Annotated in this window: 40 protein-coding genes, 1 tRNA gene and 1 pseudogene (1 of these 42 running past the window's edge); 11 read left to right on the top strand and 31 right to left on the bottom strand. The window is 72.4% G+C overall.

Going from position 1 to position 48,360, the window contains the following annotated elements; all coding sequences use genetic code 11:
• Positions 1-254: 254 nt before the first annotated feature.
• The 3 genes from AC07F0_RS06445 to AC07F0_RS06435 form a co-directional block, all read right to left on the bottom strand.
• The gene (locus tag AC07F0_RS06445) at positions 255-806 is read right to left on the bottom strand and encodes a DinB family protein (RefSeq protein ID WP_478974937.1); all 552 of its coding nucleotides are present in this window, start codon (positions 804-806) and stop codon (positions 255-257) included.
• A gap of 117 nt (positions 807-923) precedes the next feature.
• Positions 924-2,387, bottom strand: a complete 1,464-nt coding sequence (locus tag AC07F0_RS06440) for an aldehyde dehydrogenase family protein (protein ID WP_478974934.1) — start codon at positions 2,385-2,387, stop codon at positions 924-926.
• A 90-nt stretch (positions 2,388-2,477) separates the two neighbouring features.
• The gene (locus tag AC07F0_RS06435; protein WP_436730794.1) at positions 2,478-3,302 is read right to left on the bottom strand and encodes a helix-turn-helix domain-containing protein; all 825 of its coding nucleotides are present in this window, start codon (positions 3,300-3,302) and stop codon (positions 2,478-2,480) included.
• Between the two features lie 343 nt (positions 3,303-3,645).
• Here AC07F0_RS06435 and AC07F0_RS06430 point away from each other — a divergent pair, with 343 nt between their 5' ends.
• Positions 3,646-4,161, top strand: coding sequence for an ATP-binding protein (locus AC07F0_RS06430; RefSeq protein ID WP_436730791.1), 516 nt, complete (start codon positions 3,646-3,648; stop codon positions 4,159-4,161).
• A 92-nt stretch (positions 4,162-4,253) separates the two neighbouring features.
• On the opposite strand, the gene AC07F0_RS06425 is transcribed toward AC07F0_RS06430, so the two are convergent.
• The 5 genes from AC07F0_RS06425 to rpmG all read right to left on the bottom strand — a co-directional run bounded on the left by AC07F0_RS06425 (position 4,254) and on the right by rpmG (position 7,016).
• Positions 4,254-4,472: a DUF397 domain-containing protein gene (locus tag AC07F0_RS06425; protein WP_050810297.1), complete on the bottom strand. Its 219-nt coding sequence runs from the start codon at positions 4,470-4,472 to the stop codon at positions 4,254-4,256.
• Positions 4,473-5,128: 656 nt separating this feature from the next.
• Positions 5,129-5,362, bottom strand: a complete 234-nt coding sequence (gene rpsR / locus AC07F0_RS06420) for a 30S ribosomal protein S18 (RefSeq protein WP_059419099.1) — start codon at positions 5,360-5,362, stop codon at positions 5,129-5,131.
• A gap of 4 nt (positions 5,363-5,366) precedes the next feature.
• Entirely contained in the window at positions 5,367-6,596 is a 1,230-nt protein-coding gene (locus AC07F0_RS06415) for a CobW family GTP-binding protein (RefSeq protein WP_478974931.1), read from the bottom strand.
• A 4-nt stretch (positions 6,597-6,600) separates the two neighbouring features.
• A complete protein-coding gene (locus AC07F0_RS06410) occupies positions 6,601-6,849 on the bottom strand; it encodes a type B 50S ribosomal protein L31 (protein WP_010044251.1) in 249 nt (82 codons plus the stop codon).
• A 2-nt stretch (positions 6,850-6,851) separates the two neighbouring features.
• On the bottom strand, positions 6,852-7,016 hold the full coding sequence (gene rpmG, locus AC07F0_RS06405) for a 50S ribosomal protein L33 (protein ID WP_010044249.1): 165 nt from the start codon (positions 7,014-7,016) through the stop codon (positions 6,852-6,854).
• Positions 7,017-7,079: 63 nt separating this feature from the next.
• Here rpmG and rpmB point away from each other — a divergent pair, with 63 nt between their 5' ends.
• The 4 genes from rpmB to AC07F0_RS06385 all read left to right on the top strand — a co-directional run bounded on the left by rpmB (position 7,080) and on the right by AC07F0_RS06385 (position 9,821).
• Positions 7,080-7,316, top strand: a complete 237-nt coding sequence (rpmB, locus tag AC07F0_RS06400) for a 50S ribosomal protein L28 (protein WP_086561587.1) — start codon at positions 7,080-7,082, stop codon at positions 7,314-7,316.
• Positions 7,316-7,621: a 30S ribosomal protein S14 gene (gene rpsN / locus AC07F0_RS06395; RefSeq protein WP_020271508.1), complete on the top strand. Its 306-nt coding sequence runs from the start codon at positions 7,316-7,318 to the stop codon at positions 7,619-7,621. Before rpmB ends, rpsN begins: the two co-directional genes overlap by 1 nt.
• Before the next feature lie 973 nt (positions 7,622-8,594).
• Positions 8,595-9,098, top strand: a complete 504-nt coding sequence (locus AC07F0_RS06390) for a hypothetical protein (RefSeq protein ID WP_478974929.1) — start codon at positions 8,595-8,597, stop codon at positions 9,096-9,098.
• A 174-nt stretch (positions 9,099-9,272) separates the two neighbouring features.
• Complete coding sequence (locus AC07F0_RS06385) at positions 9,273-9,821, top strand: DUF4232 domain-containing protein (protein WP_478974926.1); 549 nt, start codon at positions 9,273-9,275, stop codon at positions 9,819-9,821.
• A 7-nt stretch (positions 9,822-9,828) separates the two neighbouring features.
• Here AC07F0_RS06385 and AC07F0_RS06380 read toward each other — a convergent pair whose 3' ends face one another.
• A complete protein-coding gene (locus AC07F0_RS06380) occupies positions 9,829-10,941 on the bottom strand; it encodes a DUF2786 domain-containing protein (RefSeq protein ID WP_478974923.1) in 1,113 nt (370 codons plus the stop codon).
• A 110-nt stretch (positions 10,942-11,051) separates the two neighbouring features.
• On the opposite strand from AC07F0_RS06380, the gene AC07F0_RS06375 reads away from it, so the two are divergent.
• From AC07F0_RS06375 to AC07F0_RS06365, 3 genes are all read left to right on the top strand, one after another.
• Positions 11,052-11,684: a LysE family translocator gene (locus AC07F0_RS06375; RefSeq protein ID WP_478974920.1), complete on the top strand. Its 633-nt coding sequence runs from the start codon at positions 11,052-11,054 to the stop codon at positions 11,682-11,684.
• 66 nt (positions 11,685-11,750) lie between these two features.
• A complete protein-coding gene (locus tag AC07F0_RS06370; RefSeq protein ID WP_478974918.1) occupies positions 11,751-12,494 on the top strand; it encodes a Clp protease N-terminal domain-containing protein in 744 nt (247 codons plus the stop codon).
• A gap of 116 nt (positions 12,495-12,610) precedes the next feature.
• Positions 12,611-14,299, top strand: coding sequence for a bifunctional 3'-5' exonuclease/DNA polymerase (locus tag AC07F0_RS06365; RefSeq protein WP_478974915.1), 1,689 nt, complete (start codon positions 12,611-12,613; stop codon positions 14,297-14,299).
• A 46-nt stretch (positions 14,300-14,345) separates the two neighbouring features.
• Here AC07F0_RS06365 and AC07F0_RS06360 read toward each other — a convergent pair whose 3' ends face one another.
• Both AC07F0_RS06360 and AC07F0_RS06355 read right to left on the bottom strand, forming a co-directional pair.
• Complete coding sequence (locus AC07F0_RS06360) at positions 14,346-17,474, bottom strand: AfsR/SARP family transcriptional regulator (protein ID WP_478975004.1); 3,129 nt, start codon at positions 17,472-17,474, stop codon at positions 14,346-14,348.
• Positions 17,475-17,834: 360 nt separating this feature from the next.
• Positions 17,835-18,728 carry a glycosyltransferase family 2 protein gene (locus tag AC07F0_RS06355; protein ID WP_478974912.1) on the bottom strand — a complete coding sequence of 298 codons (894 nt, stop codon included), beginning with the start codon at positions 18,726-18,728 and terminating at the stop codon, positions 17,835-17,837.
• A 206-nt stretch (positions 18,729-18,934) separates the two neighbouring features.
• Between AC07F0_RS06355 and AC07F0_RS06350 the strand changes: the two genes are divergently transcribed.
• A complete protein-coding gene (locus tag AC07F0_RS06350) occupies positions 18,935-19,816 on the top strand; it encodes an AraC family transcriptional regulator (RefSeq protein WP_478974909.1) in 882 nt (293 codons plus the stop codon).
• Positions 19,817-19,868: 52 nt separating this feature from the next.
• On the opposite strand, the gene AC07F0_RS06345 is transcribed toward AC07F0_RS06350, so the two are convergent.
• From AC07F0_RS06345 to bldG, 13 genes are all read right to left on the bottom strand, one after another.
• On the bottom strand, positions 19,869-21,332 hold the full coding sequence (locus tag AC07F0_RS06345) for an amino acid permease (protein ID WP_478974906.1): 1,464 nt from the start codon (positions 21,330-21,332) through the stop codon (positions 19,869-19,871).
• Positions 21,333-21,626: 294 nt separating this feature from the next.
• Positions 21,627-23,261 carry a PucR family transcriptional regulator gene (locus AC07F0_RS06340; protein WP_478974903.1) on the bottom strand — a complete coding sequence of 545 codons (1,635 nt, stop codon included), beginning with the start codon at positions 23,259-23,261 and terminating at the stop codon, positions 21,627-21,629.
• Positions 23,262-23,507: 246 nt separating this feature from the next.
• Positions 23,508-23,581, bottom strand: a tRNA-Thr gene (locus AC07F0_RS06335).
• Between the two features lie 107 nt (positions 23,582-23,688).
• Entirely contained in the window at positions 23,689-25,317 is a 1,629-nt protein-coding gene (locus tag AC07F0_RS06330; protein WP_478974901.1) for an alpha/beta hydrolase, read from the bottom strand.
• A gap of 138 nt (positions 25,318-25,455) precedes the next feature.
• Positions 25,456-26,661, bottom strand: coding sequence for a DNA polymerase III subunit delta' (locus AC07F0_RS06325; protein ID WP_478974898.1), 1,206 nt, complete (start codon positions 26,659-26,661; stop codon positions 25,456-25,458).
• A gap of 105 nt (positions 26,662-26,766) precedes the next feature.
• Positions 26,767-30,069, bottom strand: a complete 3,303-nt coding sequence (gene tmk / locus AC07F0_RS06320; protein ID WP_478974896.1) for a dTMP kinase — start codon at positions 30,067-30,069, stop codon at positions 26,767-26,769.
• A 156-nt stretch (positions 30,070-30,225) separates the two neighbouring features.
• Entirely contained in the window at positions 30,226-33,057 is a 2,832-nt protein-coding gene (topA, locus tag AC07F0_RS06315) for a type I DNA topoisomerase (RefSeq protein WP_478974893.1), read from the bottom strand.
• Positions 33,058-33,303: 246 nt separating this feature from the next.
• Complete coding sequence (locus AC07F0_RS06310) at positions 33,304-33,501, bottom strand: hypothetical protein (protein ID WP_436728007.1); 198 nt, start codon at positions 33,499-33,501, stop codon at positions 33,304-33,306.
• Positions 33,502-33,719: 218 nt separating this feature from the next.
• The gene (locus tag AC07F0_RS06305) at positions 33,720-35,249 is read right to left on the bottom strand and encodes a DUF7059 domain-containing protein (protein WP_478974890.1); all 1,530 of its coding nucleotides are present in this window, start codon (positions 35,247-35,249) and stop codon (positions 33,720-33,722) included.
• Between the two features lie 128 nt (positions 35,250-35,377).
• Positions 35,378-35,941, bottom strand: coding sequence for a small secreted protein (locus AC07F0_RS06300; RefSeq protein ID WP_478974887.1), 564 nt, complete (start codon positions 35,939-35,941; stop codon positions 35,378-35,380).
• Between the two features lie 212 nt (positions 35,942-36,153).
• Positions 36,154-38,559 (bottom strand): sodium-translocating pyrophosphatase, encoded by a 2,406-nt coding sequence (locus tag AC07F0_RS06295; RefSeq protein WP_478974884.1) that lies wholly within the window; start codon positions 38,557-38,559, stop codon positions 36,154-36,156.
• A gap of 274 nt (positions 38,560-38,833) precedes the next feature.
• Complete coding sequence (locus AC07F0_RS06290) at positions 38,834-39,268, bottom strand: ATP-binding protein (protein ID WP_478974881.1); 435 nt, start codon at positions 39,266-39,268, stop codon at positions 38,834-38,836.
• Between the two features lie 135 nt (positions 39,269-39,403).
• Positions 39,404-39,745 carry an anti-sigma factor antagonist BldG gene (gene bldG, locus AC07F0_RS06285; RefSeq protein ID WP_003991900.1) on the bottom strand — a complete coding sequence of 114 codons (342 nt, stop codon included), beginning with the start codon at positions 39,743-39,745 and terminating at the stop codon, positions 39,404-39,406.
• A 79-nt stretch (positions 39,746-39,824) separates the two neighbouring features.
• Between bldG and AC07F0_RS06280 the strand changes: the two genes are divergently transcribed.
• On the top strand, positions 39,825-42,425 hold the full coding sequence (locus AC07F0_RS06280) for a DEAD/DEAH box helicase (protein WP_478974878.1): 2,601 nt from the start codon (positions 39,825-39,827) through the stop codon (positions 42,423-42,425).
• 40 nt (positions 42,426-42,465) lie between these two features.
• Here the strand turns inward: AC07F0_RS06280 and AC07F0_RS06275 are convergent.
• From AC07F0_RS06275 to ssd, 7 genes and pseudogenes are all read right to left on the bottom strand, one after another.
• Positions 42,466-42,735 (bottom strand): annotated as a pseudogene (locus tag AC07F0_RS06275) (Rv3654c family TadE-like protein); the annotation flags it as partial.
• Between the two features lie 59 nt (positions 42,736-42,794).
• A complete protein-coding gene (locus AC07F0_RS06270) occupies positions 42,795-43,160 on the bottom strand; it encodes a TadE family type IV pilus minor pilin (RefSeq protein ID WP_478974875.1) in 366 nt (121 codons plus the stop codon).
• Positions 43,147-43,356 (bottom strand): DUF4244 domain-containing protein, encoded by a 210-nt coding sequence (locus AC07F0_RS06265; RefSeq protein ID WP_306965063.1) that lies wholly within the window; start codon positions 43,354-43,356, stop codon positions 43,147-43,149. The genes AC07F0_RS06270 and AC07F0_RS06265 overlap by 14 nt, the downstream gene beginning before the upstream one ends.
• 83 nt (positions 43,357-43,439) lie before the next feature.
• A complete protein-coding gene (locus AC07F0_RS06260; protein WP_478974872.1) occupies positions 43,440-44,228 on the bottom strand; it encodes a type II secretion system F family protein in 789 nt (262 codons plus the stop codon).
• Positions 44,225-45,070 carry a type II secretion system F family protein gene (locus tag AC07F0_RS06255; protein WP_478975001.1) on the bottom strand — a complete coding sequence of 282 codons (846 nt, stop codon included), beginning with the start codon at positions 45,068-45,070 and terminating at the stop codon, positions 44,225-44,227. Before AC07F0_RS06255 ends, AC07F0_RS06260 begins: the two co-directional genes overlap by 4 nt.
• A 7-nt stretch (positions 45,071-45,077) precedes the next feature.
• Entirely contained in the window at positions 45,078-46,304 is a 1,227-nt protein-coding gene (locus AC07F0_RS06250; RefSeq protein WP_478974869.1) for a TadA family conjugal transfer-associated ATPase, read from the bottom strand.
• Positions 46,301-47,413: a septum site-determining protein Ssd gene (gene ssd / locus AC07F0_RS06245; protein ID WP_478974866.1), complete on the bottom strand. Its 1,113-nt coding sequence runs from the start codon at positions 47,411-47,413 to the stop codon at positions 46,301-46,303. Before ssd ends, AC07F0_RS06250 begins: the two co-directional genes overlap by 4 nt.
• A 574-nt stretch (positions 47,414-47,987) precedes the next feature.
• Here ssd and AC07F0_RS06240 point away from each other — a divergent pair.
• On the top strand, positions 47,988-48,360 hold the beginning of the coding sequence (locus AC07F0_RS06240) for an HAD family hydrolase (RefSeq protein WP_356922505.1). Its footprint extends 461 nt past the window's final position; the window shows 373 of its 834 coding nt (coding positions 1-373); the start codon lies at positions 47,988-47,990; its stop codon lies beyond the right edge, outside the window.

The raw sequence follows: 48,360 nt of genomic DNA, 5'->3' as shown, positions 1-48,360 counted from the left end.
TGCGTGCTCTGGGGGTCCCCCCGGCCGAAGGCTGGGGGAGTGCCGGCCGGAAGCCCTCGTACTGGACGTACTTGGGCTTTCGGCCGGTGCGGCGAATGGGGGCACCTCCCACGTCCTTAAGGCAGTGGGGGAGGGTGCCGGGCGTCGCGACGGGGCGAACGTTGCCTGCCGCGGCACTGGCCAGCACCGGCCGTTCGGATCAGGCCGGGAGACCGGCCCGATGTGCGGTGCGGGGACGCCCGCCCCGGCCCTGGCTAGGACCCGGACGCCACCTGCTGTTCCGCGGCCACCAGCTCGAAGGCCGTCGCGCCGTCCAGCGACTCACGGATGATGTCGGCGTGGCCGGCGTGCCGGGCCGTCTCGCGGATCAGGTGCAGGCACAGCCAGCGCATGGAGACCCGGCCGTCCGGCGGGAACCAGGGCTGGGGCGGCAGCGCGAAGGTGTCGTCGAGGCTCGGCACCGAGCGGATGAAGTCCTCCGTCTCCGCGGCGACCTTCTCCCAGTACGCCAGCTGCGACTCGACGGTCTCCCCCTCGACCAGCCGGAAGCACTCGTGCCAGTTGCTCTGGTCCCGCACGACGGCCGGCGGCTCGCCCTTGGCCAGGGAGACCCACATCTGCTCGACCTCGGCGACGTGCTTGACCAGCCCGGCGAGGGACAGCTCACTGGCGCTGGGACGGGAGCTCGCCTGCTCGTCGGTCAGCCCCAGCACCGCCCGCCGGATGCCGCCGCGCTGCTCCTCGATGAAGGACAGCAGCGCTCCGCGCTCGTCGCCGTGTGCCTCCGCGGGAACGTGAGTGACCATGACCGCCGCCTTTCGCCGGATCCGGGGGCCTGTCCCCCGGCACCGACAAAGCTACGGACCCTTGCGGTCAGGTTCTGTCCGCAAGGGTCCGGCGGGCCGAAAGGATCAGAGCGTGGATCAGAACGGGAACCGGCTCCGGCCGTGCTGCACCGAGATCCACTTGGTCGTGGTGAAGGAGTCGACCATCGTCTCGCCGTTGAGCCGGCCCAGGCCCGAGTGCTTCTCGCCACCGAAGGGGACGATCGGCTCGTCGTGGACCGTGCCGTCGTTCACGTGGAACATGCCCGTGTCGATCTGCTTGGCGAAGTTCACGCCCCGCTCGACGTCCGCGGTGTGCACGGCGCCGCTCAGGCCGTACGGGGTGTCGTTGACGAGGCGTACGGCCTCCTCCTCGCCGTCGAACGGGACGAGGAACGCGACCGGGCCGAAGACCTCCTGCCGCAGCAGGGCCGAGTCGGCGGGCAGGCCGGTCAGCACGGACGGTTCGACGAGGTTGTCGGTCCGTCCGCCGCGCACCAGGGCCGTGGCGCCCTCGGCGAGGGCCTGCTCGACCACGCCCGCGACGGCGTCCGCCTGCGAGGAGTTGATGACCGGACCGATGACGGTCTCCGGGTCGCGCGGGTCGCCCGCCTTGAGGGTCTTCACCTTGGCGACGAACTTCTCGGTGAACTCGTCGGCTACGGACCGGTCGACCAGGACGCGGTTGGCGGCCATGCAGACCTGGCCCTGATGGACGTACCGGCTGAAGACGGCCGCGTCGACCGCGTAGTCGATGTCGGCGTCGTCGAGGACCACCAGCGCGCTGTTGCCGCCCAGTTCGAGGACCGAGCGCTTGAACTGCCGTGCGCAGACGGTCGCCACGTGCCGGCCGACCTGGTCGGAGCCGGTGAAGGAGATGACCTTGGGCACCGGGTGCTCGAGGAAGGCGTCGCCGATCTCCGCGATGTCGGTGATGAGGACGTTCAGCAGACCGCCGGGCAGCCCCGCGTCCTCGAAGATCTTGGCGACCAGGGAGCCGCCGACGATCGGCGTGTTCTGGTGCGGCTTGAGCACCACGGCGTTGCCGAGTGCGAGCGCCGGGGCGACGGACTTGATCGAGAGCAGGAACGGGAAGTTGAAGGGACTGATCACGCCCACGACACCGACCGGCACGCGGTAGACGCGGTTCTCCTTGCCGTCCACCGGCGAGGGCAGGATCCGGCCCTCGGGGCGCAGCGCCAACTGGACCGCCTCGCGCAGGAACTCCTTGGCGAGGTGCAGTTCGAAGGCGGCCTTCAGCCGCGTCCCGCCGAGTTCGGCGATGATCGCCTCGGATATCTCGGCCTCGCGCTCCTCGATGAGCCGCAGGGCCTTCTCGAAGACGGCACGGCGGGCGTAGGGGTTGGTCGCGGCCCACTGTTCCTGGGCCCGGGCGGCCGCCCGGTACGCCTGATCGACCTCGTCGACCGTGGCTATGGTGACCGACGCCAGCTTCTCGTCGTCGTACGGGTTGAAGTCGATGATGTCCCAGGAGCCGGTACCCGGGCGCCACTCACCGTCGATGTACTGCTGTGCAAGGTCGGTGAAGTAGGACGACGACATGTGATCCCTCGATCCCTAGCAGACCCTCGATCGCGCCTTCACGATCTGATCACACGTCATCGTACTGAGGTTTCGGGAGAGTTGGAGGTTTCAGGAGAGTTGGAGGAGCCCCCGCAGGAGGTCCCGGCTCTCCGACGGGCCCGGGCTGTCGCTCTGGAGCTCCTTGAGCGCCTTCTCGTACTGGGCGACGTCCTCGGGTTTGTCCAGGTACAGCGCGCTGGTGAGCTGCTCCAAGTAGACGACGTCCGAGAGGTCGGACTCCGGGAAGCTGAGGATCGTGAACGCGCCACTTTCGCCGGAGTGGCCGCCGAGGCTGAACGGCACCACCTGGAGCCGCACGTTGGGCCGCTCGGAGACCTCGATGAGGTGCTGGAGCTGGCCGCGCATCACCTCGCGGTCGCCGTACGGGCGGCGCAGGGCGGCCTCGTCCAGGATGATGTGGAAGTCGGGCGCGCGCTCGTCGACGAGGTGCTTCTGCCGCTCCAGGCGCAGCGCCACGCGCCGCTCGACGTCGGCCTCGCTGGCGCCCTGCATGCCCCGCCGGACCACCGCGTGCGCGTACGCCTCGGTCTGGAGCAGGCCGTGCACGAACTGCACCTCGTACGCCCGGATCAGGGAGGCGGCGCCTTCCAGGCCGACGTAGGTGGGGAACCAGCTCGGCAGCACGTCCGAGTAACTGTGCCACCAGCCCGCGACGTTGGCCTCCTTCGCCAGGGACAGCAGGGAGGCGCGCTCCTGCTCGTCCGTGATGCCGTACAGCGTGAGCAGGTCCTCGACGTCCCTGGTCTTGAAGCTCACCCGGCCCAGCTCCATGCGGCTGATCTTCGACTCCGAGGCGCGGATCGAGTAGCCCGCCGCCTCGCGCGTGATGCCCCGAGCCTCACGCAGTCGCCTGAGTTGTGATCCGAGCAGCATGCGCCGCACCACCGATCCCGGCTCTCCCGCGCTCACGTTCGCCAGCCTCCCCAACGTCTTCAGGGGCCGAAGTCTGCCACTAAAACACTCCGAGCAGTACTCGTCCGGTTACGGAAACGGAATCGAGACAGGGGACGCACGCGCGCGGTTGCAAGAAGGAGGCAAACAAACGGGCAGACAGGGCTGTGAAGATGACGGAAAAATTGACCAACAAGCGGTACGGGACGACTCATTCCGGTCACCTGCACGTGCATCTGCCCTTGCATCTGCTGTACGCATCCGAAACCATGGTCCCGCACCACCGCCGCATCGCACCGACCGCGAATTCCCGGGAGTGCCTCGCATGGGGACGAATGGATCGACCATGCTCGAGCCTTTAAGGCAGGGCCTTCCGCCGCTGGATCCCGCGGCCGTGTCCGACGCCGCCTCCTGCGCTCTGCCCGCCCGCTACGAAGCGGTGCGCGAAGCACGGCGGTTCACCCGCAGAACCCTCGACCAGTGGGACATGGGCGACCGTTTCGACGACGTCTGCCTGGTGGTCTCGGAACTGGTCACCAACGCCCTGCGGCACGGCCTGCCGGCGAGCACGCACTGCGTGACCGGTCAGGAGCCGCCCGTGCGGCTGCACCTGATGCGGTGGACCGAGCGGCTCGTGTGCGCGGTGCGCGATCCCAGTCACGACAGCCCCGTCGCCCGGGAGACCGACGACTTCTCGGCCGAGTCGGGCCGGGGGCTGTTCCTCGTCGACTCCTTCAGCGACAGCTGGGGCTGGCATCCGCTGGCGGGCGCGCTCAGCGGCAAGGTGGTCTGGGCGCTGTTCCGGCTGCCGCGGCCCGATGCGGGGCCGCAGGCGGAATGAGAAACCGCGGCGCTTCCTCGCGCCGCGGTTCTACGCGCGTCGCAGCGCGCTGAGTTACCGATTGCCCCGTTTCACGAAGGGGATGCCGGGCGTCAGCCCCCCACCAGGTGGTCGAACTCGCCGTCCTTCACGCCCAGCAGCATGGCCTCGATCTCCGCACGGGTGTAGACCAGCGCGGGACCGTCGGGAAAACGCGAGTTGCGGACGGCCACGTCACCGCCCGGCAGCCGGGCGAACTCCACGCACGAGCCCTGCGAGTTGCTGTGCCGGCTCTTCTGCCAGGCCACACCCCGCAGCCCGGCGGCCGCCATACCGTTGTACACGTCGTGGTCCACAGGTCGCTCCCCGGTGGTGCACTGGCTGGTGTGGCCATTGATGCAGCGGTCAACTGACCCGGATCATAGCCCTGTTCACGTGCAGATGCATGGGCAGATGCACGTGCACGTGGGGTGGTCCTCCGGTTACAGCTTTGACGGCCGCTTTACCGAAAGCTCTTGCTTGTTTGACGGGACTGCCCGGCCGCGCGTTCCCGGCCACCGGCGGCGAAGTCGGCGGGTTCGGCGGAGGTCCGATGGAGGCGGAGCATCCGTTCGCCCGCGGGCGCGGGGAACAGCGCGGGGGGCGCGCGGGAGAAACAGGAGCTGGGGGCTTGGGGGCGAAGGCCGGGGCGGGGCCGGCAGGCCTCCATGCGGAAGACGACCGCCTCCTGCGGGGGCGGGGAGAATTGGGCCGCGCGGATGACCGTGAGGTCGTCCTCGGGGCCGGTGCCGGGGTCGGACCATCGCCGGACAGGCGGTCGGCCGTCCGGCCCCGGCGGACCGCCCGGCGTGCGTCCCGTGGGACCTCGGGACCGATGCATGAGGTTCCCCACCCGTCAAGCGTGGGGAACCTCACCCGGGTTGGGCGGTCGGCGACTGGCGTACGGCGTCAGCGGCCGGCGTACGGCGTCAGCGGCCGGCGTACGGCGTCAACGGCTGGAGTAGGGCAGCAGCGCCATCTCGCGCGCGTTCTTGATCGCCCGGGCCAGCTGCCGCTGCTGCTGGGCCGACACGCGGGTGACCCGGCGGCTGCGGATCTTGCCGCGGTCGGAGATGAACTTCCGTAGCAGGTCGGTGTCCTTGTAGTCGATGTACTCGATCCCCGCCTGGTCCAGCGGGTTGGGGCGGTTCTTGACGGGCTTGCGGTCGATCTTGCGGGGCATCGGGTCAGACCTCCAGGAGGGTGTCGAAGGCATGCGGCAGCCGCTGCCAGGCGTCGCGCCCGGCCGCGTACTCGACGTCGGTCAGCAGGCAGGACTCCAGCAGCCGCTCCAGGCCGTCCCGGTCGAGGCCGGGTGAGGTGAAGACCAGGTGCTGGCCGCGGTCGCCGTGCTCGGGGTGCCAGTCCAGCGCGGCGGCGGCGCGGCGCACCGGCGGGACCATCTCCCAGGCCGCGTCCGGCAGGGAGGCGAGCCACGGTCCCGCGCTCTCCACGCACAGGGCCCCGCCCGCGGCGTCCCAGTGGAAGAGCGTGTCCGGCTTGTCGGCGAGCCAGAACCGGCCCCGGCTGCGGGCGGCAGCGCAGGTCAGGTCCTCCAGGGCGGCGTAGAGCCGCTCCGGGTGGAAGGGGCGGCGCTGCTGCCAGACCAGGGTGCAGACGCCGTGCGCGTCGGCCTCGGCGGGGAGCAGGGCGCAGGCCGGGTGCTGGGCGGCCGCCGCCGACTCCACGTCGAAGCCGGCCAGGGCGGCCTCGGCCAGCGGGGAGAGCGGGCGGCGCCGCGGGGCCGGCACGGTCAGGCCGTCGGCCGTGTCCGCCGCGAAGGCGCCGGGCGCGGGTGCGCTCGCCAGGTCGCCGGGGCCGATCGGGACCTGGCGGGCCGTCGGGTGCAGCTGCGCGAGCAGCTCGCGGTCCTCGTCGTCGGCCTCGGGGGACTCGGCGATCGCGAGGACGGGGGCGTACTCCAGCTGGCGGGCGAAGGTGTCGGCGACCGTGCGCTGGTCAGTGGCGGCGGCGGCGAGACCGCCGTCGGCCAGGTCGTCGCCGTTGCCGAGGTAGGGCAGGACCAGGGCCGGGTCGACGGCGGTGATCACGCCGGTGACAGTGAGCCCGCCGGCCGTGACGACCTCGGCCATGGCCTTGGGCTCGACGGAGTCCCACAGCTCGACGACGGCCAGGGGCGTCCGCCCGGCGTCCGCGAGTCGCTCCAGCTCCGGGACCAGGTCCTCGCGCAGGGCGCAGCAGGCACAGTCGTTGACGAGCGGCGCCTCCCCCGCGTCCAGGATTCCGGTGGCGTCCCGGACGGTCCGTACGACCGTGCCGGCCGCGGCCGTCGCCAGGTCGTGGTGGAGCGCGACGCTGCCGGGCACGTCGGCGAGCAGCCGGGCCACGGCCGCCCTGCGGGCGTCGGCGTGCAGGCCGCCGACGATCACGACGGAGAGCCCAGGAGGGACAGCCATGGGGTCAGCCCTTCTTTCCGTACCGGCGCTCGAAGCGCTCGACGCGTCCCGCGGTGTCCAGGACGCGGGCGGTGCCGGTGTAGAAGGGGTGGCTGACGTCGGAGATCTCGACGTCCACGACCGGGTAGGTGTTGCCGTCCTCCCACTCGATCGTCTTCTCGCTCGTCATCGTCGAGCGGGTGAGGAACGCGTAGTTCGCGGCACGGTCGCGGAAGACGACGGGACCGTAGTCCGGGTGGATTCCCTCGCGCATGGTCAGCGCTCCTCTCGGAAGTCGACGTGGCGGCCGACGACCGGATCGAACTTGCGCAGGGTCAGTCGGTCCGGGTCGTTGCGACGGTTCTTGCGGGTCACGTAGGTGTAGCCGGTCCCGGCCGTGGACCGGAGCTTGATGACCGGCCGGAGTTCATTGCGTGCCATGCCGCTATGCTACTGAAAATGAATTCCATTTACATCTCCTGAGTCAGAGAGGTACGTCACCAGATGTCCGCGCACTGCATGCTGACCGGCACCCAGCCCGGCTTCGGCAACCGCATCTCGCACTCCCACCGGCGCACGTCACGCCGGTTCGACCCCAACATCCAGTCCAAGCGCTACTGGCTGCCGAGCGAGGGCCGGTACGTCCGCCTGCGGCTGAGCGCCAGGGCGATCAAGACCGTCGACACGATCGGCGTCGAGGCGGCCGTCGCCCGGATCCGCGCCCGGGGAGTGAAGGTCTGATGGCGAAGAAGAGCAAGATCGCGAAGAACGACAAGCGGCAGGAGGTCGTCGCGCGGTACGCCGCCCGGCGGGCCGAACTGAAGGAGATCATCCGGCGCCCGTCGTCCACGGACGCCGAACGGCTCGCCGCACAGGCGGAACTGCGCCGGCAGCCGCGCGACGCGAGCGCCACGCGGGTGCGCAACCGGGACCAGGTGGACGGGCGTCCGCGCGGGTACTTCCGGGCGTTCGGACTGTCCCGGGTGAGTCTGCGCGAGCAGGCGCATGCGGGGTATTTGCCGGGGGTGCGTAAGTCCTCCTGGTGAGCTTGGGGGTTCTCGGGGCTGCGAGGGTTCTCCGGGCCCGGGGCTTCTCGGGGCTGCGGGGCTTCTCCGGGCCCGGAGCTGCGGGCCGCCCGGGGCTGCGGGCCGCCCGGGGCCGACAGGCTTCCCGCAGTCGACGCACGGCCCAGGGCACGACGGGTGACCGGGGCCTTCGGGCGCCCCCGAGCCGGACGGGCCTCCGCGGCCGGCGAGCGGCTCGTGGCCGAGCGGCTCCCCTGAGCCGACAGCTGACCGGGGCCTTCGGGACCCGCAGCCGGACGGGCCTTCGCAGCCGGCGAGCGGCTCGTGGCCGAGCGGCTCCCCTGAGCCGACAGCTGACCGGGGCCTTCGGGACCCGCAGCCGGCGGGCGGCCCGCGAACGGCGAGCGGCTCGTGGCCGAGCGGCTCCCCTGAGCCGACAGCTGACCGGCGCCTACGGGCACCCGCAGCCGGACGGGCCTTCGCAGCCGGCGAGCGGCTCGTGGCCGAGCGGCTCCCCTGAGCCGACAGCTGACCGGCGCCTACGGGCACCCGCAGCCGGCGGGCGGCCCGCGAACGGCGGGCGCTCAGGGCCGAGAGTCTCCCGGCGGCGATGCGTGCCCTCGGCCTGCGGACCGCCCGGGGCCCGAAGACAGCGCGGGCCCCGACCAGGCTTCCCACAGCTGGCGGGCGGTCCCGAGCCGAGCGCCGACCGCCCGGGGCCGACGGACGGCCCGGCCCCGAGCCGAGCGGGCAGGGCTGCGGGCGGCCCGGTAGCCGCCGGCCGGTCGGGAGGCCTCTGGGGGGCGGTGGTGGCCTCTGAGGTCGGTGAGAGGCCCGTGGGGTCGGCCCCGGGGCCTCTTGACCCGTCCTGGTAGCTTGCTGCGGGTTCCGGCAAGGGGCGGCGGGCTCCGTCGGGGCCGGTCGGACGGCTACAGGTTGGGGACTTGCAGTGACTTCGGTGATCTTCTCGCGTCGCCCGGGAGCGAGTCGGCGGATGCCGGTGCGGATCGCGGCGGCGGCCGCGGGACTGGCGGGCGCACTCGTGCTGTCCGCGTGCAGCGGTGACGGCGACTCCGGGGACGACGCGGCGTCCAGCCCTGCCCCGTCCGCCACGGCGTCCGCCGGAACGGGCGGCGACTCCGGCTCTGGTTCCGACTCCGGTTCCGGTTCCGACGGGTCGGGCGCCGGCGAGCTCGCGGGCAGCTGGCTCGCCACGACCGGCGGCAAGGCCGTGGCCCTGGTGATCACCGGCAAGCAGGCCGCGCTCTTCGCCACCGGCGGCAGCGTGTGCAGCGGCACCGCGGGCGAGCAGTCCGGGATGCGGATGATCCGCCTGAAGTGCACGGACGGCTCCAAGGACCGGACGACCGGCATGGTCGACTCCGTGAACGGGAGCAGCCTGAAGGTGACCTGGGAGGGCGGCCTCGGCGCTGAGACGTACCGGAAGGCCGAGGGCGGGAAGCTGCCGACCGGACTGCCGACGGCGGGCCTCGGATAGGAGCGCGGGGTCGTGCCGGGCAGGCCGTCCGGGCGGGCGGCCTGCCCGGGTGCGTGACGGGCTCCGCGTCCGAGATGATCCATGCGCCGGAACCGCTCATCGCCATCACGCACTCATCCCCATCACGCACTCATCCCCAACACGCACTCATCCCCATCACGCACCGAGGACCCCATGCGCACCTTTCCTCCCCTCGCCCTGGCCGCCGCCCTCGCCACGACGCTCCTGCTGACCGCCTGCGAGGACACCGAGACCGGTGGCGACGACGCCAAGAACGCTGACCGGCCGGGCGGTTCGGCCTGTGTGATGGGTGACCTGGGCGTCGAGGTCGGGGCCGGTGCGGCCCCGGCGGCCGGGGACACGGGCAATGTCACCGTCACCCTCACCAACAAGGGCGGCGCGTGCACCCTGAAGGGCTTCCCCGCCGTCGACCTCCTGGCGGAGGACAGCACGACATCGGTGTCCCCGGAGCGGACCGCGAAAGACCGGTCGCTCACCCTCGGGAAGGGCGGCACCACGTCCTTCACGATCACCTACGTCCGGGGCGAGGCGGGCTCCCCGAAGAGCCTTCCCGTGCGGAAGGCGTCCTTCGCCCTGCCGGGAGCCACCGAGGACGCACACGACCTGCCGTGGTCGTACGGCGAGGTCGCCCGGAGGGACGGGAGCGGCAGCGGCGGCGCGGCAAAGGCCTCGGTGAGCGGCTTCGAGTCCTCCGGCGACTGACGGCAGGTCAGCGCAGCGGCGGGCGGTGGTCCACCTGGGCGCGGTCCGCCGCCTGGGCGCCCTCCGTCCAGCCCGCCGCGTCGCGCACGCCGCGCAGGCGGGTCGTGGTCGTCTCCGGGAACATCCGGTCCAGCCGGCCGGTGACCGCCACGTCGCGGGAGGCGAGGACAGGGAGCATGTCCTGTGTCACCTGGGTCTCGGCGGCGGCCGCCAGGCGGGTGCCGATGCGGTGGGCGTAGGCCGCGAGGAAGGACTGCCGGAACGTCTTGGTGCGCTTGCGGCCACGCGCCCGCTGGGCCGCCTCCGCCTTCGTCATCGCGGTCGTGGCCTGCACGAGGAGTGAGGTGTACAGGAGTTCGACGGCTTCCAGGTCGGTTTCGAAGCCGACCACGGTGGAGAAGCCGAGGGGCTCGTTCCACACCACCCGGCAGTGGTTGGCGGCGGCGACGGCGTCCAGCAGCACCGCCTTGGCCTGCTCGTAGGGCGGTTCGACACCGATCCGGCAGGCCCCGGGCATCTCGGGCGAGGGAGCCCGGGCCGCGAGCAGCGCCTCGTCGACACTGTGCCGGGCCATCAGCTCCTGCGCCTTGGCGCTGAGCGCCTCCGCCTCCTCCGGGAACCCGGTGGCCTCGGCCTTGGCGAGCAGGGCGCGGATACGGCCGAGCATGCGGGACTCGGTCCTCGGCTCACCGGGCGAGTCGCCGAAGGCCCCGTCGAGGGACTCGAGGGCGGGCAGGCGCAGCAGCAGGCGGTACAGCTCCAGCACGGCGGTGGCGTGCGAGAAGCGGTCGGTGCGGGGCGGGGCGCCGGCGGGGAGCTCCGCGAGCTGAGCGTTCCAGCGGCGGCCGCGCGGGCGGTCGTGCTGCGCCTGCGTGCGGATCAGTTCCGCCACCAGGTGGACGTGTACGTCGTCCAGTTCGCGCCGCACGATGCGTACGACGTCGGCCGGCTGCCAGCCGCGCCGCCAGGCCGCCGCCACGAACTCCGCACCGCGACGGGCGAGTTCGGTGTCCGCCGCCGGGTCGGACGCGAGCAGGGACGCGCCGGTGTCGAGGGCCGTCTCGCTGGTGTCGTACAGGGCGGCCTCGAACGCGCGGTCGACGGTGGTGGGCGTACTCACGGGGCCGATGGTGCCACGCCGTCACGGGCGGCCCGGCATCGGTGACCTCGTACGTCTCACTCCGCGGAATTGGGTCGTCCGGCGCGGCGGGGACTTCGAGCATGGATCTCATGGTGGACATGTCTCTGTACGCGGCGTTCCTCGTCGCCGCCTTCGCGCTCTGCATCACTCCCGGCCCGGACATGATGTTCATTGTGGCCATGGGCGGCCGGGGCGGGCCCACCGCCGGGGTGATGGCGGCGTTCGGGGTGGCGTGCGCGATGCTCGTACACGCGGTCGCGGCGGCGCTCGGTCTGTCGGCCCTGTTCACGGCGTTGCCGACGCTGTACCACGTGCTGCGCTGGGCGGGCGCGGCCTATCTGCTCTACCTGGCGGTGAAGGCGTTCCGCGACCGTTCGGTGCCGGGCGAGGAGGGGGCCGGCAGCGCGGGCCCGGGGATGCGGCGGGCGTTCTGGCAAGGCGCGATCACCAACCTGCTCAACCCCAAGGTGATCCTCTTCAACGTGGCGTTCCTGCCCCAGTTCGTGGACCCGTCGCTCGGCCATGTCCAGGGGCAGTTGATGCTGCTCGGGATCACGATCGTCGTGATGGGCTTCCTGTGGGACGGCAGCGTCGGCCTGCTCGCGGGGCGGCTGGCGGCTCTACTGAGGCGCAGTGCGCGGGTGAACCGCTGGCTGAACATCGTCTCCGGGACGGTGTTCACGGGGCTGGCGGTGCGGCTGGTGGCGACTTCTCCGAAGTAGTCGGCACCTGACGGCGGATGTCAACTCGCGGTTGACACCCGAGGGGGTGCAACCTACGGTTGACACATGACGACGAACCCCACCATCACGTCATCGGTGCGCCTCGACGATCTGATCGCGGCGATCAAGACGGTTCACCAGGAACCCCTCGAACAGCTCCAGGACGCGGTGCTCGCCGCCGATCACCTCGGCGAGGTAGCCGACCACCTGATCGGCCACTTCGTGGACCAGGCCCGGCGTTCGGGCGCCTCCTGGACGGACATCGGCAAGAGCATGGGGGTCACCCGGCAGGCCGCGCAGAAGCGGTTCGTGCCGAAGGAGTCGGCCGACCTCGACCCGAGCCAGGGCTTCAACCGCTACACGCCCCGCGCCCGCAACACGGTGATGGCCGCGCACAACGCGGCCACGTCCGCGCGCAACGCCGAGGGCGTGCCCGAGCACCTCGTCCTCGGTCTGCTGGCCGAGCCCGACGGACTCGCCGCGAAGGCGCTCGTCGAGCAGGGCGTCTCCCTCGACACGGTCCGCGAGGCGGCGACCGCCGCACTGCCGCCGGCCGTCGAGGAGGCCCCGGAGCTCGTGCCGTACGGCCAGGCCGCCAAGAAGGTCCTGGAACTCACCTTCCGCGAGGCCCTGCGCCTCGGTCACAACTACATCGGCACGGAACACATCCTGCTCGCCCTGCTGGAGCACGAGAACGGCGAGGGCGTCCTCAGCGGCCTGGGCATCGACAAGGAGCGGACCGAACGGTACGTGGCCGAGGTGCTGGAGAAGATCGTGCAGGCGCAGAAGGACGCGCAGGACGGGGCCTGAGCCCGCCCGGGCGGTGACCGGGGCCGGGACCAAGACTGCGACCGAGACCAGGACGGCCGCCAGGGCCGGGCCGCCGTCAGGGGGCGTTGTCAGACCCCCCTGGCACACTCGCAAGCATGGCCGATCGGTGGGCGCTCGCTGGGGCCGAGGACGGTGGCGTGGACGTCGCGCCCCTCGGCCCGGACGGGCTGCCCGTCGGGCCGGTGCGGCGGGAGGCGGATGCCGCCGAGGCCATACGGAGCCGTCCCGGCGTCGCGCGGTGGGTGTGGCGGTCCACCGCCGAGGTCTACCCGCGCCTGCTCGCCACGGGGGTGCGAGTCGAGCGGTGCTACGACATCGAGGCCGCCGAGACGCTCCTCCTCGGCCATGAGGGGCGGTACGGGGAACCACGCTCGGCCGCGGCCGCCCTGGCCCGGCTGCGTGGCGGTCCCGTACCGCCCGATCCGCCGCAGCGCTCCGCCGAACCGGGCTCCCAGTCCCCCCTGTTCGAACCACAGGGCGTCCACCTGCCCCTGGCGGACCTCCTCGCGGTCTACGCCGAGCAGCAGAAACGGCATGCGCAGGCCGAGCACCCCGAGCGGATGCGCCTGCTGACGGCCGCCGAGTCGGCCGGCATGCTGGTGGCCGCCGAGATGAACCGCGCCGGGCTGCCCTGGCGCACCGAGGTGCATCGCGCGGTGCTGCACGACCTGCTGGGCGAGCGGTACGCGGGCGGTGGCGAGCCGCGCCGCCTGGCCGAGCTGGCCGACGAGGTGTCCACGGCGTTCGGCCGCCGGGTGCGGCCCGATCTGCCCGCCGACGTGGTCAAGGCCTTCGCACAGGCCGGGATCAAGGTCGCCTCGACCCGCCGCTGGGAGATCGAGTCCGTCGACCACCCGGCGGTGAAACCCCTGCTGGAGTACAAGAAGCTGTACCGCATCTGGGTCGCCCACGGCTGGTCCTGGCTCCAGGACTGGGTGCGCGACGGGCGGTTCCGGCCCGAGTTCCTCGCGGGCGGGACGGTGACCGGGCGCTGGGTGACCAACGGCGGGGGTGGCCTGCAGATCCCCAAGGTGATCCGGCGGGCCGTGGTCGCCGACCCCGGCTGGCGGCTCGTCGTCGCCGACGCCGACCAGATGGAGCCGCGTGTCCTCGCCGCGATCTCCCGCGACCCCGGGCTGATGGAGGTGGCCGGGCGGGAGAGCGACCTCTACCAGTCCGTATCCGACCGCGCCTTCTCCGGTGACCGCGCCCAGGCCAAACTCGCCGTGCTCGGCGCGGTCTACGGCCAGACCTCCGGCGATGGTCTGAAGAACCTAGCCGCGCTCAGACGCCGCTTCCCCCGGGCGGTGGCGTACGTCGACGAGGCGGCCCGCGCCGGCGAGGAGGGCCGGCTCGTGCGGACGTGGCTCGGCCGGACCTGCCCGCCGGCGGCCCGGGGGACGGACGACGCGGCGGAGGAGGCCGGCATCCCGGCCACCGACGAGGAGCAGCCCGACAGCGGACCGTGGGTGCCCGGGTACGCCTCCACCAACGCCCGCGCCCGCGGCCGCTTCGCGCGGAACTTCGTCGTCCAGGGCAGCGCGGCCGACTGGGCCCTGCTGCTGCTCGCCGCGCTGCGCAGATCCTGCGCGGACCTGGCGGCCGAGCTGGTCTTCTTCCAGCACGACGAGGTGATCGTGCACTGCCCCGAGGAGGAGACGGAGACGGTCGTCGCGGCGATCCGCGAGGCGGCTGCCCTGGCCGGCCGGCTGACCTTCGGGGAGACGCCGGTGCGGTTCCCGTTCACGACGGCGGTGGTGGAGTGCTACGCGGACGCCAAATAGCCCACCTGGCCGAGCAGTTGAGCAGCGAGCGGCCGAGGTCGCGGTGTCAGTCGGCGGGAGCGAGCAGCTCGCGGAGTTCCCTGACCACCGCGTGCGCGTCGGTCCCCTCCAGCGCCGCGAGAGCCGAGCCCCACTCCTCGCGTGCCGCCGCGTCCCGCCCTTGTTCCCGTAGCAGCAGCCCGTGCTGGTGGCGGGCGAGGCCGACGGTGTAGCGGTCAGCGCGGGCGTCGGCCCGGTCCAGGAGCTCGGCGCACTCACGGACGGCCCTCCCCGTGCGGCCCAGCAGCCTCAGCGCGCGGACCAGACCGAGCCGGGTCTGGGACTCGCCGTGCCAGTCGCCGTGACCGCCCAGGATGCGCAGGCTCTCCTCGAAGTGCGCGACGGAGGCGGCCGGTTCGCCGAGCCGCAGATGGGCGTACCCGATGTTGCAGTGCGCGGTGTGCCGCACGATGACGGCGCCGATCTCGTCCCCGAGGGCGAGCGCACGCCGGTGCTGCTCGATGGCGGCCCGCGGGTCGGTGTGCTCGTAGAGGTTGCCGAGATGGCTGTGGGTGACGGCCTCGCCGTACGGGTCGTTGAGCTGCCGTGCGTACTCCAGGCTCCGGGTCAGCGCCTCGGCCGCCTCGGCGGGCCGGCCCAGCCCGTCGAGCAGCAGGCCGCGGTTGTTGAGGCAGCGACGGATCCAGGACGAGTCGTCGAGCCGCCGCCAGATGGCCAGCGCGCGGTCGTTGAGGTCGAGCGCCTCGCTCTGGCGGCCGGTCAGGAAGTGCAGTCCGGCGAGGTCGACCAGCGCGTAGGCCTGCGCCGCCTCGTCCCCGAGCCGCCGCGCCACGCGCAGTCCGGCCCGGCCGAGCACCTCCATCTCGGCGAGGCGCCCCGTGCGGTGCGCGTAGGGGAGGATCAGCCGCACGAGGGTGGAGACGAGCCCCGCGCGCCGCCGGCACGGGTCGTCCTCGTACCGCTCGACCAGGGTGACGATGTTCGCCAGCTCGCTGTCGCCCCAGGCGAAGGCCTCCTCGGGGGTGTCGAAGGGGGCGACGGTGTCGACGTGTGCCGCGTGCCCGGGTGGCTGGGCCGCGGTGGGGCGACGGCGGTCGTCCTGGTCGGGGCCGGGCTCGACGATCGCGACGAGCACCCGCTCGGCGACGGCGGCGTACCAGCGGAGGGCGGTTTCGCAGGCGCCGGTGTGGTCGGCGCCGATGTGGTCTGCGCCGGTGTCGTTCGCGTTCCGTACGCCGCCCCCTTCACGGGGATCGCCGGAGCCGCCGGTGCCGGCCGCGTCCGGCTCCCCCGTCACGCTCCGCTCCCCCGCCAGCTCGCGGGCGAAGTCGCGGACGAGGCCGTGTGGTGCGTAGCGCCCGTACGCCGGTTCCTGGAGCAGGGCCACGTCGACGAGGCGGTCCAGGGCGGCCTCGGTGCGGCGTTCGCCCGTGCCGGTGAGGCGGGCGAGCAAGGGTGCGCCGTACGTGGGCAGATCCAGCGCTCCGATACGGCGGAGGGTGAGGGCCGCGTCCCGGTCGGCCTCGCGCTCGGAGCCGGCGAGCGCGTCATGGGCGACAGCCAGGGAGCGGCGCACGCTCAGGTCGTCGTACTCGAGGTGGCGCAGCCGCCCTCGCGTCCCGGCCAGTTGCCCGGCGAGGACGTCCGGAGTGAGGGCCTGCCGGGCGGCCAGGCGCGCGGCGACGACGCGCAGGGCCAAGGGGAGGCGGCCGGTGAGTTCGACGAGGCGGCGGGCGGCGTCCGAGCCGTCCAGTCCGGCCCGGCCCGAAGCCGCGACCAGGAGCGCCGCGCTCTCCTCGTCCGACAGGGGGCCGAGCGGAAAGCGGGCGACGCCGTCGAGGGCGGTGAGCGGCGAACGGCTGGTGACGATCACCGCACACCCGGCGCCGGCCGGCAGCAGCGGCCGTATCTGCGCGGCGCTGGCGGCGTCGTCCAGCACCAGGAGCGTGCGGGTCGGCGCGAGCAGCGAGCGCAGCAACGCGGATGCCGCGTCGGGGTGTTCGGGGATGCGGCAGGGCTCGGCTCCGAGGTCACGCAGCAGGGCGGTGAGCGCCTGGCCCGGGGTGAGAGGGGCCATGCCGGGGGTGGCGCCGTGCAGGTCGAGGTAGAGCTGCCCATCGGTGAAACGTTCCGCCAACTCGTGTGCGACGTGCAGCGCGAGTGCGCTCTTGCCGACGCCGGGCATGCCGCTGATGACGGCGGTGGCCGGAACGGCGGGAGAGAAGGGGACAGTTGGGGCGGTCGACGCCGGCACTCCCGGTGCCGTCAGGGTGCGGCGCAGCAGGTCGCGTTCGGCGGTACGGCCCGTGAAATGCGCCGGCGGCGGGGGAAGCTGGGCGGGCTGCGGCTGATCGGACGAGGGCGGCGCGGCGACCTGCAGCACCTCCACATGCGCCTCCCGCACCCCCGGCCCCGGCTCGATGCCGAGCTGGTCGACCAGGCGGGTGCGCAGATCGCGGTGGACGGCCAGGGCCTCGGCCTGGCGGCCGGTCCGGTGCAAAGCGAGCATGAGCTGGCGGTGGTACACCTCCCGCAGCGGATACTCGGCGGTCAACGCCGCCAGCTCCGGCACGAGCCCGTCCACACGCGGGCCGCCCAGCGCCAACTCGGCGTCGTAGCGCCACTCCAGAAGCAGCAGCCGGGCCTCGCGCAACCGCCGTGCGAAGGCGTACCCGCCCACCTCGGACGGCAGCCCGGCGAGCGGCGCGCCCCGCCACAGTGCGAGCGCGGCGCCGCACTCACGCACGACGCGCTCCCAGTCCTGCCCGGCGTGCGCGGCCCGCGCCGCGGCGACACGGGCCTCGAAGACGTGGACGTCCAGCTCTCCCTCGTCGACCCGCAGCACATACCCGGACGGCACGGTCCGCAGCCGCTCGGGATCGTCGAGTAACCGCCGCAGCCGGGCCACGTGGTTGTGCAGCGAGGCCTGGGCGGAAACGGGCGGCGCCCCGCCCCACAGCGCGTCCTTGAGCGACTCGACGGAGACGGCCCGTCCGGCGTCGAGCAGCAAAGCGGCCAGCAGCGCACGGGACTTGGGGCTCGCGACATCCCGTACTTCGCTCCGGCCGCCCTCGTCGGCGTCGTGGTACAGCACCGGCGGCCCGAGCAGGCCGAAGCGCAGCCCGCGCCGCCCGCCGGAACCGTCCTGGCTGCCCGAACAGGCAGATGACCCCATCACGCCCCCGTCTCCCCGCGGCACCGCCCTTGACGGGTTTCCGCCCCCGGGGCAGCGGTTTTCCGCCACCTTCGTCCTCACGTTCTCCGCCGGAACGCCCCCGCACAGGCCGTCGTCCGTCCTGGTTCGGCGACTTCACGCCAATCGGCAGACGACGCAACGGCGAACCGTTGGCCACATGTTAGCGATCGGTTGGCAAACCCTGATGTGATCACTACGTCGGATCTGGCCCGGCGGCGCGCGCGTCTGGACGCGCAACTCGGGGGAGTGTCGCCGCCGCGGCCGGGTCCGGGTCCCGGTCGGCGGAGGTGAACGGCCGGGGCCCCACCAAACTTCCGGCCGCCTGCCGGCGTCGCTCGGTCAGATGACCGGCGGACGACCCAGCCGAGTCAGCCGCCACACCGTCCGCCAGCGCATGGGCCGCCGCTCACCCGCCGGCTCCCGTACGCCTTCCACGAACCCGCCGAACCATGCCCGCAGCCCAGCACGCGACCGGTTGCGCACGAGGGTGAGCAGCACCCAGACGCCCAAGTGGACGGGGACGAGCGCGAACGGCAGCCGGCGGCGGGCCAGCCAGACCCGGTTGCGGGCGTTCACGCGGTAGTAGATGGCGTGCCGGGCGGGCGAGGTCTTCGGGTGCTGGAGCAGCAGTTCGGGCGCGTACAGGATGCGCCAGCCCGCGTCGGCCGCGCGCCAGGCCAGATCGGTCTCCTCGTGCGCGAAGAAGAACTCGGCGGGCCAGTCGCCGACCTCGTCGAGCATGGCCGTCCGCAGCGCGTGCCCGCCGCCGAGGAACCCGGTGACGTATCCGCCCCGCAGGGGGTCGGAGTTGCCGACCCTGGGCACGTGCCGCTGCTGCGTCTCGCCCAGCTCGTCGGCGATGCGGAAGCCGACGATGCCGAGCCGGTCGTCGGCGGCGTACAGCTCCCGCACACGGCGCAGCACATCGGCGTCGACGAGCAGCCCGTCGTCGTCGAGCTCCACGACGACGTCGATGTCGCCGAACTCCCGCAGCCGCGCGAGGGCCGCGTTCCGCCCGCCGGGACAGCCGAGGTTCTCGTCGAGCTCGATCGGGGTGACCTCGCCGGGCAGCGACAGCCGCCGGGCGAACTCGGGCAGCGGGCAGCCGTTGCCGACGATCACGATCCGCTCGGGCGGCACGTCCTGCTTGGCCACGGACCGCAGCAGTGCGTCGACCTCCTCGGGCCGGTTGCCCATCGTCACCACGGCGACGGCGATCCTGGGCGCCCCCATGTCCTCACCTCGTCCCGGTCGGCGCTGACGGTTGACGGGCGATGCTAGCCGTTCACGGTAAAGGCCCTTTAAGTACGCCTGCCGGACGGCGGTGCGCCCGCGCCCTCCGGCTCGGGCGGCACCCGACCGGATCGGGCACAGGATGTCGGGTGCGGCAGGGTGCGCGCTGCCTAGCGTGGTGATCACGAAAGAGGAAGGAACCGGGCGTGCTGGAGCGGCTCAACCAGGCGATGGAGCACATCGAGCGCCACCTCGACGGGCCGGTGGACGGCGCCGAACTCGCACGGATCGCGACCACGTCGGAGTACCACCTGCGCCGGATGTTCTCCGCGCTGGCAGGCATGCCCCTGTCGGAGTACATCCGCCGCCGGCGGTTGACGGTCGCGGGCGCGGAGGTGCTCGCGGGCGACGAGACGCTGCTGGAGATCGCGGTGCGCTACGGCTACGGCTCGGGCGAGGCGTTCGCGCGGGCGTTCCGCGCGATGCACGGCGTGGGTCCGGGCGAGGCCCGGCGCACCGGCGCCGCGCTCGTCTCCCAGCCCCGGCTGACCTTCCGCCTCACCGTCGAAGGGAGCAGCAGCATGCACTACCGAGTAGTGGACCGCCCGGCCTTCACCGTCGCGGGCTTCAAGACCCGGGTACCGCTCGTGCATTCGGGCCCGAACCAGGCGATCATCGACTTCGTCCGGGGGCTCGACAAACAGGCCCTGGAGCAGCTCGGACAGCTCTCGGACCAGGAGCCGCAGGGCATCGTCGCGGTCTGCGACGACCTGGATCCCGGCCGCGCCGAGGGCACCGAACTCGACTACTACCAGGCGGCACTCACCACGGCGTCCGCCCCCGCCGGCGCCCCCGCGGGCGTCACCACCCTGCCCGTCCCGTCCGGCACCTGGGCGGTCTTCACCACCTCCGGCCCGGTACCGCGGGCCATCCAGGAACTGTGGCGCGACGTGTTCACCGAGTGGTTCCCGTCCAACCCGTACCGCAGCCGCCCCGGCCCCGAGATCCTGCGGACCGGTCTCTCGGCGGACGGGACGACGGCGGACGCCGAGCTGTGGCTGCCGGTGGAACGGGAGACCAGCCGCTGAACGCCGCGAGCCCCGGGCCGGACCGATTCCGGCCCGGGGCTCGCGGGGGCGGCTACCGAGGCGCGACCGTCTCCGCGGTGTCCTTCCGGCGGGCCCGCTCCCGGACCAGCGAGATCCCGATCACCAGCGCGGCGACGAGCACCGAGAGCAGCACCTGGCTGCGGCCGCCGCCCTCCTTGCCGTCGGTGAGCATGTAGAGGAGGACGAACGTGATCATCGCGATCGTCGCCCAGGTCAGATAGGGGAACAGCCACATCCGGACGACGAGCTTCTCCGGGCTCTCGCGCAGGATGATCCCCCGCATCCGCAGCTGCGAGAAGCAGATGACCAGCCACACGAAGAGCGCGACGGCGCCGGAGGAGTTCAGCAGGAACTGGAAGACCGTGTCCGGCCACAGGTAGTTGAAGGCGACCGCCACGAAGCCGAAGACCACGGAGGCCAGGATCGCGGCCTGGGGGACACCCCGCGTGTTCGTGCGTACGAAGGACCGCGGGGCGTCGCCGCGCTGCCCGAGGGAGAAGGCCATCCGGGAGGCGGTGTAGAGGCCGGAGTTGAGACAGGACAGCACGGCGGTCAGCACGATGAAGTTCATGATCTCGCCGGCGTGCGGGATGCCGATCGAGTCGAGGGCCGCGACGTACGAACCCTTCTTCTCGATCGCCGGGTCGTTCCACGGCAGCAGAGCGACCACGACGAGGATCGAGCCGAGGTAGAAGACACCGACCCGCCAGATCACGCTCCTGGTGGCCTTGGCCACCGCCCGCCGCGCATCCGAGGACTCACCGGCGGCGAGGGTGACGATCTCGCTGCCCATGAAGGAGAAGACGACCAGCAGGATGCCGGTGAGGATCGCCCCCGGCCCGTTCGGCAGGAATCCGCCGTGCTCGGTGAGGTTTCCGAATCCCGTGGAGGCATGGTCGGAGCCGGGCAGCACACCGAAGACGGCCAGCCCACCGAGGATGATGAAGCCCGTGATGGCGACGACCTTGATGCCGGCGAACCAGAACTCGAACTCGCCGAAGGAGCCGACCGAGGCCAGGTTCGTGGCGGTGAGGACCGTCATCACGATCAGGGCCCAGGCCCACTGCGGTACGGCCGGCACCCACCCTTCCAGGATGACGGCGCCCGCGGTCGCCTCCACGGCGAGGACGACGACCCAGAAGAACCAGTACAGCCAGCCGATCGAGAACCCGGCCCAGCGGCCGAGCGCCCGGTCCGCGTAGGCCGAGAAGGACCCGGAGGTCGGGTTGGCCGCGGCCATCTCGCCGAGCATCCGCATCACGAAGACGACGAGGGCGCCGACCAGTGCGTAGGACACGAGGATGCCGGGTCCGGCGGCGGCGATGCCGGAGGCGGAGCCCACGAAGAGACCGGCACCGATCACTCCGCCGATGGCGATCATGGACAGATGGCGGTTCTTGAGACCGGCCCGCAGACCTGCCTGCTGCTCCGGAGGCTGACCACTGGTGGATGGAGCGGTGTCAGGGGTCAGTGAATCGGGGGGACGTGTAGTCATGTTCGACATCCATGGGGTCGTTGGGAGTGCCGTGCTGTACGTCAGGAGGGACGGTCGGGGCACTGACGATTCCCGGAAGCGTTCACGGTGCGGTTCGCGGAATCCGGATGTCGTGCCGGTGATGGGGTCGTCACCGCACGTCCGCGTTTCGCTCCGTCTCCTCGTGGGAGGTGGGCCGCATCACTTGCGGAAATGGATTTGCGCAAGCGTATGGGGGCTCATGGGGCCAATTGTTTGTGAAGGCTGAACAAACTCGACCTCGATGGCTGTACGACCGGCCAATGCGCAACCGGGTCAGCCGGTGGGCGGCAGCCGCAGCTGGAGCATGGCCAGCAGACGCTGGTCGGGACGGCTGAGATCGAGGCCGGTCAGCTGCTCGGCCCGGCGAAGGCGGTACCGCAGCGTGTTGGGGTGCACATGGAGCTGTGCGGCCGCCGCCCGGATGTCACCGAAGGAGTTCAGGTACGTCAGGAGCGTCTCGGCGAGCCGGCCCTGGTGCCGGCTGTCGTGCGAGAGCAGGGCGGTCAGCCGGGGATCCCGTATCTCGGGGCGGGCGGCGAGCAGCGTCAGTATCTCGCTGACCAGCACCTCCGCCTGGATGTCCGGCAGCGCGGCGACCGCCACGGCCACTCCGGCGCTCACCATGGCGTCGAGGATGCGGTCGGCCTCCCGGCGTGACTCGGGGACGTCCCCGAGCCCCGGCACCAGGCACCCGACCGAGCCGCGCAGCGGCAGCCCCAGGTGGCGCCGTGCGGCGTCGGTGATCTCCTGGGTCCAGCCGCGCAGCGTGTCCGTGTCGATGCCGCGGGGCAGCTGGGGCAGCAGCACGTAGATGCGGGGATCGACCTGGGTGACCAGGGCGCTGCGGTGCCGGGCGGCGATGTGCACGGAGACCAGGTTGGTGACCTCCGAGTGGGTCAGTTCTGGTGCGGCGACGCCCCCCGGGGACTCGTACGCCTCCGTGGTCCCGTACGAGAAACCCAGCACGGCGGCCGGGCGGGTGGCGTCGAATCCCAGGTGCGTGGCCAGCGGCTGCGGTCCGGTGCTGCCGTCCAGAAGTCCGGCCAGCAGGGTCCGGGTGAGCGTCACGTCGTCCGAGAGCTCCCTGCGACGGCGTACGAGATGGAGGGCCGCGACCCGGGCGGCGCCCAGCAGTGCCTGGCGCGAGCGTTCGGACAGCGGGATCGAGCCCTCCTGCACCCAGATGGTGCCCAGCTGTCGGTCCCCGGACCGGATGGCCACCGCGAGCCGGCGGCGGATGCCCAGCTCGGGGTGGCTGTCGATACCGATCACCTCGTCGCTGGAGTGCAGGTGCTGGAACACGCCCCACTCGCGCAGCTTCGCCAGATAGCCTTCCGGCCCCTGCCAGCCGAGGATGGAGCGCCGGCGCAGGTCGTCCGCCTCGTCGGAGTCGGTGGTGCGGGAGTAGGCCAGCACCCGGTTCGCGGCGTCCTCGATGCTGACGATGCCGCTGGTGAGGATCGCGGTGGTCTGGGCGAGCGAGAACAGGTCGCCCTCCTCGGCCCCCATCCCCGGCTCGCCCGGCGGTGCGTCGTCGAGGGCGGCCCGGGCCAGCGCGTTCACCTGCTCCCAGCGTGCTTCGCTGCGCAGCGAGAGCAGGGCGATCCCGGCCTCGACGGCGGTCTCGCTGAGCGCCGCGGCCTGGCCGGGCCCGTCCAGCTTGACCACGACGGCGGCGGCTCCGTCCCGCCCGGCGGCCCGCAGCGCGGGAAAGGCGGCCCGGCCCCGGGCACCGATCACCAGGACGAGCTCGCCCGGCTGTGCGGTCGGCGGATCCTCGGGATCGAGCAGCGAGACCCCGCGGATCTCGACGTCCAGCCCGGCGGGAGCGGCCTGCACCTCCACCAACGAGTCACCCAGCACCATCAGCAACTGACGCAGGCCGATGCCGGCTGCGGTGGGAGACACTGCGGCCGGATCCATGATCGTCGCCTCTGCTGGGAGCCATGCCGGGGCTCCGATGCTATCCGCAGGGGCGACGGGCACCTCCTCACACGGCCCGGACGTGGCTCGTGAGCCGGCTGCGCTCGGGGACAGGGCGGACAGGGAGAACACCCTGCTGATCGAAGAGGTACTGAGGTCCCTCGACTGACACCCCACCAGGGGACCAACAAAAAGACCAGGTCAGATACCATCTGACCTGGTCTTCACCGGAGCCGCCTTCGGGATTCGAACCCGAGACCTACGCATTACGAGTGCGTTGCTCTGGCCATCTGAGCTAAGGCGGCGCGCTGACCGCACTAGGGTGCGATCAGCAACGACGGTAAGTCTACACAGTTTCCGAGGGTGCTCCGTACCAGCCCCGGAGGCGGGCCCTCCGGGGCCGGGCGCAGGCTCATGAGCAGCGCTTGCCGTCCGTGGGAGGGGTGCCGCGGAGGAGATAGGCGTTGATCGTGCGGTCGATGCAGGAGCTGCCGCGGCCGTACGCCGTGTGGCCGTCGCCCTCGTAGGTGAGGAGGCGGGCCGAGGAGAGCTGGCCGGCCAGGGCCTGCGCCCACCGGTACGGGGTCGCGGGATCACGGGTGGTGCCGATCACGACGATCGGGGCGGCGCCCTTCGCCTCGATGCGGTGCGGCTCGCCCGTGGCGTGCACCGGCCAGTACGCGCAGTTCAGAGCCGCCCACGCCAGTCCCTCGCCGAAGACGGGGGACGCCTTCTCGAACTCGGTCAGGGCACCGCGCACCTCGTCGGGAGTGTCGAAGGCGGGCGGCAGGTCGAGGCAGTTCACGGCCGCGTTGGCGAACATCAGGTTGCTGTAGCCGCCGTCGGCGTCCCGCTCGTAGTAGCCGTCGGAGAGGACGAGGAGCCCTGCGCCGTCGTTCTCCTTCATCGCGGACGTCAGCGCCTCGCGCAGCTGCTGCCAGGAGCCCTCGTCGTACATGGCCGCGATCACACCGGTGGTGGCGAGCGACTCGGTGAGGCGGCGGCCGTCGGGGTCGCCGGTGGCGGCCGGGCGCGCGTCCAGCTTCTCGAAGAACGCCTTGAGGTTCTCGCCGACCCGCTCCGGCGAGGTGCCCGCGCCGCCCAGCGGGCAGTCCGTCTGCCGGACGCAGTCCTTCGCGAACGACCGGAACGCCGTCTCGAAGCCCGCCGTCTGTTCGAGGTTCAGCCGCCGCGCGGACAGCGAGGGGTCCATCGCGCCGTCCAGCACCAGCCGGCCCGCCCGGTCGGGGAAGAGCCCGGCGTAGGTCGCCCCGAGGAACGTCCCGTAGGAGGCGCCGACGTAGTTCAGCTTCTCGTCGCCGAGCACCGCCCGCACGATGTCCATGTCGCGGGCCGCCTCCACGGTGGACACATGGCGCAGAAGCCGGGGCGCGTCCGCGCCGCAGCCTTCGGCGAACGTCCGGTACGCCGTGACCAGCCCGTCGGTCTCCTTGGCGTCGTCGGGGGTGGAGTCCGTCTGCGTGTACGTGTCCATCCCCGGCCCGTCCAGGCACTCGACGGGTTCGCTGCGGGCCACGCCGCGCGGGTCGACCGCCACCATGTCGTAGCGGGCACGGACCTCGGCCGGGTAGCCGATGCCGGCGTACGCCTGGACGTAGCCGATCGCCGAGCCGCCCGGCCCGCCGGGGTTCACGAGCAGCGAGCCCAGCCGCTTCCCCGGGCCGGTGGCCTTCTTGCGGGTGACGGCGAGCCGGACGTCTCCGGCGGTGGGCTCGGCGTAGTCGAGCGGTGCCTTGATCGTGGCGCACTCGAAGCCGGGGACGCCGCAGCCGCGCCAGGCCGGCTTCTGGGCGTAGTACGGCGTGAGCGCCGCAGGGGTGGACCGCGGCAGCGCGACCAGTGCCGCCTCCGCCGCAGTGGCGGACGTCGTGGAGCTCCCGGAGGAGCAGGCTGAGACGAGCAGCGCGGCCGTGGCGAGGATGCCTGCCGCGGTCCTGGCTCCGCTGCGGGTCCGGCGGTGCGGGCCGCCGGGACGGGAGACGGAGCGGTCGGCGGAGCGGAGAGGGCGCCATGTGTCCATCCAGCGAGCGTAACTCTGAGCGATGGAATGGATGCCCTGCGTGCGGGTCGTGCCTCGTACGAGTTACGGCGTCAACTCCGCGTCCACCTCGTGGGCGGGACGCGCGGCGTTGCCCTCACGCGCGCTGCCGGTGCCGGCTCAGCCCGCTCTGAGCGCCATCGTCATGGCCTCCACCGCGAGCAGCGGGGCCACGTTGCGGTCGAGGGCGTCGCGGCAGGCGGCGATCGCCTCGATGCGGCGGAGCGTGGATTCCGGGGAGCTGCCGCGGGCCAGGCGCTCCAGGGCGTCCTCGGCGTCGGCGTTGGCGATGGCCACACGGGAGCCGAGCTGGAGGGCGAGGACGTCGCGGTAGAAGGCCGTGAGGTCGGTCAGGGCGAGGTCGAGGCTGTCGCGCTGCGTGCGCGTTCTGCGGCGCTTCTGCTTGTCCTCCAGGTCCTTCATCACGCCCGCCGTGCCGCGCGGCATGCGGCCGCCCTGGGCCGCGCCGAGAGCGGCCCTCAGCTCCTCGGTCTCCTTGGTGTCCGTCTCCTCCGCGAGTTGCTTGGCGTCCTCGGCGGCCGCGTCGACGAGCTCCTGGGCGGCCTTGAGCGCGCCGCCGATGTCCTCCACCCGCAGCGGCAGCCGCAGCACGGCGGCACGGCGCTCGCGCGCGGCCGGGTCGGTGGCCAGGCGGCGGGCCTGGTCGACGTGGCCCTGCGTCGCGCGGGCCGCCGCGGCGGCGACGGCGGGCTCGATGCCCTCGCGGCGTACGAGCATGTCGGCGACGGCGTCGACCGACGGCGTGCTCAGGTTCAGGTGGCGGCAGCGGGAGCGGATGGTCGGCAGGACGTCCTCGACGGAGGGCGCGCACAGCAGCCAGACCGTGCGCGGGGCGGGCTCCTCCACGGCCTTGAGGACGGCGTTGGCCGACTTCTCGTTCAGCCGCTCGGCGTCCTCGACGAGGATGACCTGCCAGCGGCCGTTCGCCGGTGACGTGAACGACTTGCGGACGGTGTCGCGCATGTCGTCGGCGAGGATCTGCGTGCCGACGGCGGCAACGGTGGTGACGTCGGCGTGCGTGCCGATCAGCGCCGTGTGACATCCGTCGCAGAAGCCGCAGCCCGGGGAGCCGCCGAGGGCCCGGTCCGGGCTGACGCACTGCAGGGCCGCCGCGAACGCCCGCGCCGCCTGGTTCCGCCCGGCCCCGGGCGGGCCCGTGAACAGCCACGCGTGCGTCATCTTCGACGCCTCGGGCGGGGGGACGTCGGTCCCGGCCGCGGTGACCAGGGCGTCGGCATCCCGGGCGGCGGCGTCCAGCTGCGCGCTCACCCTCTCCTGCCCGACGAGGTCGTCCCACACGGTCATGGGTCACGCCGCCCTTTCGTCACGTCCACGGTTTCGTCACGTCCACGGTGCGAGATCCATTGTGGGGGTGACCACTGACAACGCCCCCTGGCACCGCCGGAGGCCTCAGCGGCCCCGGCCGCCCTTCCCCCGGCGCCCCCGGCCCTCGTCCGGCTCGTCCTCGTCATGCGGTCCGAGCAGCTCGTCCGCCAGCGAGGGCAGGTCGTCCAGCGGCGTCTCCTCGGCCCAGTCGGACCGCCGGCGGGGCCGGCCCTCGGCATCGAGCTGGGGCATCTCCCGGGTACGGTCATCGGTCCCGTCGGGCCGGGCGGCCGGGGCGCCCTCCCGGAAGTAGCCGGGCGGAACCCGGTCAGCCGGTTCGTCCCCGCGTACGGGCGGCAGCACGGCCGTCTCGTCCGCGTCCCCCGGCCGGACGGGAGGCAGCACAGCCGTCTCTTCCGCGTCCCCGGGCCGGACCGGAGGCAGCACGGCCGTCTCGTCGCCCGCTCCGGAGGGCACCTGGGGCAGCACCTCGGTCTCGTCCCCGGAACCGGAGCCGGGGCGGACCGGAGGCAGTACCTCTGTCGCCTCCCCGGCCCCCGGCGGAACCGGCGGCTTGGGCAGCTCGGCCGTCACCTCGGCGTCGGAGCCACCGGAAGTCCGGCCCCGGCCCTGCTCCTCGTCCCGCACCCGGCGCAGCACGGTCGTCTCGTCCGCCGCACCGCCGGGTTTCACCACGGGCGTGGGCACCGTCGCCGCGTCCTGACCGGCCGTCGGACCGGAGGCACCCCGCGGGGCAGCGCTCTTCGGGCCGGCCTCCGCGGCAGCGGCCGCCGCCTCCGCCAGGCGCCGCGCCTCCTCGGCCCGCAGCAGGGCCTCCTCGGCCTTGCGCTGCTTCTCCAGGCGGAGCGCCTCGGCCTCGGCACGCAGCCGCGCCTCTTCCTCGGCCTGCTTGCGGCGCCGCTCCTCCTCGGCCTTGCGCCGGGCCTCCTCCTCGGCGCGGGCCTTCTCCTCCGCGAGGAGCCGGGCCCGCTCCTCCTCGGCCTTCTTCCGCGCTTCCTCGGCCCGCCGCCGGGCCTCCTCCGCCTGCCGTTCGGCCTCGCGACGCTGTGCCTCCTCCAGCTCGCGCCGCTTGCGCTCCTCCTCCTCGGCGCGCAGCCGGGCGAGCTGCTCCTGGCGCTCACGCTCCAGGCGCTCCTCCTCCGCCTTGCGGGCAGCCTCTTCCTCGGCCTTCCTGCGGGCCTCCTCCTCGGCCTTCCTGCGCGCCTCCTCCTGGGCCTTGATCTCGGCCTCGGACAGCGGCAGCACCTGGTCGAGCCGGTGCCGGATGACGGTCGTGACGGCCTCGGGCTCCTGGCCGGCGTCCACCACCAGGTACCGCCCGGCGTCGGCCGCGGCCAGGGTCAGGAATCCGGCCCGCACGCGCGCGTGGAACTCGGCCGGCTCCGACTCCAGCCGGTCCGGCGCCTCGGTGAACCGCTCGCGCGCGGTCTCCGGCGCGACGTCCAGCAGGACGGTCAGATGCGGCACCAGTCCGTTCGTGGCCCAGCGGTTGATCCTGGCGATCTCGGTCGGCGACAGGTCGCGGCCCGCGCCCTGGTAGGCGACGGAGGAGTCGATGTACCGGTCGGAGATGACGACCGCGCCGCGCTCCAGGGCGGGCCGTACGACGGTGTCGATGTGCTCGGCCCGGTCAGCCGCGTACAGCAGCGCCTCCGCGCGGTGCGACAGGCCCTCGCTCGACACGTCCAGCAGGATCGACCGCAGCCGCTTGCCCACCGGCGTCGCCCCCGGCTCGCGCGTCAGCACGACCTCGTGGCCCTTGCCGCGGATCCACTCGGCGAGCGCCTCCGCCTGCGTGGACTTCCCGGCCCCGTCGCCGCCCTCCAGGGCGATGAAGAAACCGGAGGCGGCGGGCGCCTGCTCCGGGTCGTCGCCGCGCAGCAGCGCGTCGCGCAGGTCCTGGCGCAGCGGGACTCCGGAACGGTCGTCGACCTTGGCCAGTACCAGCGCGGCCACCGGCAGCAGCAGGGCGCCGGCCAGCATCAGCGTGAAGGCCGCGCCACCGTGCGCGAAGACGAACTTGCCGCTCTCCAGCCGGTGCGGCCCGATCCCCGCCGCCACCACCGGGGCGATCACCGCACCGAGCGCCACGCAGACGCGGACGACCGCGTGCAGGTGCTCCGTCGTACGGGACCGCCGGTACTCCTCGGTCTCCTGGTCGAGCAGGGTGTGCCCGGTGTTGGCGGACATGCCCGCGCCGACGCCGGCCAGCGCGAGGATCAGCAACACGCTGGTGACGTCCGGGACGAGTCCGGCGGCCAGCAGCGCGACACCGGTGAAGGCGATGGCCAGCGCGAGCAGCCTGCGGCGCGACAGGGCGGGCAGCAGCGAGGGCGCCGTACGGATGCCGACGACGACACCGCCGGTCAGCGCGCCCACGAACAGCCCGTAGAGCACCGGGCCGCCGCCCAGGTCCTTGGCGTGCAGCACGGCCACGGCGACGGCGGCGGACACCGCGGCGGCGACGGCCGCGCAGGCCAGCACCAGCAGCGGCATCACGCCGGTGCGGCCCTTGTCGGCGCCGGCGGTCGTCTTCGGTCGGCGCAGCCCCTCGAGCGGCGACCGCGCGCGCGGCGTGCGCGTGGCGGGCAGCTCCAGGAAGGTCAGCACGGACAGGGAGGCGGCGAACAGCCCTGCCGCCACGTAGGAGGCGAGAGCCGCCTGGTGCTGGCCGAACCAGTCGATGCCGGCGCCCAGCAGGTTGTTGAACAGGGAGGCGACGACAAGCGCGACGGCCGCGAGCGGGATCGCGACGAAGCCGGTGCGCAGCGACAGGCGGCGCAAGGCGTCCATGTGGTCCGGCAGCGGCCGGACGGTCGCGCCTTCCGGCGGCGGGGGCGGCAGCAGCGCGGGGGCCGCGCTCTCGCGGCACACCGTCCAGAACCGCTCGGCGACTCCGGTCACGAAGGCCGTGACGAGGAGCACGGCCAGCGCGTCATCGGGCGTCCAGTCGATCCACAGCGGCGCGACGATGAGCAGCGCCGCGCGCAGCCCGTCCGCGCCCACCATGGTCCAGCGGCGGTCCAGCGGGCCGTCCTGGGAGGTGAGCGCGGTGAGCGGACCGAGGAGCACGGCGCCGAACAGGAGCGTCGCCAGGATGCGGACCCCGAAAACGGTCGCCACTGCGAACGCCACGCCGCGGTAGCCGCCCCCGAACGCGCCCTCTGCGACGGCCGCTTGGAGGGCGAGGACGACCAGCACGAGAAGGGCGAGGGTGTCGCCCACACCCCCCACGAGCTGCGCGCTCCACAACCGCTTCAACTGCGGACGGCGCAGCAGGGCGCGGACGGCACGCTCGCGGGAATCCGCGACAAGGGCGTCGTCAGGGGCCGGCTGAGAGGCCGTTGGATGCTCGGCTCGCGTCATGCGTTCAGCCTATCGGGAGCCACCGACACCCCGGGATGCCCGGCCTGGCATGCGCACGCCCCGACACCGAAGTGTTGCCGGGGCGTTCGCTTTCCGAACGCTGGGCGAAGATCCGGACCTTGACGGTCCGGATACCGAACGGGTCCGGAACGAGCCTCAGTCCTCCGCCGGCTCCGAGGCGGTCGCCGTCTTGGCGGCCGTCTTCTTCGCGGTGGTGGTCTTCTTGGCCGTGGTCTTCTTCGCGGTCGTGGTCTTCTTCGCCGCGGTCTTCTTGGCCGCCGTCGTCTTCTTCGCCGGAGCCTTCTTCGCGGCCTTCTTAGCGGTCTTCTTCGCCGGCGCCTTGGCGCGCTTCTCGGCGAGCAGCTCGAAGCCGCGCTCCGGGGTGATCGTCTCGACGCTGTCACCGGAACGCAGGGTCGCGTTGGTCTCGCCGTCGGTGACGTACGGCCCGAAGCGGCCGTCCTTGACGACGACCGGCTTCTCGCTCACCGGGTCGGTGCCCAGCTCCTTCAGCGGCGGCTTGGCGGCCGCCCGGCCACGCTGCTTCGGCTGGGCGTAGATGGCCAGCGCCTCCTCCAGCGTGATCGTGAAGAGCTGCTCCTCGGACTGGAGGGAGCGCGAGTCCGTGCCCTTCTTCAGGTACGGGCCGTAGCGGCCGTTCTGCGCGGTGATCTCCTGCCCCTCGGCATCGGTGCCGACGACACGCGGCAGCGACATCAGCTTCAGGGCGTCGTCGAGGGTCACCGTGTCCAGGGACATCGACTTGAACAGGGACGCCGTGCGCGGCTTGACCGCGTTCTTGCCCGTCTTCGGGGTGCCCTCGGGGAGGATCTCCGTGACGTACGGGCCGTAGCGGCCGTCCTTGGCGACGATCGTGTGGCCGGTGGCCGGGTCCGTGCCCAGTTCGTAGTCGCCGCTCGGCTTGGCGAGCAGTTCCTCCGCGAGGTCGACGGTGAGCTCGTCCGGTGCCAGGTCGTCCGGGATGTCGGCGCGCTGGTGCTGCTCGGTGTCCTTCTCGCCGCGCTCGATGTACGGCCCGTAGCGGCCGACCCGCAGCACGATGTCGTTGCCCACCGGGAACGACGACACCTCGCGCGCGTCGATCGCGCCCAGGTCGGTCACCAGCTCCTTGAGGCCGCCGAGGTGGTCCCCGTCGCCGTTGCCGGCGTCGGCCGCGCTGCCGTTGGTCGTGCCCTCGCCGAAGTAGAAGCGCCTGAGCCACGGCACGGCCTGCGCCTCGCCGCGGGCGATGCGGTCGAGGTCGTCCTCCATCTTGGCGGTGAAGTCGTAGTCGACGAGCCGCCCGAAGTGCTTCTCCAGGAGGTTGACCACGGCGAAGGACAGGAAGGACGGGACGAGCGCCGTGCCCTTCTTGAACACATAGCCGCGGTCCAGGATCGTGCCGATGATCGACGCGTACGTCGACGGGCGGCCGATCTCGCGCTCTTCCAGCTCCTTGACCAGGGATGCCTCGGTGTAGCGGGCCGGGGGCTTGGTGGCGTGCCCGTCGACCGTGATCTCCTCGGCACCCAGGGCGTCACCCTCGGAGACCTGGGGCAGCCGGCGCTCGCGGTCGTCGAGCTCGGCGTTCGGGTCGTCGGCGCCCTCGACGTACGCCTTGAGGAAGCCGTGGAAGGTGATCGTCTTGCCGGACGCGCTGAACTCGACGTCCCGGCCGTCGGCCGCCGTGCCGCCGATCTTCACCGTGACGCTGTTGCCGGTCGCGTCCTTCATCTGGGAGGCGACGGTCCGCTTCCAGATCAGTTCGTACAGCTTGAACTGGTCGCCGGTCAGTCCGGTCTCGGCGGGGGTGCGGAAACGATCACCCGAGGGGCGGATCGCCTCGTGGGCCTCCTGCGCGTTCTTGACCTTCCCGGCGTACGTCCTCGGCTGCGGCGGCAGGTAGTCGGCGCCGTACAGCTGCGTGACCTGGGCGCGGGCGGCGGCGACCGCCGTGTCGCTCAGCGTCGTGGAGTCCGTACGCATGTACGTGATGTAGCCGTTCTCGTACAGCTTCTGGGCGATCTGCATCGTCGCCTTCGCGCCGAAGCCGAGCTTGCGGCTGGCCTCCTGCTGCAGCGTCGTCGTACGGAACGGGGCGTACGGCGAGCGGCGGTACGGCTTGGACTCGACGGACCGGACCGCGAAGCTCGTGTTCTCCAGGGCGGCGGCCAGGGCGCGGGCGTTCGCCTCGTCGAGGTGGAGGGTGTTCGCGCTCTTCAGCTGTCCCAGGGAGTCGAAGTCGCGGCCCTGCGCGACCCGCCTGCCGTCGACGGTCTGCAAGCGCGCGACCAGCGACGACGGGTCCGACTGGTCCCCCGCGCGGCCGGTGGCGAAGGTGCCCGTCAGGTCCCAGTACTCAGCCGAACGAAAGGCGATGCGCTCGCGTTCCCGCTCCACCACGAGTCGCGTGGCGACCGACTGGACACGGCCCGCGGACAGCCGCGGCATGACCTTCTTCCACAGGACCGGCGAGACCTCGTAGCCGTAGAGACGGTCGAGGATGCGGCGCGTCTCCTGGGCGTCGACGAGCTTCTGGTTGAGCTGGCGCGGGTTGGCCACGGCGGCCTGGATCGCGGCCTTGGTGATCTCGTGGAAGACCATCCGCTTGACCGGGACCTTGGGCTTGAGCACCTCCTGGAGGTGCCAGGCGATGGCCTCGCCCTCGCGGTCCTCATCGGTGGCGAGGAAGAGCTCGTCGGAGTCCTTCAGCAGGTCCTTGAGTTTCTTGACCTGCGCCTTCTTATCGGCGTTGACCACATAGATCGGCTGGAAGTCGTGTTCGACGTCCACACCGAGGCGGCGGACCTCGCCGGTGTACTTCTCGGGCACCTCGGCAGCGCCGTTGGGAAGGTCGCGGATGTGCCCGACGCTCGCCTCGACTACGTAGCCGGGGCCCAGGTAGCCCTTGATCGTCTTCGCCTTGGCAGGCGACTCGACGATGACGAGTCGGCGGCCGCCCTGTGCGGTCTCGCTGGTCGGGGACAACTTCGCTCTTCTCTCCGGTCGACGCTGGGGCCTCCCCAGGGTTCGTCTCCCGGGGTCGGGTCGTGGTGACGCTGCGGAGTGTGACGGTACATCCCGCCCCCGTGTCAAACGGGAAAAGCCCGCAACGGCCACTCGAACGGTAACCCGACTACCACCATTCCTGCCGCCCGGAGTGCCCGGAGCCGGCCTGGCCCGATGCGGAGTGCCACCTATCGGTTACCCACGGGCACACCGCCGACACGCTCCTCAGAGGCGGGTGAAGCACCAGGTTCCGGCCGCCAGGGCGAGCACCGCGGCGACGCTCGCGAGGGTCGCCGACGCGACGGGGCTCACGCCCTGGGCGACGGGCCGGCGCCGGCGGACGCGTGTCACGGTCCACGCCAGCAGTGCGCCTCCGAACAGGGAGAACACCGCTCCCGCGAAGATCGCCGGTTCACTCTCCATGGCGCGCCGTGCCCCCTTGTTCCCGTCCTCGTCTCCCCAGCCACGGGAGACTGCCACGGGTGGGCGGCGGGCAGGCGAACCGGAGGTGAACGCCGGGCCGGCACGGCCGCGGATCGGGGGCTTCCGGCCCCTCGCGGACCGTTTCGGACGAGGTGTTCAAATCGACTCGAATTTGTTGGCGAGCCGGCCGGCACCGCCCCGATGATCTCTTGAGCCCCTCAGCGGACCGGTTCCAGGAAGCCCTGCTCCACGAGCAGCCGGATCTGCGCCGGAGTGCGGTCGCGCAGCAGCACCGGGTCCTCGCCGATCAGCTGGGCGATGGCGTCGAGGATGCGACCGGCGCTCATCGTGCCGTCGCACACGCCCGCGAAGCCCGCGCCGACCGTGTCCACCCGGGTCGCCCGGCGCATGCCGCGGTTCTGGCGCAGCACGACATGCTCGGGGTCCTCCGCGCCGGGCAGCCCGACCTGCTCCTGCACGACCTCGGCACCGAGCCGGAAGTGTCCTTCGAGCAGGGCGGCGTCGTCGTGGTCGCGCAGGTAGTCGAGCCGGTCGAAGTGGTCCCGGATGGTGTCCCCGAGCGGCTGCTCCACCGGATGCGGCCACTCCTCCACCGTGACGGAGGGCACGACGGCGCCCGTCCTGCGCAGGGTGATCCAGCCGAAGCCGACGGCCTTCACCTTGCGCGCCTCGAACTCGTCGAGCCAGGCGTCGTAGCGCGCCTGGTACTCCGCCACGTCCTCGCGGTGGTCGCCCGCGTCCCGCAGCCACAGCTCGACGTACTGATTGACGTCCTGCACCTCACGCTGCACGATCCACGCGTCGCAGCCCCGGGGCACCCACGACCGGAGCCGGTCCTGCCAGTCCTCCCCTTCCACGTGCTGCCAGTTGGCGAGGAACTGCGCGAACCCGCCCTCGTTCAACCGCTCCCCCGCTTCCTGAACGAGCGTGCGGCACAGATCGTCCCCGCCCATCCCGCCGTCGCGGTAGGTGAGGCGGGCGCCGGGAGAGATCACGAACGGCGGGTTCGAGACGATCAGGTCGTACGTCTCGTCGTCCCGCACCGGTTCGAAGAGGGAGCCCTCGCGCAGATCGGCGGCCGGGGTGCCGGACAGCGCCAGCGTGAGGGCGGTGATGTGCAGCGCGCGCGGGTTGAGGTCGGTGGCCGTCACGCGCGTCGCGTGCTGAGCGGCGTGCAGCGCCTGGATGCCGGAGCCGGTGCCGAGGTCGAGCGCGGCGGCGACCGGCGTACGGACGGTGATGCCGGCGAGGGTCGTGGAGGCGCCGCCGACTCCCAGGACGACCCCCTCGTCACGCCGGCCGATCCCGCCGGCGCCACCGACCGCGCAGCCCAGGTCCGACACGATGAACCAGTCCTCGCCGTCGGGCCCGCCGTACGGCCGTACGTCCACGGTGGCGGCGAGCTCGTCGTCGCCGGCGCGCGTCAGCCAGCCGCTCTCCAGGCACGCCTCGACGGGCAGGACGTCCGCCACACGCGCGTGCGGCACGGGCTGCTGAAGGAGGAACAGCCGGACGAGCAGCTCCAGCGGCGAGTCCCCGCGGGTCGCCCGGAGCGCGGGCACGGTCTCGCTCCGCGCCAGGGCCGCGTACGCGGGGGCGCCGAGCAGTTCGAGCAGCCCGTCGGCGGTGAAGGAGGCTCCGAGCAGGGCGTCCCGGAGCCGGGCGGCGACATCGGGACGATCGGAGGAGGGCAGCGGGGACAGGGGTGACTGACTGGCGTTACTCACGCCCCCATTGTGGCCGCCGGCACCGGTTTCGCACGTGCCCGTGCCGGGCAACGGGCGCGGCTCGGCGGACCGCCCCGGCAGTCACTTTGAAACTCGGCAGTCCCGCCCGCCCCGGAAGTGCTCCTTGCTCAGCTCTGGGTCGCCGGCGCCGTGGCCGCCTTGCAGCTGGACTGCCGTGCCATCGCCTGGCCGACCTCGCCCTCCTCCAGGGTCCGCAGCGCGTCGTTCCCGCTCTTGCCCAGCTTGTCGAGCTCCGTGGCGATGTCCTTCAGGCCGTCCGCGAACTTGCCCTGGTCCTTGGTGTCCAGCCCGTCGACCTGCTTCTTCAGGGAGGCGTACGAGGTGGAGATCGTGTTGAGCTCCTTGACGGCGTCCTGCTGCTTCTTCTCGCCGTTCTCGACGTCCGGCGCCCCGGCCTTGGTCACCGCGGCCCCGATGGCCTTGTAGGCGTCGGACATGTCCTGGAAGGCCTTTGCGTCGGTCTTCTGGACGTCCTCCGGCTTGCTGTTGTCCGAGGTCTCCTTCTGGATCGAGGCATTGGCCGACTCGATCTTCTTGGCCTGCGGCTGTACGGCGTCGCAGACCTCCTTGGCCCAGGAGTCCAGCTTCTCGTTCTCGTCGCCGCCGCATCCCGACAGCGCCAGTACCAGTACCGCACCGCCGGACAGTGCGGCCGCGAGCTTCTTGTTCACCGGTTTGGTCCCTTCCGTGGCTCTCGGCCCCGGAACATACACGCCAGATGCACGGCAACCGCACGGCGAGAGTCTATTAAGACCTTTTTGTGACCTTTTGCACCAAGCGAGAGAAGCCTCACGGCGCGATGGCGCTCACACACAGAGCGGGCGGGCGACGCGTCAACGCGCGCCGCCCGCCCGCACCTTGAGCTGGGGCTTGGCCAACCTCCCTACGAAACCACCGCCGGGTCCGCCGACTTGGGCTTCGCATCGGCGTTGTCTTCGTCACCCATGGCGATTCCGCGCCGCTTTGACACGTACACCGCACCGACGATGACGACGAACGCGAGGGCCGCGATCAGGATCCGCACCCCGATACTCTTGTCCGCGCCGTAGGAGAACTTGATCACCGCGGGCGCGATGAGCAGCGACACCAGGTTCATGACCTTCAGCAGCGGGTTGATCGCGGGACCGGCGGTGTCCTTGAAGGGGTCGCCGACGGTGTCGCCGATCACGGTCGCCGCGTGGGCCTCACTGCCCTTGCCTCCGTGGTGGCCGTCCTCGACGAGCTTCTTGGCGTTGTCCCAGGCGCCACCGGAGTTGGCCAGGAACACCGCCATCAGCGTGCCCGCCCCGATCGCGCCCGCCAGGAACGCGCCGAGCGGGCCGACACCGAGCGTGAACCCGATGAAGATGGGCGCCATCACGGCGAGCAGACCGGGCGTGGCCAGCTCACGCAACGCGTCCTTGGTGCAGATGTCGACGACCTTCCCGTACTCCGGGGTCTCGCTGTAGTCCATGATCCCGGGCTTTTCGCGGAACTGCCGCCGCACTTCGAAGACCACGGCACCGGCCGACCGCGACACGGCGTTGATCGCCAGCCCCGAGAAGAGGAAGACGACCGCCGCGCCCGCGACGAGACCCACGAGGTTGTTGGGCTGCGAGATGTCCATCATCAGGCTCAACGGGGCTCCCTCCCCGCTGAGCTTCTCGCCCACGTCCCGCGCGCCGGTGAAGATCGCGTCGCGGTACGACCCGAACAGCGCCGCCGCCGCGAGCACGGCCGTGGCGATCGCGATGCCCTTGGTGATCGCCTTGGTGGTGTTGCCGACCGCGTCCAGGTTCGTGAGCACCTGCGCGCCCGCGCCCTCGACGTCGCCGGACATCTCCGCGATGCCCTGCGCGTTGTCGGAGACCGGCCCGAAGGTGTCCATCGCGACGATCACGCCGACCGTGGTGAGCAGGCCGGTGCCCGCCAGCGCCACCGCGAACAGCGCCAGCATGATCGACGTACCGCCGAGCAGGAACGCCCCGTACACACCGAGTCCGATCAACAAGGCGGTGTAGACGGCCGATTCGAGACCGACGGAGATACCGGCGAGGACGACGGTGGCCGGGCCGGTGAGCGAGGTCTTGCCGATGTCCCGGACGGGACGCCGGGTGGTCTCGGTGAAGTAGCCGGTCAGTTGCTGGATCAGGGCGGCGAGCACGATGCCGATGGCCACCGCGACGAGCGCGAGGACCCGCGGGTCGCCCTCCTTGCCCGTGATCGCCGCGTCCGTCACGCCGTCGAGCTCCGAGTACTTCCCGGGCAGGTAGACGAAGACGGCCACGGCCACCAGCACGAGCGAGATCACCGCGGAGATGAAGAACCCGCGGTTGATGGCGCTCATGCCGCTGCGGTCGGCGCGCCTCGGCGCCACCGCGAAGATGCCGATCATGGCGGTGACCACACCGATCGCCGGCACGAGCAGCGGGAAGCCGAGCCCGGCGTCGCCGAAGGCCGCCGAGCCCAGGATCAGCGCGGCGACGAGGGTCACGGCGTACGACTCGAAGAGGTCGGCCGCCATGCCCGCGCAGTCGCCGACGTTGTCGCCCACGTTGTCGGCGATGGTCGCGGCATTGCGCGGGTCGTCCTCCGGAATGCCCTGTTCGACCTTGCCGACCAGGTCGGCGCCGACGTCGGCGGCCTTGGTGAAGATGCCGCCGCCGACACGCATGAACATCGCGATCAGCGCGGCCCCGAGGCCGAAGCCCTCAAGCACCTTCGGCGCGTCGGCCGCGTACACCAGCACCACGCAGGAGGCGCCCAGCAGGCCGAGGCCCACCGTGAACATGCCGACGACGCCGCCCGTGCGAAATGCGATCTTCATCGCTTTGTGCGAAACGGTGGTGAGATCTTTTTCCGGCTCGCCTGCCGCCGGAGTGGCTTCACGCGCCGCCGCGGCGACACGCACATTGCTGCGCACGGCGAGCCACATGCCGATATAGCCCGTGGCCGCCGAGAACGCCGCTCCGATCAGGAAGAACACCGACCGACCGGCACGCTGATTCCAGTCGTCCGCGGGCAGCAGCATGAGCAGGAAGAACACGACCACGGCGAATACCGCGAGCGTGCGCAGCTGACGCGCCAGATAGGCGTTCGCCCCTTCCTGGACCGCCGCCGCGATCTTCTTCATGCTGTCGGTGCCCTCGCCGGCCGCGAGTACCTGGCGTACCAGGACGCCCGCGACCACGAGTGCCGCCAGCGCGACGACCGCGATGACCACGACGAGAACGCGGTTGTCATCGGTCAGTACGGCGGCTGCGAGGTCTGTGGGATGGCCCGACTGTGGTGAGAGAGAAAGCCCCGCCATTCGTCCTCCTTGACGCTTGGGCTGAGCTCAAGATGTGGACGGGATTGTAGGTACCGGAACCTGATCAAAACAGAGCGCGATAAGTGGAATTGGCCTTCTGAGGTAATGCCCTGAAAGCATTCTCGGACGGCCCGGGAGCATGCGAATGATCGTGAACGAATTCACGCGATGAACGGCACAGGAACTACTGTAAAGGCGATCACTGACACCCGCACATGACGAAGGGCCCCACGGGTGTGGGGCCCTTCGAAAGAACGGTGTGCGCGGTGGCTTGTCAGGCCAGGATGGTCGGCGGCGGGGTGGTCGGCCAGGTCATCTTGATCGACCCGCCGTGCTCCCCCGCACTGACCTCGACATCGTCGACGAGTCCGCTGATGACCGCGAGGCCCATCTCGTCCTCCTCGGCCTCACCGTCGGGGTCGCCGGGTCCGGCGCCATCGCGCTCGCCGGGGACCGCATGCGGGGCCTCGTCGCCGACCTCGATGGAGAACTGTTTCTCCTCCTCGATCAGCAGCACCTTCACCGGTGCCGAGATCCCGCCGGTCTGATGCAGCCCGACGGCCCGCGTGCAGGCCTCGCCGACGGCGAGCCTGACCTCGTCGAGGACGGCCTCGTCCACTCCGGCCCTGCGCGCCACCGCGGCCGCCACCAGTCGGGCGGTCCTGACGTGCTCGGGCAGCGCGCTGAAGCGGAGCTCAACGGTGGCCATGCATCCCCCTCGCAACTACGGGCGTGCTGTCGAGAGGCTCCGGGCCGCCGAAAGCCCGGGCCCCCTCGGTCTTCACTTCTGCCGAACTCTTGCCGCGACGTCGACCGGCCCGGGCGCGAGGCCCGGGCCCGGTGCTCAGTCGGTCGCCGCCACCGCTTCCTCGACCGAGGTGTGAATCGGGAACACCTTGGTCAGGCCGGTGATACGGAAGATCTTCAGAATGCGCTCCTGGTTGCAGACCAGGCGCAGGGAGCCCTCATGGGCCCGCACACGCTTCAGGCCGCCGACCAGCACGCCGAGCCCGGTGGAGTCGAGGAAGTCCACGCCCTCCATGTCGACGACAAGGTGGAAACTGCCGTCGTTCACCAGCTCGACCAACTGCTCGCGCAGCTTGGGCGCGGTATATACGTCGATTTCGCCACCGACCCTGACGATCGTGCGATCGCCCATGGTCTCGGTCGACAGGGACAGGTCCACGGATCCTCCAGCACCTTGCTATCGAGCGGTCGCCCTTGGGGCACCTCGGCTTCGTCCCCTGGACGGTTCGCCAGCCGCGATGGCATTCAATCACTTACGGGCAGGCGTGCACGACGCCTTGGCTCCATTGTCCGTCACGCCAGTGACACACTCGGTGCCGATGGCCAAGAATCACCGATCCGATCGAACCCCGACGGACCCCGCCTCCCGACCCGCGCCGGGCGCGGTCCTGGACCGGCTCGCGTCCGGTCCGAGCAGGGCTTCGCGCATTACTCATACGGAGCACTTGCCCCCGCGCGAGGGCCGGCATGCCGTCTGGCCGGACCGGATCCGAGCGGAGGTGGTGGCGGCCGTGCAGGCCGCGGGCATCGAGCATCCCTGGGCCCATCAGGCGCGCGCGGCGGAGCACGCGCTGGACGGCGCATCGGTCGTCGTCGCCACCGGCACGGCCTCCGGCAAGTCCCTGGCCTACCTCGTCCCGGTCCTGTCCACCCTCCTGGACGGCGCCGAGGCCCCGAACGGCCGCGGCGCGACGGCCCTCTACCTGGCCCCCACCAAGGCCCTTGCGGCGGATCAGTGCCGCTCCGTGAAGGAACTTTCACATCCGTTGGGCCATTCGGTGCGCACCGCCGTGTACGACGGCGACACTCCGTTCGAGGAGCGCGAGTGGATCCGCCAGTACGCCAACTACGTCCTGACCAACCCGGACATGCTGCACCGCGGCATCCTGCCGTCCCACCCCCGCTGGTCCTCCTTCCTGAAGTCGCTGAAGTACGTCGTCGTCGACGAGTGCCACACCTACCGCGGCGTCTTCGGCTCGCACGTCGCCCAGGTGCTGCGCCGGCTGCGCCGCCTGTGCGCCCGCTACGGCTCCTCGCCCGTGTTCCTGCTGGCCTCCGCGACGGCCGCGGAGCCCGCCGTGGCCGCCCGCCGCCTCACCGGCCTGCCGGTCCTGGAGGTCGCCGACGACGCCTCACCGCGCGGTGAACTGGTGTTCGCCCTCTGGGAACCGCCGCTGACCGAGCTGCACGGCGAGAAGGGCGCCCCCGTCCGCCGCACGGCCACCGCCGAGGCCGCCGACCTGCTCACCGACCTCACCGTGCAGGGCGTGCGCTCGGTCGCCTTCGTACGGTCCCGGCGCGGGGCCGAGCTGATCTCCGTCATCTCCCAGGAGCGGCTGGCCGAGGTCGACCGGTCGCTGGCCCGGCGTGTCGCGGCGTACCGGGGTGGCTATCTGCCGGAGGAGCGCCGCGCACTCGAACAGGCCCTCCATTCGGGTGAACTGCTGGGCCTCGCGGCGACGAACGCCCTCGAACTCGGCATCGACATCTCCGGCCTGGACGCGGTCGTCATCGCCGGCTATCCGGGCACGCGCGCCTCCCTGTGGCAGCAGGCGGGCCGGGCCGGACGGGCCGGGCAGGGGGCACTGGCCGTCCTGGTCGCACGGGACGACCCGCTGGACACCTTCCTCGTCCACCACCCGGAGGCGCTGTTCGACCAGCCCGTCGAGTCGACCGTCCTCGACCCGGACAACCCCTATGTGCTGGCCCCGCACTTGTGTGCGGCCGCCGAGGAACTGCCCCTGACGGACGAGGACCTCGACCTGTTCGGCCCGGCCTGCGAGGACCTCCTCCCCCAGCTCGAAGCCGCCAAGCTGCTGCGCCGCCGTACCAAGGCCTGGCACTGGACCCGCCGCGAGCGGGCCGCGGACCTGACCGACATCCGCGGTGAAGGCGGGCGGCCGGTCCAGGTCGTCGAGGCCGGTACTGGCCGGCTGCTCGGCACGGTCGACGCGGGCGCCGCGCACTCGACCGTCCACGAGGGGGCGGTCCACCTCCACCAGGGCCGCACCTACCTGGTGCGGTCGCTGGACCTGGAAGACTCCGTCGCCCTCGTCGAGGAGGCCGCGCCGCCCTACTCCACGGTCGCCCGGGACACGACGTCGATCTCCGTGCTGGAGACGGACGTCGAGGTGCCCTGGGGCGACGGCCGCCTGTGCTACGGCTCCGTCGAGGTCACCAACCAGGTCGTCTCCTTCCTCCGCAGACGGCTGATGACCGGTGAGGTGCTGGGCGAGACGAAACTCGACCTCCCTCCTCGTACGCTGCGCACCCGGGCCGTGTGGTGGACCGTCACGGAGGACCAGCTCGACCGCGCCCGGATCACCCCGGAGATCCTCGGCGGCTCCCTGCACGCCGCCGAGCACGCGTCGATCGGCCTGCTGCCCCTCTTCGCGACCTGCGACCGCTGGGACATCGGCGGCGTGTCGATCCCGCTGCATCCCGACACGCTCCTGCCCACGGTCTTCGTCTACGACGGCCATCCCGGCGGCGCGGGCTTCGCGGAGCGCGCCTTCCACACCGCCCGCACCTGGCTGACCGCCACCCGCCAGGCCATCGCCTCCTGCGAGTGCGACGCCGGCTGCCCGTCCTGCATCCAGTCCCCCAAGTGCGGCAACGGCAACGACCCGCTGCACAAGCGGGGGGCGGTCCGGCTGCTCACGGTGCTGCTGGAGGGGGCTCCCGAGGAGAAGGAGGCGCAGGAGCAGCCGGCCGAAGCCCCACCGGAGCCGCTGGAAGCCCCACCGGAGCCGACGCAAGCCCCGCCGGAGTCGACGGAAGCCCCACGGCAGCCGACGGCCGCCCCGGGGGAGCCGAAGGAGGCCCCGCCCGCGCCCTGACCTCCGCCGTGAACGGCCCCCGGCCCGACGCCGCCGTCACGTCCGAGATCTCCCCGACGACCTCGCACCGGACGAGCCGGACGCCCTGTGCCCGGGCCACCCGGCCGGCCCGGGCACAGGCCGCCGTACCGCCCTCGGCCCAGTGGTCCGCCGCCGCGAGCGCCGCGAGATCCGCACCGCCCGCCGCACGGTGCCGGATCACGACGGCCTGCCCCAGCGCGAGGACGACGCCGAACACCACGCACAGCACGGCGATCGCCCCGACACTCCAGACGGTGGCGGATCCCTGGTCCGAGGCGGCACCTCGCATCGGCCGGCGCCCCCGGTCCCGGCGCCCGGGGCGCCGGGACCGCACCCCCGGCACCCTGCTCACGTGCCCACCCCCACCGTCTCCTCCACCGACGCCACGGCCTCCTCCCGCACGGCGAAGGACAGGCCGCGCAGCACCGGCGGCTCGGCGACGACGACCACCCGGACGTGTTCCGCGCCCCGGTCGACGGTCACCTTCGCGCCGGGCGGTGCCGCCTCACGCGTCATTCGCACGACCGCCTCGGGCGGGTCCTGGCGGGCCGCCGCGCGGGCGCCCGTCCGTGCCGCGTCGACGCACTGGATCTGCGCGGCCACGACCAGCAGCCCCCACACCAGCGCCATCGCGAACATCACCAGCACGGGCAGCACCACGGCCGACTCCGCCGTGACGAACCCCCGGTCCGCGCCCCGCTCACATCCGCGCATTGAGGGCTTCCTTCACGATGTTCTGGAGTTCCGCGCTGACCGCGCCGCTCGTGACGACCTTGTAGAGCACCACCGCGAAGGCCACGGCCGCGACGATTCCCATCGCGTACTCGGACGTGACCATCCCCGCGTCCCTCCGCGCCGCACGCGCCCCGCACACCAGGGCACCCAGTCGTGCCCGTACCGCCTGATACATCTCAACCCCCGTACGAAAGAGTCCGAACTTCTGTTGGTTGTCGCTGACTTGTTCCGCCGCCGCTCCAGGTCTCCGTCCCCGCCTCACGCACCACCCCCTCCGAGAACTCCGCCCGCGAGCCCGATCACCACGGGCAGCACGCCGACCGCGATGAACGCGGGCAGGAAGCACAGCCCGACCGGCGCGCTGACCATGACGCCCGCTCGGCGTGCCCTGGCCGTCGCGGCCCGGCCCCAGTCGGCGCGGGCCTCCGCGGCGAGTCGTGCGACCGGCGTGGCGGCGGGCAGTCCGGAGACGTCGGCCCGTTCGAGCAGCCGGGCCAGGCCTCCGGCGCCGGGGACTGCGGCCAACCTCCGCCAGGCGGCGCCCGGTTCACCGCCCAGCCGTACCTCCGCCGCGCCCTGGGCGAGAGCCTCGCCCACCGGGCCGCCCAGGGCCTCGCCCACCGCCTGCGCGGCGATCACCGGCCCGGCGCCCGCCGCGATGCAGGCCGCCAGCAGGTCGGCGGCCAGGGGCAGTTGCCGCGCCGCCTCGGCGAGGTCGGGGGCCCGCGGGTCCGTGCCGGCCGCCTCACGCCGCAGCCGCCACCGCCACATCCCCACCGCGCCGGCCAGTCCGACGGCGACACCGACCGGGCCGCCGATCAGCGCCCACCCGGCGCAGGCCACGCCCAGCGGTGCCGGCCATCTCCGCGCGGCCCGTCCCAGGACGAGGCGCGGAGCCCGGGCGGCCGTTTCACGGGGCGACAGTTCGGCCAGCCGACGCCGCATCCTCCGGCGGCGCCCCGCCCTCTGCAGGAAGCGCACCGACCACCCCAGGGTCAGCAACACCCCCACAGTCACCCCCAGCCTGTGGAAAACCTCTCCGCTCATGCCGCCTCCTCCGCTCCCCGCACGATCCGCTGCACCCACCACAGCCCGAGGCCCTCCAGCACACCGCCGGCCACCAGACAGCCCAGGCCCGCTGTGGTGTGCAGCAGGACTTGGAGGGGGTCGGCGCCGAGGGCGGTGCCGATGAGGAGGCCCAGGGTCGGCAGCCCGGCGAGCAGCACCGCCGTGGCCCGCGCGCCCGCCAACTGGGCGCGCAGGTCGGAGCGTTGGTCCCGCTCGGCGCGCAGGGCGGCGGCGAGCCGGTCGAGTCCGGCCGCGAGCCCCGCGCCCTGGTCCACGGCGACCCGCCAGCACGCCGCCAGTCCCCGCAGCCCCTCGGCACCTGGCTGCCTGGCGGCGGTCGCGAGGGCGTCCGGCACGTCACCGCCGAACCGTGCCGCAGCCAGCACCGTCGGCTGTGCGTCCGCGAGTCCGCCGCAGTCCCGCGCGGCCCGCAGCAGCGCCTCTCCCGGCTGGCGCCCGGCCCGCACCTCCCCGGCGAGCGCCCCGCACAACGCGATCACCGCGTCGGCCCGGCGCTCCCGGTCCCGCCGCACCCGGCCGGCCAGCCGGACCCGGCGCAGCAGCGGTACACCGGCCGCTCCCAGGACGAGCGGCAGCACCGACGCCCCGAGCACCGCGAGCACCAGCCCGGCCACCGGTGCCCACCACTCGGCCCGCAGCCGCCCGCGGACCCGCCGCATCCCATCGGCCATCCGCCGCCCAGGCGGCCCGCTCCCGAGGTCCCCGCCGCCCGCGAGCAGCAACCGGGCCCGCCGCGCCGCCGAGTGACGCTCACCCAGCAGCCAGACCGCCGCCCCCATGCACGCCGCGGCCGCACCCATGGACGTCTCAGTCGCTCCCGTCACCACTCGCCCCCGTCGTCGCGACCTCACCCGGCCCGCCCTCGCTTCCCTCACCCCGAAGCAGCCCCCGCAGCCGCTCCCACCCCCGCTCACGCGCGAAGGCCCGCGCTCCCCACCGCAGCGCCGGCACCGTCCGCACCAGCCCTGACGGGTCCCGCTCCAGCACATGCACCTCGGCGATCCGCCGCCGCCCGGTCCGGTCGCGCACCAGGTGCAGCACCACCGAGAGGGCGGCCGCCACCTGACTGTGCAGCGCGGCACGGTCGAGACCGGCTGCCGTACCCAGGGCTTCCAGCCGGGCCGGCACGTCGGCGGCGGCATTGGCGTGCACGGTTCCGCAGCCGCCCTCGTGGCCCGTGTTCAACGCGGCCAGCAGATGCACCACTTCGGGTCCGCGCACCTCCCCCACGACCAGCCGGTCGGGCCGCATCCGCAGAGCCTGGCGCACCAGGTCCTCGAGGGTGACGAGGCCCGCGCCCTCCTGGTTGGCGGGTCTGGTCTCCAGCCGCACCACGTGCGGATGGTCCGGCCGCAGTTCCGCCGAGTCCTCGGCGAGGACGATCCGCTCGTCCGGCCCCACCAGCCCCAGAAGGGCGCTCAGCAGGGTCGTCTTGCCGCTGCCCGTGCCGCCGCTGACGAGGAAGGACAGCCGGGCGTCGAGCAGCGCGCGCAGCACGCGGTCCCCGCCCGGCGGCACGGTGCCCGCAGCGACCAGCTCCCCGAGCGTGAAGGCACGCGGCCGTACGACCCGAAGCGACAGGCAGGCGCACCCCACGGCGACCGGCGGCAGCACCGCGTGCAGCCGGGTCCCGTCGGGCAGCCGGGCGTCGGCCCAGGGCCGGGCGTCGTCCAGCCGGCGCCCGGCCACGGCGGCGAGGCGCTGGGCGAGCCTGCGTACGGCGGCCGCGTCCGCGAAACGCACGGGCGTGAGCTCCAGCCCGCCGCCCCGGTCCACCCAGACCCGGTCCGGGGCCGACACCAGCACGTCGGTCACCGCCGGGTCTGCGAGCAGGGGCTCCAGCGGCCCGCTGCCGACCAGCTCGGACCGCAACCGCGCGGCGGCCCCCAGGACTTCGGCGTCCCCGAGCACCCGGCCCTGTTCCCGCAGGGCCTGTGCCACGCGCGCGGGCGTCGGCTCGGCCCCGCTCTCGGCCAGCCACCGCCGTACTCCGTCGAGCAGTTCCGCGCCCTCCGGTCCGGCCAGGGTGCTCATGCCGCACCCGCCTCGACGAGCGCCCGCTCCCAGAACTCCTTGCAGAACCGGGCGAGCGGTCCGCGCGGGGCGGCGCCCGGGGGTGCCGTGCCCTCGTCCGGGCGCTGCAGTCGCGGCTCGGCCGGCACCTCGCCGACCAGGGGCAGTCCGAGCAGCCGGGCCACCTCCCGGTCGTCGAGTCCGGGCGGGTACGGCCCGCGGACGGCCACCCGCAGATCGCGCAGGACCATGCCGACCGCGGACGCCACCCGCCCGGCGGCCGCGACGGCGCGCAGTTCGGCGGGCACCACCAGCACGCCGACGTCGAGCTGGGTGAGGACCTCGGCGACGCCGTCGTCGATGCGGCGCGGCAGGTCGACCACGACGGTGCCGCCCCGGCGCCGGGCCGCGGCGAGCACCGCGCGCACCGCCTGGGGCGGGACGGCGATCCGGTCGCCGCGGTCCCAGCTGAGCACCCGCAGCGAATGCAGCTCGGGCAGCGACTCCTCCAGAGCGCCCCCGCCGACCCGCCCGCGTGAGGAGGCGAAGGCGGGCCAGCGCAGTCCGTCGGCCGTCTCGCCACCGAGGAGTACGTCGAGTCCGCCGCCCAGCGGATCGGCGTCCACGAGGAGTGTGCGCAGCCCCTCGCGCGCGGAGGTGACGGCGAGCGCGCACGCGAGTGTGGATGCTCCCGCCCCTCCCCGGCCGCCGATGACGCCCACGGTGAGGGCGGGCCGGCCGACGCCCTCGGCCACGTCGGCGATGCGGTCGACCAGCCACTGCTCACCGTCGGGCAGCATCAGGACGTGCTCGGCGCCGATCTCGACGGCCCGCCGCCACACCCCCGAGTCGTCCTGGTCCCGGCCGACGAGGACCACTCCCCTGCGCCGCGCGGCCCCGCGCACCCGCCGCGCGGCGTCGTCCCCCACGAGGACGAGCGGCGCGGTCTCCCAGCCTCCTCTGCGGTCGGGCACCCCGTGGTGCACTTCGGGTGTGGCGCCCGCCGCCGCGCACAGGCGCAGCAGGTCGTCGAGGAGTTCGGTGTCCTCGGTGACGATCAGCGGTCCGCCCGGCCGCCCTCCGGCGGCCGGCGGCGGATCGTGTGTGACGGCTCCTGCCACGGTCTCCATCCCCCTTCGCTGCATGACTCGCACGGCCCCTGTGGCCCCGCGATTCCCAAACGTGGGAAGAACCGGCAACGCGGCCTCCCTTTGAACGGCCGGCACAAACCGGCCGAGCGCCCCCGGCAATCGGAGCCGGGTCATGAACCGGCCGCGAGCGGGGTGCGCTGGAATCACGGTGCAGCGATCCCGGAAATCGTGTGGATCTTGGTGGATAACTGTGGACACCTCGACCGTTGTGAATATCGCCGTCACCCATACCGGTGACGCCCGCAGGCCTCAGCGCAACCCCCACAGAGCAGTCTGATGATTACACAGCGTCACAGATCATGAGCATGTCAAGAGCACCGCCGATGCGGCTTCGGAACGGCTCTCCGGCCGCACGAGGAAGGAGAAAATGCATCCGGACATGCGACGACCCCCGCCGGGGGGGAGAGCGGGGGTCGTCCCCACGGCCGACTCGGGGGGGGAGGAGTCGGACCGGGTTAGCACGGTCGCGAACGATCCGTGACTTCCATGGTGTACCCGAAGGCCCTCTCAGGCAAACCCACGCGCCCCACCTTACGCCGAATGGGCTGCCCCTATGCTCAAGGATGTGGAAAACCACTTGTCGCCCCGCACAGCGGCCTTCTTTGACCTGGACAAGACGGTCATTGCGAAGTCGAGCACGCTCACGTTCAGCAAGTCGTTCTACCAAGGCGGTCTGATCAACCGCAGGGCCGTCTTGCGAACTGCATACGCCCAGTTCGTCTTCCTGGCCGGCGGCGCCGACCACGAACAGATGGAGCGCATGCGCGCCTACCTGTCCGCGCTGTGCCGCGGCTGGAACGTGCAGCAGGTCAAGGAGATCGTCGCCGAGACGCTGCACGATCTGATCGACCCGATCATCTACGACGAGGCCGCCTCCCTCATCGAGGAACACCACACCGCCGGCCGCGACGTCGTGATCGTGTCCA

It is taken from the genome of Streptomyces sp. NPDC045955 (assembly GCF_056430805.1).
Note: the sequence above shows the minus strand (reverse complement) of the source record. Positions and strands in the feature narration are given on the sequence as shown.

What these genes read in the sequence shown, in the direction of transcription:
- AC07F0_RS06445 (WP_478974937.1), bottom strand. Translation starts at nt 806, where the DNA reads ATGGTCACTCACGTTCCCGCGGAGGCACACGGCGACGAGCGCGGAGCG.
- AC07F0_RS06440 (WP_478974934.1), bottom strand. Translation starts at nt 2,387, where the DNA reads ATGTCGTCGTCCTACTTCACCGACCTTGCACAGCAGTACATCGACGGT.
- AC07F0_RS06435 (WP_436730794.1), bottom strand. Translation starts at nt 3,302, where the DNA reads ATGCTGCTCGGATCACAACTCAGGCGACTGCGTGAGGCTCGGGGCATC.
- AC07F0_RS06430 (WP_436730791.1), top strand. Translation starts at nt 3,646, where the DNA reads ATGGGGACGAATGGATCGACCATGCTCGAGCCTTTAAGGCAGGGCCTT.
- AC07F0_RS06425 (WP_050810297.1), bottom strand. Translation starts at nt 4,472, where the DNA reads ATGGCGGCCGCCGGGCTGCGGGGTGTGGCCTGGCAGAAGAGCCGGCAC.
- rpsR (WP_059419099.1), bottom strand. Translation starts at nt 5,362, where the DNA reads ATGCCCCGCAAGATCGACCGCAAGCCCGTCAAGAACCGCCCCAACCCG.
- AC07F0_RS06415 (WP_478974931.1), bottom strand. Translation starts at nt 6,596, where the DNA reads ATGGCTGTCCCTCCTGGGCTCTCCGTCGTGATCGTCGGCGGCCTGCAC.
- AC07F0_RS06410 (WP_010044251.1), bottom strand. Translation starts at nt 6,849, where the DNA reads ATGCGCGAGGGAATCCACCCGGACTACGGTCCCGTCGTCTTCCGCGAC.
- rpmG (WP_010044249.1), bottom strand. Translation starts at nt 7,016, where the DNA reads ATGGCACGCAATGAACTCCGGCCGGTCATCAAGCTCCGGTCCACGGCC.
- rpmB (WP_086561587.1), top strand. Translation starts at nt 7,080, where the DNA reads ATGTCCGCGCACTGCATGCTGACCGGCACCCAGCCCGGCTTCGGCAAC.
- rpsN (WP_020271508.1), top strand. Translation starts at nt 7,316, where the DNA reads ATGGCGAAGAAGAGCAAGATCGCGAAGAACGACAAGCGGCAGGAGGTC.
- AC07F0_RS06390 (WP_478974929.1), top strand. Translation starts at nt 8,595, where the DNA reads ATGCCGGTGCGGATCGCGGCGGCGGCCGCGGGACTGGCGGGCGCACTC.
- AC07F0_RS06385 (WP_478974926.1), top strand. Translation starts at nt 9,273, where the DNA reads ATGCGCACCTTTCCTCCCCTCGCCCTGGCCGCCGCCCTCGCCACGACG.
- AC07F0_RS06375 (WP_478974920.1), top strand. Translation starts at nt 11,052, where the DNA reads ATGGTGGACATGTCTCTGTACGCGGCGTTCCTCGTCGCCGCCTTCGCG.
- AC07F0_RS06370 (WP_478974918.1), top strand. Translation starts at nt 11,751, where the DNA reads ATGACGACGAACCCCACCATCACGTCATCGGTGCGCCTCGACGATCTG.
- AC07F0_RS06365 (WP_478974915.1), top strand. Translation starts at nt 12,611, where the DNA reads ATGGCCGATCGGTGGGCGCTCGCTGGGGCCGAGGACGGTGGCGTGGAC.
- AC07F0_RS06360 (WP_478975004.1), bottom strand. Translation starts at nt 17,474, where the DNA reads ATGGGGTCATCTGCCTGTTCGGGCAGCCAGGACGGTTCCGGCGGGCGG.
- AC07F0_RS06355 (WP_478974912.1), bottom strand. Translation starts at nt 18,728, where the DNA reads ATGGGGGCGCCCAGGATCGCCGTCGCCGTGGTGACGATGGGCAACCGG.
- AC07F0_RS06345 (WP_478974906.1), bottom strand. Translation starts at nt 21,332, where the DNA reads ATGACTACACGTCCCCCCGATTCACTGACCCCTGACACCGCTCCATCC.
- AC07F0_RS06330 (WP_478974901.1), bottom strand. Translation starts at nt 25,317, where the DNA reads ATGGACACATGGCGCCCTCTCCGCTCCGCCGACCGCTCCGTCTCCCGT.
- AC07F0_RS06325 (WP_478974898.1), bottom strand. Translation starts at nt 26,661, where the DNA reads ATGACCGTGTGGGACGACCTCGTCGGGCAGGAGAGGGTGAGCGCGCAG.
- tmk (WP_478974896.1), bottom strand. Translation starts at nt 30,069, where the DNA reads ATGACGCGAGCCGAGCATCCAACGGCCTCTCAGCCGGCCCCTGACGAC.
- AC07F0_RS06310 (WP_436728007.1), bottom strand. Translation starts at nt 33,501, where the DNA reads ATGGAGAGTGAACCGGCGATCTTCGCGGGAGCGGTGTTCTCCCTGTTC.
- AC07F0_RS06295 (WP_478974884.1), bottom strand. Translation starts at nt 38,559, where the DNA reads ATGGCGGGGCTTTCTCTCTCACCACAGTCGGGCCATCCCACAGACCTC.
- AC07F0_RS06290 (WP_478974881.1), bottom strand. Translation starts at nt 39,268, where the DNA reads ATGGCCACCGTTGAGCTCCGCTTCAGCGCGCTGCCCGAGCACGTCAGG.
- AC07F0_RS06280 (WP_478974878.1), top strand. Translation starts at nt 39,825, where the DNA reads ATGGCATTCAATCACTTACGGGCAGGCGTGCACGACGCCTTGGCTCCA.
- AC07F0_RS06270 (WP_478974875.1), bottom strand. Translation starts at nt 43,160, where the DNA reads ATGCGCGGATGTGAGCGGGGCGCGGACCGGGGGTTCGTCACGGCGGAG.
- AC07F0_RS06265 (WP_306965063.1), bottom strand. Translation starts at nt 43,356, where the DNA reads ATGTATCAGGCGGTACGGGCACGACTGGGTGCCCTGGTGTGCGGGGCG.
- AC07F0_RS06260 (WP_478974872.1), bottom strand. Translation starts at nt 44,228, where the DNA reads ATGAGCGGAGAGGTTTTCCACAGGCTGGGGGTGACTGTGGGGGTGTTG.
- AC07F0_RS06255 (WP_478975001.1), bottom strand. Translation starts at nt 45,070, where the DNA reads ATGGGTGCGGCCGCGGCGTGCATGGGGGCGGCGGTCTGGCTGCTGGGT.
- AC07F0_RS06250 (WP_478974869.1), bottom strand. Translation starts at nt 46,304, where the DNA reads ATGAGCACCCTGGCCGGACCGGAGGGCGCGGAACTGCTCGACGGAGTA.
- ssd (WP_478974866.1), bottom strand. Translation starts at nt 47,413, where the DNA reads ATGGAGACCGTGGCAGGAGCCGTCACACACGATCCGCCGCCGGCCGCC.